Genomic DNA, 56,880 nt, shown 5'->3' with positions numbered 1-56,880 from the left:
CTCCGAACATGCTTTCTTTCCTCCCTTTGAGAGCATTCAGTAATGACTATTGCACAAACCCGGTCAGGCGCGGGATCGTCATGCAGAGGGCCGGGAAATAAGTGATCAGGAAGATCACCACTACTTCGACGGCCAGGAATGGCAGGATGGCTTTCGAGATGGCTTCCACCTTCTCTCCCGACACGGCCGAGGCCACGAACAGCACCAACCCCATGGGCGGCGTCGCCAGCCCCACCGTCAGGTTCACCGACATGATGATGGCGAAATGGACCGGGTGGACGCCGAGATCGACGAAGATGGGCCCGAGGATCGGACCAAGAATGATGATGGCGGGGCCGGCATCGAGGAACATCCCGACGATGAAGAGCAGGATGTTGATCAGGAACAGCAGGATCAGCGGGTTCTCGGACAGCCCCAGGATAAAGACGGCCATGTGCTCGGGCGCGTGGCTGAGCGACACGACCGTCTTGAACGAAACGGCGGCGCCAACCAGCAGAAGCACGGTTGCGGCCGAGAGCGCGGCCTTGGTGATGATCGCGGGCAAATCGCCGAGCTTCATCGAGTGCAGCACGAAAAAGGCGATGATCAGCGCATAGGCCACAGCAATGGCCGAGGCTTCGGTTGGGGTGAAAACGCCGATCAGGATACCGCCGAGAATGATGATCGGCGTTTGCAGCGGCGCCACGGCCTTCTTGCAGATGATGCGGAAATCGCTCGACGTGGTACGGCGCATCCGCATCAGGAAGAGATGCGCAATCGGCAGGAAGACGATGAAGATCAGCCAGCCATTGATCGAAACCGTGGTGCCCGTCAGGGCCTCCAGCACCGAGGCGACAAGGTTGAAACCCACCATCAGGATGCCGGCGAAATTCAACCGCAGCAGGACGAAGGAAACCTTGTCCTCCAGCGGCGAGATCTCTTGCCCGGCGGTGACGATGCGCTCGGCCTTGGGCAGGTCGTATTTGTCGGCCATCAGCCGGACCACGAGCATCAGTCCCACGCCAACCATGATACCCGGCACGATCCCGGCCAGGAACAGCGCCGCAACGCTCTCGCCCATGACATAGGCATAGATGATCATGATGCCCGAGGGCGGGATGATCGGCCCGATGACCGAGGAGGCGGCGGTGACGGCAGCGGCGAAGGTCCGGGTGTAGCCGTTCTTTTCCATTGCCGGGATGAGTGTCGATCCGAGCGCGGAGGTGTCCGCCACCGCCGAACCTGAGAGGCCGGCGAACAGGATGGACGACAGGATGTTCACATGCGCCAGCCCGCCGCGCAGGTGCCCCATCAGCGCCTGTGAGAACTCGACCAGGCGGGTCGTGATCCCGCCCTTGTTCATCAACTCGCCCGCGAGCACGAAAAAGGGCAGGGCCATCAGCGGGAAGCTGTCCATCCCATTGTAAAGATTGCGATAGAGCAGCGCGAGGTCACGCTCCTGACCGTTCAGCCACAGAAGCGCGCCGGGCGAGACCAGCAACGCAAAGAAGACCGGCATGCCGATGAGCAGGAAGATCAGGAAAAGCGGGAGGAACAGGGCAAGCATCAATCGGCACTCTGCAGCATGTCGGGGGCGTCGTTGGAGGGCAGATCCGCATCCGCGTCACCCAGCAGGATCAGGTTGCGCAGGATCAACTCCACATTGACCGCGATCAGCAGGACCATGCAGATGAAGAGCGACATGTACATGAAGCGCAGCTTGACCTTTATCGTCTCCATCCCGAACCATTCGAGCGGGATGCGCAGGCTGGAGGAGTTGAATTTTCCACCGAAGCCGAACGTGTGCTCGTATCCATGCTGGACGCCGATGACGAGCACGCAGAGCGACAGCACAAGGATGACGAGCGACAGCAGCAAGCCGGGGACGCGGGGGAGCGCCTGCGGCAGCATGTCGATGGCAACGAAACCGCCCCAGCGATAGGCCGAGGGTGCCATGAGCCCGGTCATCCAGAGCATCAGGAAGCGCGCGGCCTCGTCGGGCCAGTTGAGAGCGCTGTTGAGAACATAGCGAAAGAACACCTGCAGCAGGATGACAAACACCATCATGGCCAGGGCAACCCAGCCAATGCTGCGCCCAACACGCAAAAGCTTAGTATTGAGCCAACAAACCGGACGCAGCAGTGCTAGCACCAGTTATCTCCTCCCTAGAAATCCGAAACGGGTGCGCGATTCGATGCGCGCGTTTTATGTTTCGAATTTATCGAATGCTGTTCCAAACGAATGTACCTGTCAACCGTCGAAATGGTCGGCAAGGTCTTTGTGGCACAGCCGGGCTCACTCCGCGAGGACTAGTCCGACCCCCAAGCTGCGACAAAGGTTACGTAATTCCGCCGGGCAGGCCTTGTCCGTCACCAAAGTGCGCATCTGTTGCAGGTTCCCGATGCAGACCGGCGCCATGCGTTCGAATTTCGACGAGTCCGCCGTCAGGATGACATTGCGCGAACAGCCGAGGATCGCGCGGGCGACCGCGGCCTCGCGCAGGTCGTAATCGAGCAGGGCGCCGTCCGACGCGATGGCGGCACAGCCGACGATGGCGAGGTCCGCCCGGAACTGCCGGATGAACTCCACCGCGCTCTCGCCCAGGATCGCGCCGTCCGAGCCGCGGACGACGCCGCCGGGAACCATCACTTCCACACCGGGGAAATGCCTTGTTTCATTGGCGACAAGCACAGAATCCGCGACGATCTTGAGCCCCGAATGCTGGCCGAGACAGCGTGCGACCTCCGCCGTGGTGGTGCCGGTATTGATGATGATCGCGGTATTGTTCGGAACGAGCTTCGCGGCGGCGCGCGCGATCCGCTCCTTCTGATCGCGCGCAATCTGCTGGCGCACCTCGTAGCCGGTATACTCGCTCCCCGCGAGCAGCGCGGCACCGCCGTGAAAGCGCATCACCCGACCTTCCTCCGCGAGGATGTTGAGATCCTTGCGAATGGTCTGTGGCGTGGTCTCGAAGAAGGCCGCGAGGTCCTCGACCATGGCGCGTCCGTTCTGGTGCAGATGCCGCAGGATCGCCTGCTGCCGCGCCTTGGTGTTTCGTCCGGTTTTCATTTCGTACAATTATCCCGGTCAGTTCTTTCGAATGAAACATCAAACGAAAGCTTTTGGGAAGAGGGAAATCGCGCCTCGTTGAGCCGGAAACGCGGCCGGACGGGCAGATTGGACCGGTCGAAACGTCACAAAAGGGCGGTCGAAACGACCGAAAATCGGACCGAAACGACTGATTTGGGGGCCGTTTCGGTCAATCGGAGAGGGGGAATGGGGGCGATAACCCGGTTTTGACCGGAATTTCGGTCGTTTTGGCTGTGGTTTCGGTCGTTTGAGTGTACGGAGAGTGGCCTGGGGCATCCGGCCATGTCGGGCTGGTCGCCCGATCAAACATGAGCTGCCCTATGGCCAAAGTAGATTGAGGATAAACATCGCCGCAACGATGGCGAAGAACAACGGCCAGCTCCAACGCGGACCGCCGTCCCTGTGAGGGGTGTAAAGACCAGCTTTCTGCATGCCGATGATCACGGCAAAGATCAGAACGCCCGATACCAATGCGTGTGCCAAGTCGAATGTCATTGTGTGTCCTCAAAGTTAAGGGCGACGGCGTCGCCTGACAGCAAGATGGCGGCAAACGAACCCCAGGATCGTCAGATTGACGAGTGGAGCCAGCGCCGCTGCAAAAGGCAAAACCGATTCAGGCAGCCCTTCCAACCAAAGGGACCACGGCAATCCGAGCGGCATCAGGAAGACACCCGCCAGCGGATCGCGCTCCTGACCGAAGAGCCCGAAAGTTCCGATCAGGAGCAAGGCAAGCGCGACAAGGTATAGGGCCGCGAAGGCACGTGTTACCCACTTACACATCACGCGCCCGCATTATTGTACGTGCAGCATGTCGCGGCGGGACTGTTGCCGGCCGCCGGCAGTGCGGGCAGCCTTTCTGCGCACCAAGGGCGTTAGTTGCATGCAGGGTAGTTGGCACGGTCGGCCTCGGTGACGTCAACCGGGCATTCAGTTGCGCGATTTGCTTCCGAAATATCTGCTTCTGTTGTGTAGGCTTCCTCCTGGACACATCCAGCCAAGGTGATCGTCGCAAGCGCGAGGGCAATATAGGTTTTCATACGTTTTCCTTTCCTAATTCGTTCGACGCCGAAAGCAGGAAAGCTTTCACGTCGTTCCCGGCCATCAAATTATTCTATCCCGAAGATCACGTTGTAGGACTGGGCGCCGTTCGCCGTGTTGTAGACCTCCACCACATGGTCGCCCGACTGCCAGAGTTGCCCTCGGTACTCCTGCGATGCACTCATCTCGTCCAGCAAGACCGAACCATCCGGGTTGTAGATTACGTAGGTCATGCCGGGTCCGTTGGCAGCGACGCGCACGTACAGGAACTGGCCGTCATTCGCTCCCAGAATGTAGCGGCGGCTTTCTTGCGGAAGCAGCGAGCCCGTCAGTTCCGCGCCCGAGGTTCCAGCCATAAAGGCTACGCGCTCGGTCCCCGACCCGGAGGAGCCCGAAGCGCCGGCCATGGCCCCGTTGCCATCGTCAGCGGCTTCGGCAACGGAGAGATCGGCAACAACGCCATCGTTCGAAACAAGGCATCGCCAGACCGTGTTGCCGCTGTCGCGGAACATCACGAGAGAGTTGGCTTCGGAATACTCGGAGGAGAGCACCGTTCCGCTCTGACCGTCAGGCCCCCCAACGGTCCGGATTTGGTCGATGCAGCCATCGATAGCGTCCTGTCCGACATTCGCCATTGCCGGTGTAACCAGCAACTGGATGAGGCCTGAGGTCAGTGCCGCTGCAACCAGTTTTCTCTTCATGAGCCTATACCTTCGTTGATTTATCGGATCAGACAACCAGATACGGCAGCGTTTGTGAAGTTTTTGGTTGATTGATGGCCCGGGCATTTCGCTTCCAGTTCTGCAAGGGGGCTCTCGTGCCAGTGCCGGTTCGTACCGGCCCGGCCAGGCGCTGGCGCGGCTGGCGTTGTGCGGGGGCGGGGAGCGCAAGTTTGCGGAAAGGAAAAGGGCCCGCCGATGGCGAGCCCTTCCGGTTTGTTCAGAGCATTGCAGGCTTACTGCGGGATCTCGCCGGTGATGCCTTCGACGTAGAAGTTCATGCCGGCCAGCGTGCCGTCATCGGCCACTTCGCCTTCGGCCAACCACGCCGAGCCGTCCTGCTTGTTGAGCGGGCCGGTGAAGGGGTGGTATTCGCCCGCACCAATCGCTTCGACCATGGCCAGGGCTTCTTCCTTCACGTCTGCCGGCACGGCGTCGGTGATCTCGCCGATCTTGACCATGCCGGTGGAGATGCCGTCCCAGGTGTCGACCGACTCCCACGTGCCGTCCATGACCTTGCCTACCTGCTGGATGTAGTAGGGGGCCCAGTTGTCGATGATCGAGGAGACGCGCGGCATCGGCGCATACTCGGCCATGTCGGAGGCCTGACCGAAGGTGATCACGTTGCCGGCTTCCTGTGCGGCGGCTTGCGGCGCGGTGGAGTCGGTGTGCTGGAGCACGACGTCCGCGCCCTGTTCGATCAGCGCCTTGGCGGCGTCGGCTTCCTTGGCCGGGTCGAACCAGGTGTAGACCCAGATGACGGAGAATTCGACGTCGGGGTTGACCTTCTTGGCGTGGATATAGGCGGAGTTGATGCCGCGGATAACCTCGGGGATCGGGAAGGAGCCGATATAGCCGACCTTGTTGGTCTTGGTCATCTTGCCGGCGATGTGGCCCTGCACGGCGCGGCCTTCGTAGAAGCGGGCCGAGTAGGTGGAGACGTTGTCGGAGCGCTTGTAGCCGGTGGCGTGCTCGAATTTCACATCCGGGAACTTGGCGGCGACGTTGATGGTCGGGTCCATGTAGCCGAAGGAGGTGGTGAAGATGATGTCGGCGCCGCCGAGGGCCATCTGGGTCATGGCGCGTTCGGCGTCGGCCCCTTCGGGGACGGATTCCTGGTAGACGGTTTCGACCTTGTCGCCGAAATGCTCTTCGACGGCGAGGCGGGCCTCGTTGTGCTCGTAGCTCCAGCCGCCGTCACCGATCGGTCCGACATAGATGAAGCCGGCCTTGGTCTTGTCTTGGGCGAGGGCCGCACCGGCGAGGCCGAGCGCGAGCGCGGTGCCGGCGAGCAGGGTAGTGAGTTTCATGTGGTTCTCCCGTGTTGGTATTGGGCAGCGGCCTCTAGGACGAGGCGTGGAAGGAACGACCGAGTTCGGCGGGCGCATTGAGCGCCGCGCGACCGCGGCCGGAGGACATGATCACGAGCACGAGGATCGTGATCAGGTATGGCAGCATGGAGAGGTATTCGACCGGGACCTTGAGGCCGGCGGCTTGCAGGTTGAGTTGCAGCACGGTCAGGCCACCGAAGAGATAGGCGCCGATCAGCACCCGCCAGGGTTTCCAGGAGGCGAAGACGACGAGGGCAAGGGCGATCCAGCCGGCGCCGGCGGTCATGCCTTCGGTCCATTGCGGGACGCGCACGAGGCTCAGGTAGGCGCCGCCGAGCCCGGCGCAGGCCCCGCCGAAGGCGATGGCCATCAGGCGGATGCGGACGACCTTGTAGCCGAGCGCGTGGGCGGCATCGTGGTTCTCGCCCACCGCGCGCAGGATCAGGCCGGCGCGGGTGAATTTCAGCACCGCCCAGACACCGGCGATGATCGCGATGGAGATGTAGACCATGAGGTCGTGGCGGAAGAGGATCGGGCCGATCACCGGGATGTCCGAGAGCAGGGGGACGTGCAGCCGGGCGACCTCCACCCCCTTGATGCCGATATAGCCCTGTCCGAGCAGGGCCGAGAGGCCGAGGCCGAACAGCGTGAGCGCGAGGCCGGTCGCAACCTGGTTCGACAGCAGGTATTGCGTGAGCAGGCCGAACAGCATGGAGATCGCCGCGCCCGCAATGGCGGCGGCGATGAAGCCGAGCGCGGCCGATTGGGTTTCGATCGAGATGGCGAAGCCGCAGATGGCGCCGGTGATCATCATCCCCTCGACGCCGAGATTGAGCACGCCCGCGCGTTCCACGACCAACTCACCGATGGCGGCGAGCAGGATCGGGGTGGAGGCGACCATCAGCGAGGCCAGCAGCAGGATCCAGTTGATAGCGTCGAGGTTCATGGGCGGCCTCCAATCGCGGCGGTGGAAATTGCGCAACGGGAGCCGTGCCAGCGCCGGGCCGTGGGATGGCGCTCCGACATTTCTGTGGGGCTGTTTGTCGTGACGATCCGAAAGTCCTTCGAGAGATGCGCTGGCTTCACCATAGCGCCAGCCCGCCGGGACGGGCCGGCGCTGGCACGGCGGCTTCGCCTTGATTCCGTGCCCAGGGGGGGCGTCAGATTGAACCGGATCATGCCACGCCCTCCCGCACCAGACGGATGCGGTAGTTCGACAGGACGTCCACGCCGAGAAGGAAGAAAAGCAGCATCCCCTGGAAGGCCTGAATGGCGGCGGCCGGGATCTGGAGCGTGGCCTGCGCGGCCTCGCCACCGATATAGGTCAATGCCATGAGCAAGCCAGCCAGGAGGATGCCTATCGGGTGCAGCCGGCCGAGGAAGGCGACGATGATCGCCGTGAAGCCGTAGCCCGAATTGAAGCTGATCGCGATCTGACCGGCTGGGCCGGTCACTTCGAACATGCCGGCAAGCCCCGCGAGCGCGCCGGAGAGCCCCATGCAGAACACCACCAGCGCGGTCGGGTTCACGCCGCCGAAGCGCGCGGCTTTCGGCGATTGCCCGGCGAGCTGGATATGGAAGCCCATCAGGTGCCGCGAGAGCAGGATATAGGCGAAGATCACCGCGATCAGCGCGGCGACGACGCCCATATGGATGCCGGTGCCGGCCCAGATCTCGGGGTTCGAGGCGGCTTCGTATTGCTGGAGGTTGCGCGAGCCGGGAAAGCCCGTCGCGTCCGGGTTGCGCAGCGCGCCAAGTGCCATCGCGGCCAGGAACTGTTCGGCGACATAGACCAGGAGCAGGGAAACGAGGATTTCGTTGGTGTTGAACTTCACCTTCAGGAGCGCCGGGATCATCGCCCAGAGCAGCCCGCCGATGGCGCCCGCGATCACCATCAGCGGGAAGATGTACCAATGCTCGGCCGGGTAGAAGGCCAGCCCCACCGCCGCGCCGAAAATGGCACCCACGATGTATTGGCCCTCGGCGCCGATATTCCAGATCCCGGCCTTGAAGCCCATGGCCAGACCCACCGCGATGAGGATCAGCGGCCCGGCCTTCACCAGCAACTGGCCGCGATAATAGAAGGCGAATTCGCCCAGGATCGGATCGTAGAAGATCGTCTTGATCGCGAGGAACGGGTTCTTGCCCAGGGCCGCGAACATCAAGCCGCCGGCCAGCATCGTCAGGGCCACGGCCAGCAAGGGTGTCGCATAGGTCCAGGCCCGCGACGGCGTGGGGCGTTTCTCCAGCCGGATCACGGGTGGCCCTCCTCGTAGGTTTCGATGATGTGATGGGCCTCGTCCGTGTTGGCGACGTCCATGTCATGCGCGCCGCCCAGCATCAGGCCGATCTGCTCCATGCTCAGCCCGCGCGCGGCCTTGGGCGCCGAAAGGTGGCCGGCATTCAGCGCGGCGAAACGGTCGGACACTTCCATCAGCTCGTCGAGATCCTGACTGATGACGACGACGGCAGCCCCGGCGCTGGCCAGATCCAGCAGCGCCTGCCGGATGGCGGCGGCGGCAGAGGCATCGACGCCCCATGTCGGCTGGTTGACGATCAGAAGGTCCGGGCGCTGGAGCATCTCGCGGCCGATGACGAATTTCTGCAGGTTGCCGCCCGACAGCGCGCGGGCGGCGACATGCGGGCCCGGCGTGCGGACGTCGAAGGCGGCGATGATCTCCTCGGCAAAGCTCCTTGCCGCGCCCCAACGCAGGAAACCGCCGCCCTGGGTCAGCTTTTTCCGCTGCCAGCCCGACAGGATGGCGTTCTCGACAAGGCTCATGTCGGGGGCGGCGGCATGGCCCAGCCGTTCCTCGGGCGCGGACAGCATGCCAAGGCGCCGCCGCGCATTCGGCGGCAGGTGCCCGACAGGCTTGCCCCGGAAGCGAACGGTTTCAGGCGATCCGATCGTCTCGCCAGACAGGGCGCTCAGAAGCTCGTCCTGCCCGTTGCCGGCCACGCCGCCGATGCCCAGAACCTCGCCCGCGCGCACTTCGAAGCCGATATTCTGCAGTTTGGTGCCGAAAGTATCGACATGCTCGCTGGTCAGGCCGGCCACCGCGAGCACGACCTTGCCGGTCTCGCCGGGCGCGCGGTCTGGCACCTGAAGCGCCTCGCCCACCATCAGTTCGGCCAATTCGGCGGCCGAATTCTCTCGCGGGTCGCAGCTCGCCACCACCTTGCCCCGCCGCAGGATCGTCGCCCCGTCGCAGAGCGCGCGGATCTCCTCCAGCTTGTGCGAGATATAGAGGATCGAGGTGCCCTCGGCCTTCAGCGTGTTCAGCGTGGCAAAGAGGATTTCCACCTCCTGCGGGGTGAGCACCGAGGTCGGCTCGTCCATGATCAGCAGTTTTGGGTCCTGCAGCAGGCAGCGGACGATCTCCACCCGCTGCCGTTCGCCTGCGGACAGTTCGCCCACAAGGCGGCGCGGGTCCAGCGGCAGGCCATAGGCGTGGCTGACCTCGCGGATCTCGCGGCTGAGCTGGCCGAGCGGCGGTGGGTTTTCCATGCCGAGGCCGACATTCTCGGCCACGGTGAGCGCTTCGAAGAGCGAGAAATGCTGGAACACCATCGCCACGCCGGCCGCACGCGCCGAGCGTGGTTCCGGTGGGGCAAAGGGCTTGCCAAAGAGCTCCATCTTGCCGGAATCGGGCTTCACCAGCCCGTAGATCATCTTGACCAGCGTCGATTTCCCGGCGCCGTTTTCGCCAAGAAGGGCGTGGATTTCGCCGGGGGCGATGGAAAAGGAGACATCGTCATTGGCGACGACCCCGGGATAGGCCTTGGTGAGCCCCTGAACGGAGAGAAGATCGGTCACGCGGGACGGTCCATGGCAGCTTCGGGACTCGCAATTGTGGCCCTAAGTAACAAGGCTGTGACGCCGACCGCAATGGCTTGTGGTGCCTTGCCAAGGCTTGGGTCGCCTATTGGGCAGGCAATGCGTAAAATTGAGGCATCCGAATGGCCAAGCTTGCGTAACCTGTCGCGAAAGCGCGCCCATTTTGTCGCCGAGCCGATCAGGCCGGCGCTGGAAAAACCGCGTTCCAGCAGGGCGTGGCACAATTCCAGGTCGAGCGCGTGGGAATAGGTGAGCACGAGGTGATGCGCATCGGCGGGCGCATGGGCCACGACACGTTGCGGCTCGGCGGCAATGAGGCGGCTGACGTTTTGCGCGATCCGTTCTGGGAAACGCGCGGCGTCGGTATCGACCCATGTCACCGCCCATTCCGGCATTGGCGCCATCATGTCGACGATTGCGCGCCCGACATGGCCCGCACCATAGATCCAGAGCGCGTAGGAAGCACGTTGCACGGGTTCGATCAGCCAGTTGCCGAGAAGGGTGGTTTTCGGCGCGCTCGAGCCGTTTCGGATCTGCCCGAGCAGCCTTTCGACCGCGAGGGGAAGGGCGTCTGGCGGGCCTTGGATCGGGCGCACAAGACAGCCCGCTTTCTCGGCGTCCGCGAGCCGGGGGAGGCTCTTGGCGTCAAAGACCTCGGTCGCCAAGGTCACCGCCCCGCCGCAGCATTGCCCAAGCGCGGGGCCAAGCGGCACCCGCCGCAGGGTGGCTTTGCCGGAACGCAGGGACTCTCGCGCGGCAAGGGTCGCCTCCAGCTCCAGCTGGCCGCCGCCAATCGTGCCGCTCTGGCCGTCCTGCCAGACCAGCATGGAGGCACCGGCCTCGCGGGGGGCGGAGCCGGCGATTGCCGCCACGACGACACGCGCCACGGCCCCATGCCGCTTGATCGCGTCGGCGACGGTGTGAAGCGCGAAGCTCATTGGCGCGCCTTCGCGATTGCTTTCAATATCCGCTCCGGTGTCGCCGGGGCGTCGAGCGACGGATAGCCCGGCCCGCAGGCGGCAACTGCATCGCTCAGGGCAAGGAAGGCCGAGATGCCGAGCATGAAGGGCGGCTCGCCCACCGCCTTGGAGCGATAGATCGTCTTGGCCGGGTTCGGCGCCTCCCAGAGTTCGGTGTTGAAGATCTCCGGTCGGTCCGAACAGGCCGGGATCTTGTAGGTGGAAGGCGCATGCGTCGTCAGCCGCCCCTTCGCATCCCAGACCAGCTCTTCCGTGGTCAGCCAGCCCGCGCCCTGCACGTAACCGCCCTCGATCTGGCCGATATCGATGGCCGGGTTCAGCGACGCCCCGGCATCATGCAGGATATCCGTGCGCAGGATGCGGTTCTCGCCGGTCAGCGTGTCGAGGACGACCTCGGTCACCGCTGCACCGTAAGCGAAATAGAAAAACGGTCGGCCACGCCCCGCGATCCTGTCCCAGGAGATGTCGGGCGTGCGATAGAACCCCGTCGCGCTCAGGCTGACCCGCGCCTGGTAGGCTGCCTGCGCCGCTTGCGCGAAAGACAGCGCCTCGCCGCCCACATGGACCATGCCATCGGCAAAGCGCACATCGGAGGGCGCGGCCTGGTAACGTTCGGCAATAACCGCGGCGATCCGCTCCCGGATCTCGTCGCAGGCCAGCTTCACCGCCATCCCGTTCAGATCCGTCCCGGAAGACGCCGCCGTGGCCGAGGTGTTGGGCACCTTGCCGGTATCGGTGGCGGTGATCCGGACATGCTCCATGCCGACGCCGAAAGCCTGCGCGGCCACCTGCGCCACCTTCTGGAACAGGCCCTGTCCCATCTCCGTGCCGCCATGGTTGAGCTGGATCGAGCCGTCGGAATAGACATGGACCAGCGCGCCCGCCTGGTTGAGATGCGTCAGCGTGAAGGAGATGCCGAACTTGACCGGCGTGAGCGCGATGCCCTTCTTCAGGATCGGATTGGTTGCGTTCCATTCGGCGACCGCCGCCTTGCGAGTCGCGTATTCCGAGCCTTCGGCCAACCGTTCGGTAATTGTACCGAGGCAAAAATCCTCCACCTCCATGTGATATGGGGTGCGCGATCTCCCAATCATCTGTTCTGAAATATCCTCGGGGGGGCTCGGGGGGGCAGACGGCCCCCCCGCCTCGCCAAGGGGCGCCTCCGCGTAGTAATTCAACTGCCGCACCTGCAACGGGTCGTGGCCCAGTTCATGGGCGATGTGATCGAGAACCCGCTCGATGCCCAGCATCCCCTGCGGGCCGCCAAAGCCGCGGAAGGCGGTGGCAGATTGCGTGTTGGTGCGCAGCCGGTGCGAGGTGATGCGCACATTTGGCAGGAAATAGGCGTTGTCGGCATGCAGCATCGCCCGGTCCGCGACCGGCAGCGACAAGTCCTGGGCCCAGCCGCAGCGGCAATACTGCGCGAAGGTGATGCCGAGGATCTTTCCCTCGTCGCTCACGCCGACCCGGTAATCGATGCGGAAGTCGTGCCGCTTGCCGGTGATGACCATGTCGTCATCGCGGTCATAGCGCATCTTGCAGGGGCGGCCCGTCAGGCGCGCGGCGACGGCGCAGGCGCAGGCCAGCGCGTTGCCCTGGCTCTCCTTGCCGCCGAAACCGCCGCCCATGCGCCGGACTTCAACGCGCACCGCGTGCATCGGGGCGTCCAGCGCCTCGGCAACCTTGTGCTGGATTTCGGTTGGATGCTGGGAGGAGCAATGCACGACCACGTCGCCATTTTCCTGCGGCAGCACCAGCGCGGCCTGGCTTTCGAGATAGAAATGCTCCTGCCCGCCCATCTCGATCGAGCCGTCGATCTGCCGGGGCGCCGTGGCAATCGCGTCCTCCGGATCGCCGCTCTCGTAGACGCGCGGACTGTCCTCGAAACGCCAATTGGCGGCCAGCGCGTCCTCGATGGTGAAGATCGGCTTGCGTTCCTCGTAGCGGATCACTCCCAGCCGCGCGGCCTTGCGCGCCTGAAGGTGGCTCTCGGCGAGAACGAGGAAGATCGGCTGTCCGAGATAAAAGACCTCGCCGGAGGAGAGCATCTCCTCGACGAAACCGGGGGCGGGGGAGACGTCGTTATGGCCGGGCAGATCGGCGGCGGTCAGCACGGCGACAACGCCCGGCGCGGCGCGCACCGCGTCGAGATCCATTTCGGTGATGGTGCCAGCGGCGATTTCCGACAGCCCGAAGGCGGCCTGCAGGCAATCGGCCGGCACGGGGATGTCATCCACGTAGCGGGCGGCTCCCGTCACATGCAGGCGGGCGGCGTCGTGCGGCAGGGGGCGGGAGACGCTCATGGGCGGACCTCCAGCACGTTCGTTGCCTGCCCTTGGGTTTCGGCAAGGCAGCGGCGGAGCATGTTGGCGGCGGTCTCCAGTCGGTAGTCTGCCGAGGCGCGCATGTCGCTGATGGGGGCGTAATCATGCGTGAAGGCATGGGCGGCGCGGTCGACCGTTTGCGGGGTCCATTCCTGCCCGAGAAGGGCCGCCTCGACATGGCGCGCGCGTTTGGGCGTGGCGGCCATGCCGCCGAAGGCGATCCGGGCGTTGCGGACGCGCCCGGCTTCGAGGGTGATATTGAAACAGCCGCAGAGGGCGGAAATATCCTGGTCGAAGCGTTTGGAGAGCTTGTAGCAGTGCAGATTGTCCGGCTGGCGGGGAATGCTGACCGCTTCGACGAATTCGCCCGGCGCGCGGTCCTGCTTGCCATAGGCGATGAAGAAGTCCTCCAGCGGGATCGTCCGGCGGCTATCGCCGTGGCGCAGATGTACTGTCGCGCCGAGCGCGATCAGGGCGGGGGGGCTGTCGCCGATGGGCGAGCCGTTGGCGATATTGCCGCCGATGGTGGCCGCGGCGCGCACCTGCGCGGAGGCGAAGCGGCGGAGCAGTTCGGCGAAGCTCGGGTGATGGCGCGCCATGAGGGGGCGCAGGTCCGACATCGTGACCATGGCGCCGATGCGGATTTCCGTGTCGGTCTCCGTGATCTGCGCCAGATCGGTGCAACCTGTAAGAAAGGCCATCTCGGGAAGCTCCCGCAGGCCCTTTGTCACCCAGAGGCCGACATCGGTCGCCCCGGCGATGAGGGTCGCATCGGGATGGGCCGCGTACCAGGTGGCGAGCGCGTCGGAGGAGGTGGGCAGGACCACCTCCGCCTCCGCGCCCGCGTCGGGGCTGTGCCCCTCCGGGCGCGGGACGGGGCCCTCCCGCAGCCAGTCGGGGACGGGGGCGCTGGCCGCGCTCTCGGCGGCTTTCACGATGGGGGCATAGCCGGTGCAGCGGCAGAGATTGCCGGCAAGCCGGTCGTTGAAATCGGTCTGTCCGTTCAGGTGGGCGGTGGCCATGGACATGGCGAAACCGGGCGTGCAGAAGCCGCATTGGCTGCCGTGGCTGTCGATCAGCGCCTGTTGCACCGGGTGGAGCGCGCCATCCGGCCCGGCCAGCCCTTCGACCGTGCGCACCGATTTGCCCTCAAGCTGCGGCAGGAAGAGGATGCAGGCGTTAAGCGCCTGCGCGCGGCCTTCGGCATCGCTCACCATGACGGTGCAGGCGCCGCAATCGCCTTCGTTGCAGCCCTCCTTGGTGCCGGTCAGCCCGCGCTCCTCGCGCAGCCAGTCCAGAAGGCTCCGCGTCGGCGCAGCCTGCACGGTCTCGGTCTTTCCGTTGAGACGAAAAGTGATCTTCATACGGGTCGCCCGCCGCGGTACCTGAATTGCTTTCCCGGCGCGCCTTCGATGCGGCGTAGAAGGTGCGCGGCCCTGTTGCTCGGACCAGCAAAGACAAATCGGTTTGGCAATGCAAGGAGATGCCGCTGCAAATTGCCCAGAAGAATTGCAGCTGCCTGATATTTGGGCACGGTCCTGCCGGGCGCGACAGGGCTGCTAATGAAGGAACAGGTCCAGCAGGCGGTAGGTTCCGATGCTGAGCGTGAGCAGGCCCACGGCGATGGTCAGCGCCCTGCGCGGTGCGCGGGCGGCGAGCCAGCCACCGAAAACGGCGGCCGGGATGCCGCCGGCCAACAGTCCGGCGGTGGGAATGAGCAGCCCGCGGCCGGGCTGGGGGGCCCAGCTGCCGGCGAAATAGGTGAGCGCGAGGGTCACGAAAACCGCGATGGAGACGCAGAGCTCGGCCGCGGCACCGCTGCCGATGGCGCGGTTCGGCGGGTGGCCCGCGCCCGTGAGCGCCGGGGTGACGATGGGCCCCCAACTGCCACCGATTCCCTCGACAAGCCCGCCTGCCGCACCGATCAGCGAGGCGTTGCCGCTCCTGACCGGGCGCGGGGGGCGGTTGCGCAGCCCGCGCAGGATCACGGTCACTCCGATCAGCAGGAGGTAGCCGGAGATCAGCACCGTCAGCAGGTTGCCCTTCAGGTGGCTGAGCGTGAGGGCGCCGGCCAGCCCACCCAGAACGCCGCCAATCGCCAGTGGGCGCAGCAGCGCGGTGTCGATATTGCCGAAACGCCAATGCGAGAGCGCGGCGATTGTTCCGGTCGGGATCTTGGCAGCGTTCACCGTTGCCGAGACGAGCGGCGGGGCGACGCCGCTTCCGAACAGGATCGAGGCGCTGATGATCCCGAAGCCCATGCCGAGCGCGCCGTCGGCGAGCTGCGCGACGAATCCCACCAAGGCGAAAAAGACGAAATCACCCACCAGGACGGCTCCCTGAAGCGAAGACGAAAGACGCGTCAATGTCACCGAAGGCGGGCGATTCGCAATGGATATCTTCGGGGCGAATTCAGCTCTTTTCTTCCCGCCGCGCCCTCGCGTAGGGTCCGTTCATGAGCAGCGCCCCCCGATTCATTCACCTCCGCCTTCACACCGAATACTCGCTCCTTGAAGGGGCCATCCGGACCAAGAAACTGCCCGGGCTGTGCCGTGAAATGGGCATGCCGGCGGTCGCGGTGACGGATACCAACAACATGTTCGCGGCGCTGGAATTCTCCGTCACGGCGAGCAAGGCCGGGATCCAGCCGATCATGGGCTGCCAGGTGGACCTGGAATACGAGCCGGTCCTGCCGGGGCAGAAGCCGGTGCCGCCTGCGCCCGTTGTCCTGCTGGCGCAGGACGAGGCGGGATACGGCAACCTGATGAAGCTCAATTCCTGCCTGTATCTGCGCGGCGACCACCAGTTGCCGCATGTGACGGCCGAGGAGTTGGCCCAGCACTCGGAGGGCGTGATCTGCCTGACGGGCGGGCCGGACGGCGCGCTGGGCCGGATGGTGCGCGCGGGGCAGGAGCCCAAGGCGCGGGAGTTCCTGGACAAGCTCAGGGCGGCTTTCCCGGACCGGCTCTACGTGGAGTTGCAGCGGCATCCGGGCGAGGACGGGCTGCCGGAGGCCGAGGTGCTGACCGAACGGTTCTTCGTCGAGAACGCCTACGAGTTGGAGCTGCCGCTGGTGGCGACCAATGACGTCTATTTCCCGAAATCCAGGTTCTACGAGGCGCATGACGCGCTGATCTGTATCGCCGAGGGCGCCTATGTCGACCAGCAGGAGGCACGGCGGCGCCTGACGCCGCAGCATTACCTGAAGACACCCGAGGAGATGGCGGCCCTGTTTGCCGATCTGCCGGAGGCGATCGAGAACACGGTCGAGATCGCGCGGCGCTGCCACGTCGTTTCGGAGTTGCGAGATCCGATCCTGCCGACTTTTGCTGCGGACGAGGTGGAGGAGTTGCGCCGGCAGGCCCATGAGGGGCTGGAGAATCGGCTGGCGGTCATTCCCCACGCCGCGAGCGTCGAAAAGTATAACGAGCGGCTGGAATTCGAGCTGGGGATCATCGAGTCGATGGGCTTCCCCGGCTATTTCCTGATCGTGTCCGACTTCATCAAATGGGCCAAGGAGCACGATATTCCGGTCGGGCCGGGGCGGGGCTCGGGCGCGGGCTCGCTGGTGGCCTATGCGCTGACCATCACCAACCTGGACCCGCTGCGCTATTCGCTGCTGTTCGAGCGCTTCCTGAACCCCGAACGGGTGTCGATGCCGGACTTCGATATCGACTTCTGCATGGATCGCCGCGAGGAGGTGATTCACTACGTTCAAGACAAGTATGGCCATGACAAGGTGGGCCAGATCATCACCTTTGGTGCGCTGCTGTCGAAGGCGGCGGTGCGCGATATTGGCCGCGTGTTGCAGATGCCGTTCGGGCAGGTGGACCGGCTCAGCAAGATGATCCCGGTGGAAGGGGTGAAGCCCGTTTCCATCGAGAAGGCGCTGGCGACCGAGGAACGGTTGCGCGAGGAGGCGAGGAATGACGAGCAGGTCGAGCGGCTGATGACCTATGGCCAGCAGGTCGAGGGGCTGCTGCGGAACGCTTCCACCCACGCCGCTGGCGTCGTGATCGGGGACAGGCCGCTCGACGAGTTGGTGCCGCTCTACCAGGATCCGCGCTCGGACATGCCGGCCACCCAGTTCAACATGAAGTGGGTGGAGCAGGCCGGGCTGGTGAAGTTCGACTTTCTGGGCCTGAAAACGCTGACCGTGATCCAGAACGCGCTGGACCTGTTGAAGCTGCGCGGGGTCGAGGTGGATATCGACCACATCCCGCTGGATGACGAGAAGACCTACGAGCTTTACGCCGCCGCCAAGACCGTCGCCGTGTTCCAGGTGGAAAGCTCGGGCATGATGGACGCGCTGCGGCGCATGAAACCCACCTGTATCGAGGATATCGTGGCCCTCGTGGCGCTCTACCGGCCCGGGCCGATGGAGAATATCCCGACCTATTGCGAGGTCAAGAACGGGGTGAAGGAGCGCGAGTCCGTACACCCGCTGATCGACCATATCCTGGAGGAGACGCAGGGCATCATCGTCTACCAGGAGCAGGTGATGCAGATCGCCCAGGTGATGGCGGGCTACTCGCTTGGCGGTGCGGACCTGCTGCGCCGCGCGATGGGCAAGAAGATCAAGGAGGCGATGGACGCCGAGCGGCCGAAATTCGAGAAGGGCGCGGGCGAGAACGGGGTGGACAAGAAGAAGGCCAGCGAGGTGTTCGACCTGCTGGAGAAATTCGCCAATTACGGCTTCAACAAGTCCCACGCCGCGGCTTACGCCGTGGTGAGCTACCAGACGGCCTATCTCAAGGCGAATTACCCGGTCGAGTTCATGGCCGGCATCATGAACTGCGATATCCACCTGACGGACAAGCTCTCGGTCTATGCCGAGGAGGTGCGGCGGGGCTTGGATATCGAAATCGTGGCCCCTTGCATCAACCGCTCGATCGAGACCTTCTCGGTGGAGGATGGCAAGCTGATCTATGCCCTCGCGGCGCTGAAGAATGTCGGCCACGAGGCGATGACGCTGATCGTGAAGGGCCGCGCGGATGGCCCCTTCGTGACTCTCTTTGATTTCGCCCGACGGGTGGACCTGAAACATGTCGGCAAGCGGCCGCTGGAGATGCTGGCGCGTGCCGGCGCGTTCGACGTGCTGGACCGGAACCGGCATCGCGTGCTGAGATCGCTCGACGCACTGGTGGCCTATTCGGCGGCGATCCACGAGCAGCGCAATTCCGACCAGGTCTCGCTGTTCGGCGAAGCGGGGGAGGATCTGCCGGAACCGCGCCTCGGCGATGACGATGACTGGCTGCCCGGCGAGCGTCTGCGCGAGGAGCACGCCGCGATCGGCTTCTACCTCTCCGGCCACCCGCTGGACGACTATATGAGCATGCTCAAGCGGCGCGGCGTCAAGACGGTCTCGGAGGTGTCCGAGATGGTCAAGCACGGGGCGGCGGTGGTGAAAATGGCAGGCTCGATTGCCGGCAAGCAGGAGCGGAAATCGGCCCGCGGCAACCGGTTCGCCTTTGTTCAGGCCTCGGACCCGACGGGGCTCTACGAGATGACCGTGTTTTCAGACACGCTGGAAAAGGCGCGGGACTTCCTGGAGCCGGGGCAGAATGTCGTGGTCACGGTCGAGGCGACGATGGAGAGTGAACAGCTCAAGCTGCTTTGCAAGGGCGCACGCCCGGTTGACGCGGAGAGCGCCGGCGGCGGAGCCGGTGGGGGCGGGTTCCGGCTCTTCGTGAATGACGGGCGCGCGGTTCCGACGCTGCATTCCATCCTTGCGCGCACGCGCGAGGCCGGGCCTGTGCGGGCCAGGGGCGCGATCCGGGTGACGCTGATCGATCCGGGACTGCCCGGAGAGGTGGACATGGAGCTGGGCACGGATCTGCCGGTCAGCCCGCAGGTGCGCGGTGCGATGAAATCTGTTGCCGGTGTCATCGATATCGAGGATCTGGACGCGCGCTGAGATCCATGCCCTTGGCTTTGCCGCGATGGCGGAACGGGGGGGCTTTGCCCCCGCGCTCTGGCGAGCGCTCCCCCCAGGATATTTGGGAACAGATGATGAGTTGGGCGGTCATCCAACTCATAATTCCGGAAACACCTCCACCGGAGGCACGATCCTGCGGATCTCCACGAGGATTGTCGCTTCTATAGCACCTTTGTCAGGTCGGCGATCAGGTCCTCGGCATCTTCCAGTCCGACCGACAGCCGGAAAATCCCGTCGCCGGCGAATGCGCGGTAGCTTTCCAGATTGGGCCCGTTGAGGCGGAAGGACGTTTCCATCAGGCCTTCGGTCTCCATCCAGAAGATCAGGCTGCGGTGATGGCCGAGCGAGACCGCGTAATGGATAATCTCCAGCCGGTCGATCATCTGCTGCGCCAGTTCCTGCCCGTGTGCGGCGCTGCCTACCTGGAAAGAGATCATGCCGGAGGTATTGGACATCTGCCGCGCGGCCAGGTCTGCCTGTGGGTGCGAGGCGAGGCCGGGGTGAAATACGCGCGTGACGCTGTCGCGGGTTTCGAGCCAGTTGGCGATTTCCAGCGCACCTGCTTCATGCGCGCGCATGCGCAGCGGCAGGGTGGCCGCGCCGCGCGCGATGAGCCAGGCGTTGAAGGGTGAGAGGATGCCGCCGTGGTGGATTCCCGCTTCCAGCCGCAGCCGTGCGATCAACTCGGCGGAACCGGCCACGATGCCGCCCACCGCATCGCCATGGCCGCCGATATACTTGGTGACCGAGTGCATCACGAGGTCCACGCCGAGGGCCGCGTTGTCCTGCCCCAGCGGCGAGGCGAAGGTCGCGTCGCAGGAGAGCAGCGCGCCGGCATCATGGGCCAGCCTGGAGACCGCGGCCAGGTCGGTGAGCCGCATGATCGGGTTCACGGGGGTCTCGCAATGCACGAGTTTCGTGGTGTCGCGGATCGCGGCGGCCACGGCCTCCAGGTCCGACATGTCGACAAGGCTCACTTCGATCCCGAGCCGGGGGAGCGTGTCGCGCGCCAGTTCGGCCACGCCGGCATAGGAGACGTCAGAGACGACGACATGATCACCCGCCGACAGGAAGGTGAGGAAGATCGCCGAGGCCGCGGCCATGCCGGAGGCGGTGGCAAGGCAGGCTTCCGTGCCTTCCATCGCGGCCATTTTCCTTTCGAACATGTCCACGGTCGGGTTGCCCCAGCGGGTGTAGAGATAACCGCTCTCCTCGCCGATATCATGCGCCGAGAAGCCGGCGACCTGATCGGTGACATAGGTCGATGTCATGTGCAGCGGCGGGGCAGAGGCGCCGGTCGTCGGGTCGGGGGCTTCGCCGCCGTGGATGGCTGTTGTCATCGGGCCGCGCGTGTTCTGAAGCTTGGTCATGGGGAGCCTTTGGGAGCGTTGGAGCGGTCGATTTCGGGCGGAGAGCGTCCAGCGACCACGGAGGGTTGCATGCAGAAACTGAAGCGCGGCGAAGTCAAGGGTCGGCACCCGGTCGGGTTTCGGCAGGATCATGCCGGCTTTCCGTACGGGTAACTCCGGTGCTTGCGCGAAAGATTCGGGCAGGGTATTCAAACCCTGTTTTTCCACCAGGGGTTTTCCATCATGCCGATTTCGCACGTTCTCGCGCGGGGTCTCGTTGTGCTCACTCTTGTCTTCGCTCTCCCGGCAAGCCTGTCGGCCGAGGGCAAGAAAGGCATTGGTGGCCTGTTTCGTGCTTCGAGCAAGACGCCGACAGGGATCGCCGAACAGAGCGAGGAGTCCGGCCCGGTCGCAAAAGCCTGCGGGTTGCGCGGCAAGGCGCTGGGCAAGGTGGTCGAGAAAGGGCCCGGCGGCTGGAAGCTGCACGACACCGCTCCCGGCAGCACCGCTGTGCGGGATTTCCATGTGACCGGCTTCTCCGATGGCTGTGCCCGAAAAGTGAGCGGCGCCGTGGCGATGTTCGGCTCTGTCGAGCTGTATGAACTCGTCCATTACGGCCCCGTCGGGATGAAGCCAAAGGGATCGGAGACCGACAAGGCCTATGCCGCGATGCGGGCGCGGGCCTGCGGGTCGGCCAAGAAGGCGTGCAAGCCGGGTGCGCTGCGCAAGCTCACAAAGCAGGCTGTTTTCGTCGATGTCTATGCATCGGTCAGCAGTCCGCGCCGGACGCAACTCCTGATGAGCCGTGGCAAGCTGGCGGCGCTGTCGGAGAAATAGACGCCTACAGGCGCGGGGCGAGATCCTGCGGTGATAGCTGGTAGGCCTTGCCGAAACCGCCATTGAGGAAGGCCCGCTCCACCTCCAGCATGGCGAAACAAAAATCCCCGAAATCGACGTAGAGCTTCGCCTTGGGGTGGCTTGCCAGCCAGCTCGCGCGCAGGATCCCGTGTTCGGGCGACTGCCGCTCCACGAAACGCGCCCGGCATTGCAACGTGAGCCGGGGATGGGTCAGCGGATCCCCTTTGTCCGCCGGCTCGCCGACCATCACAGAACAGGCGGGATTGGCCCTGAGCGCGCCGGTATGCTGCGACAGGGAGGAGACGAGCGTGAGCGGTGTGCCGTTGGGGGCTTGCCCGATGGCGATGCGCGAGACAAATGGCGTGCCGCTGTCAGGTTCCAGAACGCCAAGCGCGGCAAAGCGGGCCTGCGCCAGCAATTCCTGCGCCAACGCTCTGGCTGCGTCATCCGTCGGGCGGATCGGGTCGGTTTTCTTTGCGGACATCGTCTCTTGCGTCAGTTTCCTTCCCGTCGCAGGGTAGCGTTCGGAGGGGCGTGCGCAAGGGATCCATGACAATCGCAAACGACTATTCCACCCGTATCCCGGCCTTGTCTGTCCGGTTGGGACGGACGTGCGCCTTTACGGCCGTCTGGCTGACATGAATCAAGGAACAGGGCCGGATTGAGGTCTACCCTGACGCCATCTAAGGAGATATCGCATCATGTATGACAACATCCTCGTCCCCGTTTCCTTCGAGGCGGATCGCAATGCCCGCGAGGCGATGGATATCGCCCAGGCCATTCGCGCCGAGGGCGGAAAGATAACGCTGCTGCATGTGATGGAACACCTGCCGCAATATGCGACCGAATACCTGCCGCCCGACCATCTGGAAAAGGCCCGCGCCGATATCACCGGCGGGCTGTCGGCTTTGTCGGAGAATGTCGAAAATGCCGAGGTTGTCGTGGTCGAAGGCCATTCCGCCCGCACGATTCTCGACTATGCCGACGAAACAAAGATCGACTGCATCGTGATTGCGTCGCACCGGCCCGGCATGCAGGACTATTTCCTGGGATCGACCGCGGCTCGCGTGGTTCGCCACGCCAAATGCGCGGTGCATGTCGTCCGCTGATCTGGCGAAAATCCTCAGAACCCGGCCCGCCTTTATCCAATTGGCGGGCCTTTTTGTCCGTGGCCGTCGGCGCGGTTCTGGAAGATCTGTTCCGTGGGGTCCCGGCGGCAGAATTTCCCACCCTCCGGCGCGCTTTCACATGCTAGGCTTGCCGAAAGAAGGGGAGGGCGCCATGCCGACAATTTCCACAGACAACGATGTTCAGACCGTCATCACAACGTTCGAGATGACGCCGGGCACCTGCCAGGACCTGATGGACGAACTGGTGGATGCATACGAGAACTTCATTTCCAAGCAGCCCGGTTTCGTGGGCGCGGGCTTGCATGTGAACGACGCGCAGACGCGGATCGCCAATTACTCGCAATGGGCGCGGCGGGAGGATTTCCTTGCCATGTTGCGCAGCGACGAAATGCGCGCCCGGAACAGGCGGATCAACGAATTGTGCCGGAGCTTCGAACCGGTCATGTATGACGTCGCATCCAGTTTCCATTGAGGACGTCTTGACCAACACGCTCGTGGTTTCGGTTCATCCCGAGCCGGACTCTTTCACCGCCACCTGGGCGCGGGCCTCCGCCGAGGCGGCTGCCCGTTCGGGCGACGTTGCCACTTCCGATCTCTACGCGATGGGGTTCGATCCGGCCGAGCGGGCGGAACTCTATCGCCACGAGGGGCGGTTCGACCCTTTGCGGGTGCAGGAGGAGGCCGCAGCGGCCGGCTCGCTTCCGCCGGACCTTGCGGCGGAGGTGGCCAAGGTTCGCGCCGCCGACCTGCTGATCCTGCATTTCCCGATCTGGTGGTTCGGGCCGCCCGCGATGATGAAAGGGTGGTTCGACCGGGCGTTGGTGCACGGGGTGCTGCACACTGTCGATCAGCGTTTCGAGGATGGCCCCTGCGCGGGTAAGCGCGCGCTGATATGCGTGTCCACCGGTTGCCGGGCGGCCGAATGCGGGCCGGATGGGCGGGAGGGTGACTTGCGCTTGCAGCTTTGGCCGCTGGCCCATGCGCTGCGCTATTGCGGTTTCACGGTCTACGAGCCGGTCTGCGTGCATGAGGTCCACGGGTATCACGAGGCCCCGACACGCGAGGCCTTCGCGGCGCGGCTTGCGTCCGTGCTGAAGGAACAGGCCGCCGTGATAGAGGGGCTGGCCAGCCGACCGGTCTGGGCCTCCAACCCGTCTTCGGATTTCGACAGCCTGGGTCGGCTTCTGCCCGGCGCGCCGGTCCTGTCGCCCTTTATCCGGCACGCGTGATATTTTTCGAAAGTGACCTGAATCAAGGCGGTTAATTTGTTTTCGCCGGATACTTGGCGCGTGTACGGGAGGGAACAATGTACCACAAGATCCTCGTGCCGGTGTCCTTCGACGATGACGCAAAGATCAGCGCTGCGCTCGATGTCGCGCGTACCCTGGCGGCGCCCGAAGCGGCGATCACCTTACTCCATGTCATGGAACATATTCCGGCATATGCCATGCATTACATGCCGCTCGACCTGTCCGAAGCTACGCGCGAAGGGCTGATGAGCGAGCTTGCCCGGCTGGCGGCCCAGGTGCCCAACGGGCATGGTGCGCTGGTCGAAGGCCATGCGGGCCGGACGATCCTCGACTATGCCGAGGAGCACGGCAATGATTGCATAATCATTGCCAGCCACCGGCCAGCCATGGCGGACTACCTGCTTGGCAGCACAGCGGCGCAGGTCGTGCGTCATGCCGTCTGCGCGGTGATGGTCGTACGCTGACGCGTCAGGGCGCGGATGGCGCCCGGAGCAGATACCACAGATAGGCAATTGCTTCGCGGAGCATGGTTCTCAGCTTGCGCGCGGTGAGGGGGGCCGGCGGCACCGGCGGTGCGTCGATGCAGGTCAGGCCCAATCGCCTTGCAATGAGGCGCGCCCGCGGGAGGTGGTATCCGTCGGTGACGACGCAGACCTGCTGCGTGCCGATCTCCTGCACGATCGGTCGGGCGTTGGCGATGTTTTCGAGCGTGCGCGTCGAGTGCGGCTCCTCGCGGATGGCGGATTCCGGGATCCCGGCCTGCCGGCAGATGCTGGCGATGACCGACGCTTCGCTGGGCGGGTTCTTCCCGATGCCGCCACAGCCGACGATATGCGTGACATGGCCGTCCTGGTAGAGGCGTGCGGCGTGCAGCGCCCGGCGGCGCAATGTGGGGGATGGCTGACCGTCCGCCCAGACGGCGGCGCCCAGCACGAGCGCGGCGACCGGCAGGGTGTCTGGCATGGCGGGCGGAATCGCGGCACGCTCATTCGTGGTCGGACTGGCTGCGGGGGGCAGTTCGAGATGCGGATCGGCCATGGGTCGAGTTATAGACAAACCCTGCGGGGGGGCAAAAGCTCTCCGCGCAGGGACGTCGTTCTTTTCCGTCAGAATTCGAGCCACGCGCCGACTTTTATGCCCTGCGCGTCGTCATTGCGCACGCCCACGGTCACGGCGGATTCCAGGCTGATGCGCTGGTTGATCTTCATCACGTAGGTTGGAACCGCGCGGGTATAGATGTCGAAATCGTCCATGGCGCCCGATTGCATCTGAAGGAAAATCAGCGAGCGGTCGTTCGGCTTGATGCCGAGGGTCGAGTCGACTTTCCAATAGATGGACTCCGTCTTTTCGAGCGTCGCCACTTTCGCATCCACCTCGGCCCAACCGTCAAACCAGCGCGTCTCGAAGCCGCGCCCCCAAGCAAGGCCGAGTCGCAACTGGGTCTCGTTGATCTGCCGCCAGTCCCTGTAGCTGCCGAACCCGATCTCGATGCCGTAGCTGTTGCGCCAGTTGGGGCGGGAGTAATTCTTGCGCAGGAAGAAGATGGTGCTCTGGGTTTCCTGTTTCGGCCGGCTGTTGCGGTCGAGGCCGAAGGTCAGCGTCTCGGAGAGGCCAAGTTCGACATAGAGACCGATTTCTTCCGCAAGCTCGGGCGGTTCGACGCCGGGAATGCTGTAGGCAAGGCCCGTCGCGTAGGCTTGCATGTCACCGAAGGTCGAATAGGAGACGGAGGCAAAAACGCGGTCCGTTCCGCGTGGCCACCCGCCACCGGCCTCGCAGGCAAGCGCCGTTGCGAAGAGCATGGCGAGTACGCCGTGAATCAGGAGAGCAGCACGAGTCCACATGGCCTCGACGCTCGTTCATCTCGGTTAAGAAGTGGTTACCCTGTTCCGCTTCAGAGGCCTTCGCGGGCCGCTGGTCTCAGGCCGCTTTTCCCAAGCGCTCCTGCGTTTGGGCAAGGGCGTGCGGGGAAGGTTCGGGTTGCGCTTCCGAGTCCTGCTTTCGCATCTCGTTAAAGATCACGTAGAGCAACAATAGGACAGAGGAGACAACGCCGGTCGAGAAATAGATCGCGATCGTTCTCAGCCAACCGTTCCCGACATAGAGTGACAGGCCCGCGCAGCTCGCTGCGATCAGGGCCGACACAAGAACCAGACCAACCACCATGAACTTCCCCAAGCCCTCGGCGGTTTCTGCCTGAGGTTTTCTTCCCGTGGTCTTTGCCATGGCATCTGCACCCATTCGCACAATCGTGGACATGGATCAGATTTCGCAGGCAAGTCTTGCCAAAGCGTTAATTGCCGAAGGCGTCAGTGGATATTCAGCCGCGACGCCCGCGCCGTGTCACGCCATCGCGCAGCCCGGGGCGTCGAATGGCAGAGCGGAGGGACGCGCCCGACCCTGGGTGGGCGCCTCGGGGCGCTTGTGCTTGGCAGTGTATCCTTGAAGCCCCGGACTCGGGGTGGGCGGTGCAGGACATCGCCAATGCGCCCTCCCTGGGGGAGGGTCGGGCGCGGCCCGGGCTGGACGCCCGGGCCAAGTTCAGGAGGAGAGTCATTTCAAGAATGGAAAGTCACCCCGAGATCACGTCGAATGAAATTCAACCGATAAAGCAGAGTGATCGGTTAGTTTTGGACGCGTACTGTGGTCATACTGGCATCGCGACATACGATCACTAATCGCCTTCGTGGCGAATGCGTGGTCTATTCGATACTGTCCCCCTCGATTAGACACCCAAGAGAACTCGCGCGTCTTCGCGCCATTTGTTTTGCGCCACAAATCGACGAAACCACTATTCGTAAGTTCTTTGAACTGATCCGCGCAGCTAAAAGTGGCACCATCTTCGTCGAGGTAGTGCAATCCGGTGTTGAAATCGCCGATCACGAGATGGTTGTCGCCAAGTCCGTTTTGTGGGGAAAGAAGAAACTCGAACAAGGTTCGTTTGGCATCTTTTTGGGCGAAGTATACGCCAGCAATCGAGACCCCACCTATGATACATCCGACGATGCGGCCGACATCGACATCGGCGGTCTTTAAGTCGAGGGGACTTGGGTCACCCCTGGCAAAGACCGCGACACCGTATTCACGTGTTGTTCGTGTCTTTGAAACGAATCCTTTGAACCCACCTAGTTCGAGCGCTTCTGCTAAGACGCTGCCGGCACGGTTGCGGCAAAATTCAGAACAAACCAAGACGTCGCTTTCGGTTTTTAGAAGCCAATCAGAGAGCGCGCCAATTCTCGGACCTCCGCCTTGCCGAAGGTTGAGAGAAGTGATCTTCATAGTTTCTTACCTCTTCCGCCTCTTCACGCCGCCGCGCTGTCCCGGCCGTCCGGCCGTTGAGCGTCCCTGACCCTTGAGCGCGGCTTCGCTGGCGGCTTCGACAGCGCTCTGGCGCGCCAGCGGGTCGTCGGAGATGGTCAGGTCCACCGCTTCCAGCCGCTTGATCTCGTCGCGCAGGCGGGCGGCTTCTTCGAATTCGAGGTTCTCCGCGGCCTTGCGCATTTCGGTGCGCAGCCCGTCGAGATGCGCCTCCAGGTTGGCGCCGTGCAGCGGCTTGTCGACCTGTGCCGTGACCCGCGCCATGTCCACATCGCCCTGGTAGAGGCCCTGCAGGATGTCCTCGACGTTCTTGTGGATGGTCTCCGGCGTGATCCCGTGTTCCTCGTTATAGGCCATCTGCCTGACGCGGCGGCGCTCGGTTTCCTTCAGCGCGCGTTCCATCGAGCCGGTGATGCGGTCGGCATACATGATCACCCGGCCATCGGCGTTGCGCGCGGCGCGGCCGATGGTCTGGATGAGGGAGGTTTCCGAGCGCAGGAAGCCCTCCTTGTCGGCATCGAGGATCGCCACGAGGCCGCATTCGGGGATGTCGAGCCCCTCGCGGAGCAGGTTGATGCCGACCAGCACGTCGAACGCGCCGAGACGCAGGTCGCGCAGGATCTCGATCCGCTCGATCGTGTCGATGTCGGAATGCATGTAGCGGACCTTGATGCCCTGTTCGTGCAGGTATTCGGTGAGGTCCTCGGCCATGCGTTTCGTCAGCGTGGTGACGAGGGTGCGGAAGCCGCGCGCGGTGACCTTGCGGATCTCGTCGAGGAGGTCGTCCACCTGCATCTCGACGGGGCGGATCTCCACTTCCGGGTCCAGCAGGCCGGTGGGGCGGATGATCTGTTCGGTGAAGACGCCCCCCGTTTGCTCCAGTTCCCAGGCCGCGGGCGTGGCGGAGACGAAGACGGATTGCGGGCGCATCGCGTCCCATTCCTCGAACTTGAGCGGGCGGTTGTCCATGCAGGAGGGCAGGCGGAAGCCGTGCTCGGCCAGCGTGAACTTGCGCCGGTAGTCGCCGCGATACATGCCGCCGATCTGGGGCACGGAGACGTGGCTTTCGTCTGCGAAGACAATCGCGCGATCGGGGATGAACTCGAACAGCGTGGGCGGCGGCTCGCCGGGAGCGCGGCCGGTGAGGTAGCGGGAGTAGTTCTCGATGCCGTTGCAGACGCCGGTGGCTTCCAGCATTTCGAGGTCGAAATTGGTGCGTTGTTCGAGGCGTTGTGCCTCCAGCAGCTTGCCCTCGTCGACCAGCTGGGAGAGGCGCTGCTTCAGCTCCTTCTTGATGCCGTTGATGGCCTGTTTCATCGTCGGCTTGGGCGTGACGTAGTGGGAATTGGCGTAGATGCGGATGCGCTCGAACGTGTCGGTCTTTGCGCCTGTGAGCGGGTCGAATTCCGTCAGCGCTTCCAGTTCCTCGCCGAAGAAGGACAATCGCCAGGCGCGGTCGTCGAGGTGGGCAGGCCAGATCTCCAGCACGTCGCCGCGCACCCGGAAGGAGCCGCGCTGGAAGCCCTGATCGTTGCGGCGGTATTGTTGGGCAATCAGGTCGGCCATCACCTCGCGCTGGTTGTATTCCTTTCCGACATGCAGATCCTGCGTCATCGCCCCGTAGGTTTCGACCGAGCCGATGCCGTAAATGCAGGAGACGGAGGCGACGATGATCACGTCATCGCGTTCCAGAAGCGCCCGGGTCGCGGAGTGGCGCATCCGGTCGATCTGTTCGTTAATCTGCGATTCCTTCTCGATATAGGTGTCCGAGCGGGCGACATAGGCCTCCGGCTGGTAGTAGTCGTAGTAGCTGACGAAATACTCCACCGCGTTGTCGGGAAAGAAGCTCTTGAACTCGCCATAAAGCTGGGCGGCGAGCGTCTTGTTGGGGGCAAGGATGATCGCGGGGCGCTGTGTCTGCTCGATCACCTTGGCCATGGTGAAGGTCTTGCCGGTGCCGGTCGCGCCGAGCAGGACCTGATCGCGCTCTCCCTGCCGGAGGGCTTCCGTTATCTCGACAATGGCCTGGGGCTGGTCCCCGGCCGGCTCGAATGACGCATGCAACTCGAAGTGCTTGCCGCCTTCCAGTTTCTCCCGCGCCCTGACATCGGGCGCAGGGCTGTGAAGGGTCGGTTCGCGCTTGTCGGAATGGGCATAGGGCATGGGCGAGTCGCCTTGGTTGGGGCAATGGTCCGGTTTTGTTCCATTTCAACTGCCCAAGGGCAAAGTGCAAGTAAGCGCCTTGTGAACGGGCGGGCAGGCGCTTGTTCTTGCCCGCTTATTTGTTTCCACGGTGGCGGAAGTGGGGTCCGTGGGGGATCATTGGTTCTCGGATGGGGGTGAATTGGCTGGCGATTCGAGCAAAATGACGCTACGTTAAGTCCACGCAGCAGTACGGTTGCCGGCCGGTTCGCCTCACGACCCACCCCCCATTCCCTCGACACCGGCTGGCAACCACCCTTCTCCCTCCCGAGACAGATTGGCCCCTTGCACAAAGGGGCCAGCTTGGCGATATATTCGCCAGGATCCAAGGAGAGAGTGCCCATGCGCGCGCGTATCTATCAGCCTGCAAAGAATGCCATGCAATCGGGGACCGGAAAGACGAAGGTCTGGATGCTCGAGATGGTACCCGAGGGTGGTCGCGCGATTGATCCGCTGATGGGCTGGCCGAGCAATTCGGACATGGCCGCCCAGATCAAGCTGAAATTCGACAGCCGCGAAGCCGCCGTGGATTATGCGAAAGCCAAGGGGATCGACTATGTTCTGGTCGAGCCCAAGAAGCGCAAGCCGGTCATTCGCAAGAATGGCTATGGCGAGAATTTCGCCACCAACCGCCGCACGGTCTGGACGCACTGATCCACCCTGTTCGGCAGGAATGAAAAGCCGCCCGAGCGAGGCTCCGGGCGGCTTTCATGTTTTCGCGACTATCGCGGGGCTCAGGCTGTCCTGAGTGGCCGTTCGAGGATCTCGCGTGCCTGCTGCCAGGTGGCGACGGGGCGCTCGTATTTCTCGCACAGCTCGACCGCGCGCCTGACCAGCGCGGCGTTGGAGGGCGCAAGCGTGTTGGCGTCCAGCCGGACATTGTCTTCGAGGCCGGTGCGGGTGTGGCCGCCCGCGGCAATGCACCACTCGTTCACGGTGATCTGGTGCCGGCCGATGCCCGCGGCGCACCACTCGGCCTCGGGGGCGAGGCGCTCCATGGTGCGGATGTAGTAGTCGAACACGTCCTTATCCACAGGCATGGCATTCTTCACACCCATGACGAATTGCACGTAGAGCGTGCCGGGAATGCGCCCGTCGCGGTTCATGGCGACGGCCTGATGGATGTGGCTGAGATCGAAGGCCTCGACCTCGGGCTTCACGTCATATTTGCGCATTTCGCTGGCGAGCCAGTCCACCAGATCGGGCGGGTTCTCGTAGACACGTGTCGGGAAATTGTTCGAGCCCACCGACAGCGAGGCCATGTCGGGTGCAAGCGGCAACATGCCGCCGCGCGCGGTGCCGGCGCCGGAGCGGCCGCCGGTGGACAATTGCACGATCATGCCGGGGCAGTGCTTTTCCACGCCTTCTTTCAGGCGGCCGAATTTCTCGGGGTCCGAACTGGGGGAGCCGTCGTCGTTGCGGACGTGGCAATGCGCGATCGCGGCACCCGCTTCAAAGGACTCGTGAACGCTCTCGACCTGTTCGGAGACCGTGATCGGAACGGCGGGATTGTTTTCCTTTGTTGCGACGGATCCGGTGATCGCGACGCAGATGATGCATGGCTTGTCCATGGCCCAGGCCTTTCCAGAAGCTTCGGTCGCTGGTTCATCGCGCCGAATACACACCAAGGCAAGGCCAAAGGCCGAGACGAATTGGCATCAGGCGACAAGGTAATCGTCTGCAACCACACCGGGATCGGAGCCGTAGAGCACGATCGTCGTGTCGCCGCAGGTGATCTCGATATTCCCGTTGTCCTGGTAATCGATGTCGAGTTGTCCGCCGCCGGCGATCCGAATCGTGTCTCCGGCCTCGAAATCATAGACATTGTGGACGCCCTCGGACGTGTCGAAGACGAACGTGTCATTGCCTTCGCCGCCCTGAAGCCAGCCGCCATCGTCGCTGGCAACGAGTGTGTCGTTGCCCGTGCCGCCGACCAGCAGGTCCTGCCCGTCGCCCCCGGCGAGGAAGTCATCCCCGTCATCCCCGAACAGGCAGTCATCGCCGACACCGCCCTCGAGCAGGTCCCGTCCGGAGCCGCCGTGCATCACGTCGTCACCGTCCCGGCCGTAGAGCCAGTCGTCGTCGGCATCGCCCTTGAGCAAATCGTTGCCGGCGCCGCCGTCGAGGATGTCCCTGCCTGCGCCGCCGTCCAGCCTGTCGCTATCGAGACCGCCATAGAGCCGGTCATCGCCATCCTCGCCGAAGAGCTGGTCGTTGCCATCCTCGCCGTAAAGGCGGTCATCCTCGGTGCCACCTGTAAGGGTGTCGCTGTCGGCGCCGCCATAGAGGTAGTCCCTGCCGCTTCCGCCTTCGAGCGTGTCGCCGCCGGCGCGGCCATAGAGCTTGTCGTCGCCGGCATTGCCGATCAGCACATCGGCGCCAACACCGCCGTCGACGAGGTCTCGGCCATCGCCGCCATCCATGATGTCGTCGCCGCCTTCGCCATACATCCAGTCGTCGCCTTCCATGCCGAAGATCTCGTCCTGGCCGTGGCCGCCATACAGCTTGTCGCGCCCGTCGCCGCCATTGAGCAGGTCGTCCTGCCCCTCGCCATTCAGCGTGTCGTCGTCATCGCCGCCTTCCAGCGTGTCATGACCGGTGCCGCCGTATATGCGATCGTTCCCGTTCTCGCCCATGAGCAGGTCATCGCCCGCATAGGCGACGATCCGGTCGTCGCCCTCGCCGCCATAGACCTCGTCATTGCCATTGTCGTTCAGGGCGCAGTCCTCGAACTTGTCGTTGCCATCGCCCATCCAGACCCGGTCCGCACCGCCGCCATCGATGATCTGGTCGTCGCCCCCGTCACCGCCCACGATATCCGCGCCGCTGCCGGAATCGATCCGGTCATTGTCGTCGCCGCCGCCGATCCAGTCGGAACCGGAATCGCCGAAGAGCTTGTCGGCGCCCTTGTCGCCGGAGATCTGGTCGTCGCCGTCGCCGCCCGAGATCGTATCGATCCCGTCGCCGCCGAAAAGCGAGTCATTGGCGCCCGCGCCATAAATGGTGTCGTTGCCGCCGAGCCCGTTCATCGCATCCTCGGTGTCGGAGCCAGACAGCACGTCGCTGCTTTCCGTGCCCAGGAGTTCGTGCAGGAAGGTATCGCCGCGCTCGAACACGATCTGCACGACGCCATAGCCGCCGATGTCGAACAGGGCCGATCCGCCGGTATTGGTATAGCCGGTCTCGATCGAGAGGATCGGTTCGGCATCGGGGTCGTCGAGCGCGCCATCGGTGCCGAGCGTCGTGGTGGTGTAATAGTAGCCATCCAGCCCGAGCGCGGTGAGATCGAGTTCCACCTCGCTGTCGCCGCCGTTGCGCGACGCGATGTAGACGACGGTCTGATCGGCGTCTTCATAGACATAGACATGCCCGTCGCCGTAGTCGTGCCGCGCGATCAGGTCCTTTCCGGCGGTATTTTCGGACAGCATCGCGAAGGCTTCACCGGAAATGGTCAGGGACGTGTCGCCCTCGTTGCCTGTCAGCGTGATGTCGGTCGTCTGCTGGACGGGCCAGGCATAGGCGGCATCCACGCCCCGGGTCACCATCTCGGAGAAGATGTAGAACATGACCGAAGCGCCGCGCATGCCGAGATCGTCGGAATTGTTGCCGGCGACATTCCACTCGGTGACGTAGTAGTCCAGATCGCCGAAGCGCCCGCTCTCGTTCCAGCTATCGAGATAGTCGAAACGATAGGACGTGCCGGCGAGATCCTCGTAGTCGCCTGAAGCGTAGTAATGGGTCACGACGGCGTCGATGGCCGCGGCGGCCTTGTCGGAGATCGCGTCGATCAGGTAATCGTTCTGAACCCAGCCTTTTTCGGTGGAATACTTGCCGTACTGACCGCGCTGAATGGCGATTTCCGGCTCGTCCCAATCGGCCGGAACGCGGCCGTCGGCCTTGAGCTGGTACATCGCGTCCTGCGAGGCCTCGGCGATGACGGACGCCACCTGAGCGTATTCGCCCACATCCATGCCGCCGCCCAGCCAGTATTCGTTTCCGATCTCGAGGGTGACGATCTCGGCCTCGCCATAGACGCCCGACAGCAGGTGGTAGACGAAATTGTAGACATCCTGATAGGCGGTATCGATGGGCACGCGGCTGCCGACATCGCCCTCGGTCAGCAGGCAACCGGTGGGAATGACCATGTCGACGCCAACGCCCATCGCCGCCGCATCGGCAAGAAAATCGGAGAGCGGCTCCAGCTCGCGCCATTCTCCGCGTTCCGGGTCCCAGCCCCAGGTCTTGTTGGGGTCGTTGAGGTCGAAATACCATTCGGTCACGGTTCCGCCGGGATAGCGCAGGTTGCTCAGCCCGAGATCGGTGATCGCCTCGTCATAGGTGCCGTCGTCCATGCGGTCGCGGTCGATCAGGAAATTGCCGCCGAACATGTCGCCCGAGACCGTGCCTAGAGCCGTGTCGGAAGTTTCGAAGGAGATGGTCGTTGTCATGGTCTGCCCCACCGTATTGTCCGCGCCCGGAGGGGCGTCGCACCGGATCAACTCGATGGGTTCAGATGATGATATTTGCCTTTCCCCTGGCTTAATGAAATCGGGCGAAAAAAAGGCATCCCGTTAAGATTTTCCTCAAAGGCGCAGGGTCATCATCGGTGGAAAGGCGCGCCCCGCATCCAATGGGCACGCGGGGGCCAAATTTCCGACCAAGTTGTTTGCGACTTTTCAAGGAACCAGGTTCACCACATGCATGAAGCGCCGTAGATTTCGGTGCGAAAGCCCTTTCAAAACAAGGATCGCCTGATGGCATCGCCCGCCCCTGTCGTCTTTCAGATCGGATTCAACCGATGCGGAACGAAATTCATTTCCGAGCTGTTCCAGGCAAATGGCTACGAGTCCCGCCACTGGGGGCAGGGGGGGCTGGCCGAGGATATTTACTATTCCAAAGCCGTTGGTAAGCGTCCGTTAACGGATTGGCCCCAGGCCCGGCTTTTTTCGGACCTTGAGAGCGTGCACCGCTACGACCGGCCGATGCTGGAAGCCTTCAAGGAATTCCGTTTCCTGGAGGAACAGTTCCCCGAGGCGGTTTTCCTTCTGAACGAGCGCGATCCGGAGGCCTGGGCCGCCAGCCGGGCAAGCCACCATGACGGCCAGTATATCCGCTTCCATGCCCATCATCTGGGCTTGCCGGTCAGCGAGGTGCCGCAGTTCTGGTTGCGGGACTGGGAGCGGCATATCTCGGATGTGCTGACCCATTTCGAAGGCAATGAACGGTTCATTCGCTACAATATAGACAGCGACCAGCCGGGCGACCTGGCCGAGCGGCTGTTGCCGTGGTTCGAGCTGCGCAAGGTTCCGGGCGGGCCGGGGCGCAAGATCCGGGAGAAGCGCAAGCGGCAACTCGTGGCGCTGCGCGGTGGGATGGAGGTTGCCGGGCCGAAACGGGTCGCGGCGCCGATCGACCGCCTTTTCGTGGAATCGGTAGCGCGCCATTGCGCGGCGCTGGACCCCGCCCCCGATGCCCTGCTCGACGCAAACCGCCATTCTGCCGTGCATGCCGTCTGGGACGGGCGGGCGCAGGTGCTCGACCGACAGGGCGAACCGCTGCCGCTCATTCGGGAGCTCGGTTGGGAGGCGGACCGCTTCCTCGCGCGTCCGCGCATCCCCAAGCTCGACCGGGTGCAGGGGGTTCTGAACGAGGTCCTGTCGCTGCACCGGCCACGGGCGATGGAGATCGACATGCAGGATGGGCGCAACCTTGGCGCGGACGGCATGCGCGCGCCTGACAACAGGATCGTCACCTATAACCGGCGGCCCGGGGCGGCCAATCTCGTGCTTTGGCCCTTGCCGGGCTATCACACCATCGGCGAGCGCCATTTCGCGCAAGCCGAGACGCCTGATCCGATTCCGTTCGAGGAGAAGAAGGACGCGCTGGTCTGGCGCGGCAACCTGGCCGGGCGCGCGCTGGCCGACCGCTTCCCCGATCAGAAGATCCGCCGCCCGTCGCACCAGATCCTGCAGGACCTGATGAAGGCGGAGCGTGGCAGCGAGGCGGAGACGCTGCTGGAAGCGGAGCTGATGCAACTCACGCGATATGAATTCGTCAGCCGCTATTTCGGCCATCCGGATTTCGATATCGGTTTCACCCTGCCGGACCAGTTCAGGAAGCTGCGGGAAGATTCCCTGCTGTCGCTCTACTGTACCGAGCGCGTGCCGCTCCCCTGGGTCTATGGCTACCGCTACATCGCCAGCCTGTCGGGGCACGATACCGGCTCGAATTTCTTCACCGCGGCCAATTCCAACTCCGTGGTCCTGAAGGAGGAGGATGGCTGGGAGCTGTTCTATACCGGCGCCTTCCGCCCCTGGCAGCATTACATTCCGCTGGAGCCCGGCGCGGGCGATATCGAGGAGAAACTCGCCTGGGCGCGGGAGAACCCTGCCCGATGCGCCGAGATGGTCGCGGCCAGCCAGGCAATGTGTACCCGGTTCGCCTGTCCGAAATACCGACGCGAGTTCCTCAACCTGATCCTTGATACCTTCTAGGGAAAGCGGCCTTCCGGGTCACGGAAGCGGCGTAACGCCGATGATCGCCTCATGCGAAAAAAGAAGGGCAAGATAGGCCAGGGCACCCCAGAGCAGGCGCTTCACGCCGCCGGGGGTGATGCGCAGCGCATGGCGCGTGGTGGCGAACCGTTGCCATTCGACCGGACCAAGCTGGCGTTGCATCCGCCGGTCGATGATCCGCATGCCGAGAACCGAGAACCCGGCGAAGAGCGCGAAGAGCAGGACCGGCGCCAATTCGCCGTTCGGCGGGATATGTCCCAGCGACCAGACCAGCAGAGCCACCAGCAAGGGGTGGCGGAACCAGCCGACAATGCCGGGGGCCTGCGGGTCAAACCGGGCGTTCTGCGCGCCGCCGAAGGAGAGCGGGTTCGGGCGCGCGATAGCCAGCGCGGCGATGGCACAGGCCAGTGCCATGCCGACCAGGGGAACATATGTCTGCCAGGGGAGCCGGTCCCAGAGCAGGACGCTGGGCGCGCGCCCCGTCGCGCCGATCAGCCAGCCGAGCGCGCCGAGCGACAGGGCGGAATAGGCGAGGGTGAAGCCGCGCGCGCCGATCCGGGCCACGATTGCGGCCTTTACCGGCGGGCGGACCGGGATGGAGTGGGAGAGCAGGAAGAACAACAGGGCGCAAAGGAACTCTCCCCAACCGGCCAGATCTATCATGCGCGCCTCCTGTTTGCCGGCAGCCCTAATCGAGGGAGACGGTTCGGGCAAGTCGCGCCGCGCGTTGGCGGGCCGGGCCTTGGTCGCGCCCGGAGGAACGTGCATAAGCGAGGGAACGTGGATGAGCGGGAGATCCGGGATGAAGCTCGGCTGTTTCAAGAGCTATGACGTGCGCGGGCGCGTCGGCGAAGACCTCGACGAGAATATCTGCCGCCAGATCGGCCGGGCCTTTGCCCGGGTGATGGAGCCGGGAACGGTGGTGCTGGGCCGGGACATTCGCGCCAGTTCGCAGAGTTTCCAGGCGGCCCTTGCGGAAGGTTTGCTGGAGAGCGGTGTCGACGTGATCGATATCGGGCTCTGCGGCACCGAGGAGGTCTATTTCGCGACCGATCATTTCGACGCGGGGGGCGGGCTGATGGTGACGGCCTCGCATAACCCGATCGACTACAACGGCATCAAACTGGTGGAGGCCGGCGCCCGCCCGATCCCGCCCGATGGCGGTTTCCGCGAGATGCACGACCTCGTCGCCGCCGGGATCGATGCACCGTTTGGTCCGCGTGGACGTTTGCGGCAGGAAGATCCCCGGCCGGCCTATGTCGAGAAGGTTCTGTCCTTCGTCGATCCGACCGCGCTTTCGGGCTGCAAGGTGCTGGTGAATGCCGGTAATGGCTGTGCAGGGCCGTGCTTCGATGCCATTGCCACGGCGCTGGAGGCGCGCGGGACGGAGATCGTTTTCGAGCGGCTGCATCATATGCCCGACGGGAGCTTTCCGAACGGTATCCCGAACCCGCTCCTGCCGGAAAACCGCCCCGTGACCGCCGAGGCCGTGCGCGCCGCGGGAGCGGATTTCGGCGTCGCCTGGGATGGCGATTTCGACCGCTGTTTCCTGTTCGACGAAACCGGCGCCTTCATTGATGGCGAGTACCTGGTCGGGCTGCTGGCGCGGGCCTTCCTGGAGAAGGTGCCGGGCGCGAAGATCGTGCATGACCCGCGCGTGATGTGGAACACGCAGGAAATCGTGGCGCAGAACGGCGGCGAGGCGGTCGTGTCGCTGACCGGCCATGTGCATGTGAAGGCGACGATGCGCAAGATGGATGCGGTCTATGGCGGCGAGATGTCGGCGCATCATTATTTTCGCGACTTCATGTATTGCGACAGCGGCATGATTCCATGGCTGCTCATCGCCGAGCATGTCTGCCGGACGGGCCAGCCGCTCTCGGCGCTGATTGGCGATATGCGCGCGCGCTATCCCTCCTCGGGCGAGATCAACTTCCGCGTCACCGATGCCGGCGCGGCGATGGAGGCCATCGAGGCCGCGCTGACGGGCGAGGGCTGCGAGATCGACCGGATGGACGGGTTGGGGCTCAGCTTTGCCGACTGGCGGCTCAGCCTGAGGCGCTCCTCGACCGAACCGGTGCTGCGCCTGAACGTGGAGGCGCGTGGCGACAGGGCGCTGCTGGAGCGCAAGACGGCCGAGGTGATCGATATGATCCGGGCGTTTGAAGCCTGACCCCGTGCCGACGCGTCTGGACGGAAAACAACGGAGACTTGCATGTTTGAACGGCTGAAGGAGCGGCTGGAGGGGGCCGTTTCGGAGGGGGGCTTTCTCGGTGGCGGGATCTGCCTGATCGATCGGGATGGCCGCGAGCAGGCGCATGTCACGGGCAGGATTCACCCGGATCGGCCGGCGACGGGCAGCAATGCCCTTGCCGATCCGGGGATGCGGCTGCGCATGGCCTCGATCTCCAAGGCGGCGACGGCGCGGGTTGCCTGTGCGCTGGCCGTTTGCGGGAAACTGGATCTCGACGCGGAGGTGGCGGGGCTGTTGGAGGGCGATCCGGGCACGCTTTCGGGGGTCACGGTGCGGATGTTGCTCAACCACACCTCCGGGCTGACCGATGCGGCGGGGTATATTTTCGAGCGCCCGCTAAGCCCGATGGGGTTTGTTGCGGCCAATGCCGGCGCGGTGGAGTCCGAAAACGCGCCGGGGAGCTGGTTCCGGTATTGCAACCTCAACTACGTGCTGTTGGGGGCCGTGCTGGAAGCGGTCACGGGGCGCCGTTTCGACACCCTTGCGCGGGAGTTCGTGTTGGCGCCGGCGGGGATTGGGGGCGGCTTCAACTGGGCCGGTGTGCCGGCTGCGGAACGGGCGCGGCGCGTGCCGCTCTATCAACGGCGCCGGGCCGGGTTCGAGCCGCAAACCGAGCCGGAGGCGGCGGATTGGAGCGCCGATATCGTCTGGGGAGACGGGCGCGGTTTCCGTTTTGCCGATTACGAGTTGCAGCGCGACACGCTGCTGTTTTCGCCCCATGCGGGGCTGCGCATGAGCGTCATCGAAGCGGCGCGGCTGGCGCGGCTTCTGGGCGATGACAGTCCGGCCGGCGCCCTGCAACGCGCGACAAGCTGGAAGTTCACGCCCGATGCGCCCAACGGCAATGATTGCGATGGCCATTTCGGCGCGTTCGGCCTCGGGCTGACGATTTATCGCAGCGAGAAGCGCATTCCGGGGTCGCTGATCGGCCATGCGGGGCATGCGCTCGGTTTCACCGGCGGGGTCTGGTTCAACGAGGATACCGGGGTTTCCGCGGGGCTCTTCCTGACTGGGTCAGCCGACCTGACCGATGGGCTCGAGGACGAGGTCTTCTACGGGCCCGAAGAGTTGTCGTTGCTGCAGATTCTTTGAGTTTTCCGTCAACCGGATTGACCGATTCGGGCATTATAACGCAATCACGGGACTGGTGTTTGAAGCGCTTTGATGCCGCATGCGCGAAGCCCTTGAATTCGCTTGGCAGCGCTCTGTGTTCCGCTACGTCACCCTTGTGCCCCGCGTCGAGCAGAAAATATTGGCGCCAGTCGGTCCGCGCGTTCATAGTGCCTGCAGGCACGTCTGGAGGCGAAAGCCCGGACCCATCTTGCCATCAACAGGGAGACAATAATGAACCTCAAGGCAATGCTCACGCTCACAGCAGCGACGGCCGTATTCGCGACCGCTTCGTTGGCCGAGGGCACGCATCCGGTGACCGGAGAGAAGCTCTCCGACAACCAGACCTTCACCTATCGTCTGCTTGACCAGTTCCCGACGCTGGACCCGCAGCTGAACGAGGAAACCGCCGGCTCCCACGTGATCCGAGACCTCTTCGAAGGGCTGATGATCCAGGACGCCGATGGCAACCTGATCCCCGGCATGGCCGAGAGCTACGAGGCTTCCAACGGCAACAAGACCTACACCTTCCACCTGCGTGACGCGAAATGGTCCAATGGCGACCCGGTCACCGCGCAGGACTTCGTCTACGCCTGGCAGCGCGCCGCCGATCCGGCGACCGCCTCGCCCTATGCCTGGTATGTCGAGCTGACCTCGATGGTGAACGCCAAGGAGATCGTCGCCGGCGAGAAGGACCCCTCCGAGCTTGGCGTCAAGGCGATCGACGACAAGACGCTGGAAGTGCAGCTCACGCAGCCGCTGCCCTATTTCCCGGCCATGACCACCTATGCCACGCTCTCGCCGGTCCATCAGGCCACGGTCGAGAAATTCGGCGCCAAGTGGACCGACCCGGAGAACATGGTCAATAACGGCGCCTACAACCTGACCGCGATGGTGCTGAACGAGTACCACACGCGCGAAAAGAACCCGATGTACTGGAATGCCGACAGCGTCATCATCGAGAAGACGACCGGCCTCATCATCAACTCCGAGACGCAGGCGCTGACTCGTTACAAGGCGGGCGAGTTCGATCATCTCGAGCCGCTGCCCGCAGGCCAGTTCCCGGCGCTGCAGGAAGAGCTGCCGGACGAGGCGCATTCCGTGCCGCGGCTCTGCTCCTACTACTACGCCTTCAACCTGCGCCCCGATGCGAAGCCCGAAATCCAGGATCCGCGCGTGCGTCGTGCGCTCACGCTGGCGATCGACCGCGACGTGATCGTGAACCAGGTGCTGAAGGGTGGCCAGTGGCCGGCCTACAACTTCAGCCACGTCAAGACCGCCGGTTTCGAGATGCCGGAGATCGACTTTGCCAACATGACCCAGGCCGAGCGTGATGCTGAGGCCAAGCGGCTGATGGAAGAGTCCGGTGTGAAGGATCTCGATATCAAGTTGATCTACAACACTTCCGAGAGCCACAAGCAGATCGCCACGATCGTCAGCCAGATGTGGAAGCAGAAGCTCGGTGTCTCGACCACGCTCGAGAACATGGAGTGGAAGACCTATCTGGATGTCCGCCGTGACGGACATTTCGACCTTGCCCGTTCTGCGTGGTGCGCGGACTACAACGAGGCCTCGACCTTCCTGGACCTGCTCACCACAACGCACGGCTCCAACGACGGCAAGTTCTCGAACGCCGAATACGACTCGTTGATGCTGGCATCGAAGACCTCGGACAACCCGAACGAGATGTACACGAAAGCCGAGCAGATCATTTCGGACGAGTCCGCGATCGCGCCGATCTACCACTACGCCAACACCTTCCTGCTCAGCGCGGACATCAAGGGTTGGCCCTATAACAACGCTGAAAACAACTGGTACTCGAAAGACTTCTACCGCGTTGCCGAATAAGCGTAACTGGAACGGGCGCGCAGGGGTTTTCCCTTGCGCGCCCACCCCTTAACAGGCTCCCCCATGCTCAGTTTCATCATTCGCAGGTTGGCCGTCGCCATCCCGACGCTGCTCATCCTCGTCGTCTTCTCCTATGTGATCATGTACGCCGCGCCCGGCGGCCCGTTCGACATGGAACGCGCCCTGCCGCAGGAGGTCATGGACAACCTCAACGCGAAATACGGGTTGGACAAACCGCTCGTCGTGCAGATGTTCAACTATGTCTACAACGTGGTCGTCCATTTCGATTTCGGACCGTCCTACATGTACAAGAACCAGACGGTGAACGACATCATCGCGCAGGGCTTCCCGGTGACGCTGACCTATGGGTTCTGGTCCTTCGTCGTCGCCGTGGTCGTGGGCATGAGCCTGGGTGTCATGGCCGCGATCTATCACAATTCCTGGCTCGACTACCTCGCCGTGGGCATCTCCATCGGTGCGCAGGTGCTGCCGAACTTCGTCATGGCGCCGATCCTGGTGCTGGTTTTCACCCTCTGGCTCGGCTGGCTGCCGGGTGGCGGCTGGCAGGGAGGGCAATGGCAATACGTCATCATGCCGGTGATCGCGCTCTCGACTTCCTTCATGGCCTCGATCGCGCGGCTCACCCGCTCCTCGATGCTCGAAGTGCTGAACGCCAACTACATCCGCACCGCGCGCGCCAAGGGGCTGCCGATGCGCCGGGTGATCTTCCGCCACGCGCTCAAGCCCGCGCTGCTGCCGGTCGTGTCCTACCTGGGCCCGGCCTTTGTGGCGATGATTACCGGCTCGGTCGTGGTGGACATGTATTTCTCCACTGGCGGCATCGGCGTCTTCTTCGTCAACTCGGCGCTCAACCGGGATTACTCGGTGATCATGGGGATCACCATCCTGACCGGCGCGCTGACGATCCTTTTCAACCTCGTGGTCGATATCCTCTACGCCTGGATCGACCCGAAGATCCGCTATTGAGGCCGCACACATGATCCTCAACCGCGCAAAAGCCAAGGAGCTGGAAACAGCCCAGATCGGTGCCGAGATCGAAGGCCGCTCACTCTGGGCCGATGCCCGCATCCGCTTCTTCCGCAACAAGGCCGCCGTGGGTGGCCTGATCATCCTGATCCTGGTCGGGCTCTTTGCCGCCTTCGGGCAGCACATGACGCCCTGGTCCAACGAGGAAGTCGACTGGGCGGTGCTCGGACAGGTCGACACCATGGGCCGGCCGAGCTTCGAGTCGAAGCACTATTTCGGCACGGACGATCTTGGCCGGGACCTCTTTGCCCGCACCGTGCAGGGCACGCAAATCTCGCTCATGGTCGGCCTGATCGGTGCGCTGATCGCCGTGGTCGTGGGCACCGTCTATGGCGCCACCGCCGGTTACCATGGCGGGCGGATCGACAACGTGATGATGCGGATCGTCGACGTGATGCTGTCGATCCCCTACATGTTCGTTCTGATCCTGCTGCTGGTGATCTTCGGCCGCTCGGTCCTGATGCTGTTTGTCGGGATTGGTCTGATCTCCTGGCTCGACATGGCGCGGATTGCGCGCGGCCAGACACTCAGCATCAAGAACAAGGAATTCGTCGAGGCCGCCCACGCGATCGGCGTGCGCCCCTCAACGATCATCCGCCGGCATATCGTGCCCAACCTGCTCGGCGTCGTCATCGTCTATGCCACGCTGCTGGTGCCGACCATGATCATCTTCGAGAGCTTCATCTCCTTCCTCGGTCTCGGTGTGCAGGAGCCCGCCACCTCCTGGGGGGCGCTGATCTCCGAAGGTGCCAAGCAGATGCAATATGGCACGCTCTGGATGCTGCTCTACCCGCTCTTCTTCTTTGTCATCACGCTTTTCGCTTTCTTTTTCGTTGGCGACGGGCTGCGCGATGCGCTCGACCCGAAGGACCGCTGATCCATGGCGTTGCTTGAAATCAAGGACCTCACGGTCAAGTTCGAAACCAATGACGGCATCGTTTCGGCCGTCAACGGTGTCTCCTTCAACGTGCGCGAGGGCGATACGCTCGCCATCGTCGGCGAGTCCGGCTCCGGCAAATCGCAGACCGCCTTTGCCGCCATCGGCCTGCTGGCGCGCAACGGTCACGCCACGGGCTCGGTGAAATGGGACGGGCAGGAGATCCTGAACCTGCCCGAGGCCAAGCTGAACCGTATCCGGGCCGACGAGATCGCGATGATCTTTCAGGACCCGATGACCTCGCTCAATCCGTTCCTGAAGGTCTCCGACCAGATGGAAGAGGTGCTGACGCTCCACCGCGGCATGTCCCGCAAGCAAGCGCGGGCCGAATGCGTGCGCATGCTCGACGCCGTGCGCATTCCCGATGCCGCGGCGCGGATCACCATGTATCCGCACGAGTTCTCCGGCGGCATGCGGCAGCGTATCATGATCGCCATGTCGCTACTGTGTCGCCCACGCCTGCTGATCGCCGACGAACCGACCACCGCGCTCGACGTGACCGTGCAGGCGCAGATCATGGACCTGCTGCGCGACATCCAGGCCGAGTTCAACACCGCGATGATCCTGATCACCCATGATCTCGGCATTGTTGCGGGCTCCTGCGAGCGCACGATGGTCATGTATGGCGGCCGGATCATGGAGCGGGGCACGACGGCGGAGATCTTCGCCAACCCGACCCATCCCTACACGCTCGGCCTGCTCGACGCCGTGCCGCGACTGGACCGCAAGGAAGACACGCTGCCCACCATCCCCGGCGAGCCGCCAGACATGCTCAGGGGGTTCAGGGGGTGTCCGTTCGAACCGCGCTGCCCGAAAGCCATCGAGCGCTGCAAGGCGGAAGCCCCGGCGCTGGAGCGTGTCTCCGAGACCCGTGTGCGCGCCTGTCACCGCAGCCCGGAGGAGGTCGCATGAGCACGCCGCTTCTCAAGGTCGAAGACCTTCGCGTCACCTTCAACATTCGTCCGCGCGGGGCCTGGCCCTGGACGCCTTCCATTCCATTGCACGCCGTTGGCGGTGTGTCCTTCGAGCTGGAAAAGGGGGAGACCCTTGGCATCGTGGGCGAATCCGGGTCCGGCAAGTCCACCGTGGCGCGCGCCATCATCAATACCGTGCCGGCCGCCGGCGGGCGGGTGCTGTGGAAGGGCGATGATCTGCTGCAGATGGACCCGCACAAGCGCCGCCAGCACCGGCAGGCCGCGCAGATGGTCTTTCAGGACCCGCTGGCCGCGCTCAACCCGCGCATGAAGGTTGGCGAGATCATCGCGGAGCCGCTCATTACCCACGCCCCCGGCACCTCCAAGGCGGATGTGAAGCGTCGGGTCGGCGAGTTGATGGAACGGGTGGGGCTGTTGCCGAACCAGATCAACCGCTACCCGCACGAATTCTCGGGCGGGCAGTGCCAGCGCATCGGCATTGCGCGTGCGCTGATCCTGAACCCGGAGCTGGTGATCTGCGACGAGCCGGTTTCGGCCTTGGACGTGTCGGTACAGGCGCAGGTGATCAACCTGTTGAGCGAGCTTCAGCGCGATCTCGGTCTGTCGCTGATCTTCATTGCGCATGATCTGTCGGTGGTGAAACACATCTCGGACCGGATCCTGGTGATGTATCTGGGCCGGGTCATGGAAACCGCTGATGCCGATACGCTGATCGAGCGGCCCGTGCATCCCTATACGCGGTCGCTGGTACAGGCGGTGCCGATCCCGGACCCGGTCGTGGAACTGGCCCGCGAACATCCTGTTCTGGAGGGCGATCTGCCCTCGCCACTCAACCCGCCCTCGGGCTGTGTTTTCCGCACGCGCTGTCCCCTGGCGCAGCCGTCCTGCGCCAGCGAGCGTCCTGCGCCACAGCAGATCGCACCCGGGCACGTCTCCTACTGCCCGATCACGGCCGGCGAGCGGGAAGTGGCACGCGCGTGAAGCGCCTTCAGATGTGACGTCCCAACCCCCGTCCATGGAGCCTTCCCTGGAACTTTCCCGGGGCGGCTTTCATGAAGCCCTTGTCCTGTTGGTGTCAGGCCGATGGGCTGGCATTCGGGCAGGGTTGGCTCAGTATTGCTGAATCGACTGGATGTAGAATACCAACTCGAGGATGCGGGCCCTGACGGCTTGCTCACTCCCGTACGGCCCGTATTTTTCACCGACATCCTTCACGTAGCGGTCTCCCCAGACCGGCATTTCCCAAGCCTCCGAATCGCGGATCTCTGCCGACCCGACGATAGTGCCGGCTTCGCGGACGCCATGCGCACCGACGATCGACCGTCCATCGATGATCTGGAAAACGTCCAGCAGCGGGAAGATACCGTCATTTTCGGCGGCGATCTTTGTCAGGTCGCTGGGTTCGACCGTGAGGTACTCTGCCATCGGCCCGTTGCCGGTCCCGCCGACCCCATGGCAGGCGAGGCAGGAATTCATGTATTCGTCAGAGCCGATCAACTCTTCTTCCGCGGCAGCCGGTGTCGGAACAAGGCAGAACGTGGCTGCTGCTGCGATGCCAAAGAGCAACGCAATGCCGCCTTTCGTGGTTTTAGTGAATTGATCCAAACGCATGACAAGCCCTCCTCTCGCTGCGGTTGAGGCCGGCTTCATCCTTTCGCGGCTGTCGGGCCGCTATTGTCGCCGGCACGGAAGCACTGATCCTCGCGGCGCCGCAATTCCACTCTCTGCCTGGAATGGTGCCCGCAGGGTATCACGCATTCCCTTGGGGCACCTTGAGGCAGGTCAACGCTTTGGGCGCACGGGGCCGGACATTTACGGCCATTCGGCACTCGAGCCGCCATTGCACAGGCGAAAACGAATGCTAGGGTGCGTTTCGAAAACGAGACCAGGAAACGCCGTGCCCTCGACGCAAGACATACAGGCTGATTTGGAAGAGCTGATCGCATGCCCGGCCTGCGATGCGCTCTATCGTGCCGCAGAACCGGAGAACGGTGAGCGGGCGGTCTGTCCGCGCTGTCACACGGTGCTGATCGCGCCGGTCGATGGCGCCGTAATTCGGGTCGTGGCCTTCGCTCTGGCCATTCTGGTCCTGCTGGTATCAGCCATGTTCATGCCGTTTCTCAGCATCGAGGCTGGGGGGCTATCCCATTCCACCTCCATCGCCGATGCGGCATTGTCCTTCTCGGAGTATCAAATGCTGGGCCTGTCGATCGGGGTGGTCGCGCTGATCATCTTTGTTCCGATCGCGCGGGCGATCCTCGTGATCTTCGCGCTTTTCCCGCTTATGCTGGACAAGAAGCCATGGCGCGGTGCGCGCACTGCTTTCCGTCTGTCCGAAGAACTGCGGCCCTGGTCGATGGCGGAGATCTTCGTTCTGGGGGTAGGGGTTGCTCTGGTCAAGGTCGCCGCCATGGCGCATGTCGAGCTTGGCATGGCCTTCTGGCTTTTCGTGGCGCTAGTGCTGGTGACGGTTTTCCAGGATGGTTTCCTGTGCCGCTGGTCGATCTGGTCGGCGCTGGAACGGGGAGACCGGCAGAATGGATGAGCATCCCGCGATCGCGGGACATGTCGTGACCGCAAAGGAAGCGGGGCTTGTCTCCTGCACGCATTGCGCCCGTGTCTGGCCAATCGGGACAACCACCTGTGTCCGCTGCGGCGCCCGGCTTGTCTCGCGCGATGTGAAATCCATGTCGCGGGTCTGGGCGTGGTGGGTCGTGGGGCTGCTGTGCTACATTCCGGCGAATGTCTTTCCGATGTTGGAGACGACTTTCCTGGCCCGGACATCGGGCGACACGATTGTCGGCGGGGCCATCGTGCTGATGATGCATGGAGCGATCCCGGTCGGGCTGGTGATCCTGCTCGCATCGGTCGTCATTCCGATTGCGAAGTTCCTCGCCGTGGCTTACCTGGCGCTGTCGGTGCAATACCGCCTGCCGTCCGATCAGCTGCGCCGCATGAAACTCTATGAGCTTGTCGAATTCATCGGCCGCTGGTCGATGATCGACGTATTCGTCGTCGCCGTCCTCACGGCGCTTGTCCAACTCTCGGTGGTGGTGTCGATCCAGCCCGGGTCCGCCGCCGTGGCCTTTGCGCTCGCGGTCGTTTTTACAATGCTCGCGGCACGATCATTTGACAGCCGCATGATCTGGGACAGCCTCGACCCCCCCGCCGAGGCCGAACCGGATGACAGCCGCAAGGATTTCCTGACGTGACAGACCAGATACCCCAGACTCCCGTTCAACCTGCCAGGCGCAGTCTGATGCAGCGTGTTTCCATCGTCTGGATCGTTCCCCTTGTCGCGTTGGCCATCGCGGTGGGCATGGCCTGGCAGACCTACCAGGACCGTGGCTCCGTCATCGAGATCCGCTTTGAGCAAGCCTCCGGGATCACCCCCGAGCAGACCCAACTGCGCTATCGGGAGGTTTCGGTCGGCGTTGTCGAGGACCTGGATTTCTCGGATGACCTGTCCCATGTCATCGCCCATGTCCGACTGGACAAGGATGTGGAACCCTTCGTCGATTCCGAGTCGGTGTTCTGGGTGGTTCAGCCGGAGGTTTCGGCGCGCGGCGTCACGGGGTTGCAGACGGTTCTCAGCGGCGTCTATATCGAAGGAAGCTGGGACGCGGTTCCCGGCGGTTTGCACACGCAATTCGAGGGCCTTCAAGAACGTCCCGTGGCCCGTCCGGATCAGGAAGGCACGCGGATCATGCTGTCCTCCGGATCCGGCAAGGGCTTGTCGGAAGGGGCGCCCATCCTGTTCAAGGGGCTGGAAGTGGGCCGTGTCGGCCGTCCCGTCCTGTCTGCCGACGGGATCACCATCAATGCGGAGGCCTTTATCAATGCGCCGCATGACCAGCTTCTGACCTCGCAATCACGGTTCTGGGATGCCTCGGGCGTGTCCTTCAATATCGGGACAGGGGGCGCTTCGGTGGATATCGAGAGCCTTGCCTCCCTGATCTCCGGCGGTGTCAGCTTCGAGACGGTGGTTTCAGGGGGCAACCCCGTTCGCGACGGGGAGGTCTTTGCCGTCTTTCCAAATGTGGACGACGCGCGCCAGAGCCTCTTTGACGGCCGCAAGGCAAATGGCGGCACGATGGAACTGGCGATGGTGTTCGAGGAGAACGTTACCGGTCTGAACGTCGGGGCGCCGGTCATGTTGAGAGGACTGCAAATCGGCGAGGTCGTCGGCATTTCCGGTCGGGTTGACCCGGAACAGTTCGGCGACGATCTGGTGCGGCTTGTCGTGGTGCTCCAGATCGAGATGCGCAAGATCGACGCCGCGCCTGACACGGACAATCCCGAAGACGAGAGAGAGGCCATTCTCGACATGTTCGAGCAGGCGGTCTCAGAGGGTTGGCGCGCCCGGCTGGCGCGTTCCGGCCTGCTCACGGCTGCGCTTCGGATCGAGATGGTTCAGATCCCCGAGGTGGGGCCGGCGGAGTTCCAGCGGGACGGCGATCCCTACCCGATCTTCCCATCGGTCACGGCCGAGGTCGAAGGCGTGGATGTCGCCGCCGAGGGGCTGTTGAAGCGGGTCAGCGACCTGCCGATCGAGGATCTGTTGAATTCTGCCAAGGTCTTCCTCGACAATGCCGCGGCGCTGGTGGCGAGCGAGGATATCCAGAGCATCCCGGCAGATGTCCGCGGAACGGTGGAGAGTATCCAGGGCGCGGTCGAGGATGTGCGCGAGGTGATCGGTACGGCCGATCTGCCGGCGCTGTCCGGCAAGGTCTCGGGCATTGCGGACGAGTTTTCTCAACTGCTTGAACATGTCGCCGATCAGGAAGCCGTCGCGAAGCTTGTCGAGGCGATCGAAGCGGCCAGCGAAGCCGCGGTGGAGATCAGCACGGCGGCATCGGGCGTTCCCGAACTGGTCGATCAGATCGAGGAGGTTGCCGAAAAAGTCGCTTCGGTCGATCTGCAGGGCTTGATGGATCAGGTCGGTGGGTTGGCGACGAACGCGTCCGATTTCCTTTCCTCCGAGGCCACGAAATCGCTGCCGGAGGTGCTCACGAAATCGCTTGCAAGCGTGGAGGGGGCAGTCGCGGAAGCCACGACCTTGCTTTCGGGCATGAATTCCTCGGGTGCGGTCGACAGCCTGACCTCAGCGCTGGCAAAGGTCGACACGGCGGCGGGCGATATCGGCGATGCGGTCGAAGGTTTGCCGGCATTGATCGACGAGGCGCGCCAGGTGACCGAAAAGGCCGCCGCGCTGGACTTCGAGACGCTGGTTTCAGAGATCACCGGGCTGGTGGAGAGCGCCGAGGCGATGATCGGCACGCAAGCGGCGCGTGAGTTGCCCCAAAGCCTGAAAATGGCGTTGGACCAGGTTGGGCAGGCTCTGGCCGAACTGCGCGATGGTGGCACCGTGGCAGCGGTAAATGCGGCGCTGGCCTCGGCCGAGCGCGCGGCGACTTCTGTCGCGGATGCGTCGTCCGAATTGCCGGCATTGGTGCAGCGGACGGAGGCTGTCCTGCGGGAGGCCGAACTGGCGCTGGCTGGTCTGGCCGATACCGGTGCGCTCAACCGCGAGGCGCGTGCCACCCTGCGCGAAGTGAGTCGGGCTGCCGACTCCGTGCGCTCGCTCGCCCGGACGCTGGAGCGCAAGCCCAACGCCTTGCTGACAGGCAAATAGGGTGTCCATGCCAATGTGGGGCGGATCCCGAGAGCACCGTCTGCGGCAGGCAAGCCGCGTGGCGCAACGAAATTACGCGGCCAACGTGGAGTTGCTTGCTCCCCGGTGGGTGGCTTGTATGCTCCGCGGGCAAAAGAGCGAATGATCGGACAGGCAATGCGTCTTCAAATTCTTCTCGTTGCGCTGCTGGCGCTTGTTACGGCTTGCGGGCAAGGACCCGTCCGCTATGCGGCCGCGCCGGTTCCCTCCGGGGGACGCATTTCGATTGGCGTTTCGCAGCTTGAAGTGCGGGAAGTCTCGCTGCCCGCTTATGCGCGTAGCGAGGAGATCTGGCGCGAGAGTGAAGGGGGCGCCTTGACCAGCGACTCCTCGGTGCTCTGGGCGGATGATCCGGCACGTGGCATCACGATGGAGCTGAGCCAGCATCTTTCCACCATGACGGGAGCACGTGTGGCCGCCGAGCCCTGGCCGTTCGAGGAATTGCCGCAGGCGCGCCTTTTCGTTCGGGTGCAGCAGATGGTTGCCGGTGCCGATGGCCAGTTCCGCATGTCAGGCCAGTATTTCGTCGCAGCGCTGAGCGCAGGGCGGGACCGTTCGGGCGATTTCGCGGTCAGCGCGCCTTTCGTGCTGGACGGCGGCGCTCCGGCGATTGCAGCTGCGCGGGCAACCGCCGTGCGCGACCTTGCTCGCCTGATCGCCGATCGCGGTTTCTGACCCCGGCGCCGGAATCGGAACAAAGGCCGCAGCGATGCAGCGCCTGCGGACACGTTTTGTTAACCTCTTAGCGTTTCATTTACCTTGCTGCCGAGCATAATGCGGTCGACGGGCGTCCGCACTCGGCATGGGGTGCGATGGCCGTCAATGCCAACTATCTGGGACAGGATTACCGGACGCGACAAGCGACAGGGGACGGTGGCAACTCCGTCCGTTCGCAGGCCGACATACAAGGTGACTGCACGCCGGGCGTACGGGGGAGGATTTTCGGAGGCCAGCCTGCGCGGGCTGGACGATCTCGATGCGCGCCTTCCACCACCGGGCGTCGAGACCCGCCCCGCCAGTGAGCCGGGTTTTCGCAGGACGGAACGCCTGAACGCCGATGTCACGGCGGGCGGGGGGCTCGTCAAGGGCGATGACGGTCAGGTGCGGCCCCATTACTGGGGGCATCGAGAGCGTCTGCGGCAACGTTTCCTGTCGGGCGGTCACGCGGCGATGCCGGAATACGAGCTTCTGGAGCTGTTGCTGTTCAACGCGATCCCTCGGATCGACGTGAAGCCGCTCGCCAAGCGCCTGCTTGCCGCTTTCGGGGATCTCAACGGCGTCATCGCTGCTCCGGAAGCGCGTCTGATGGAGGTCGAGGGAGCGACGCCCAAAGTCTTCTACCAGCTTCGCCTCGCCGAGGCCTTTGCGCATCGAATGGCGCGGGCAAAGGTCATGCAGCGCCCCGTGCTGTCGTCGTGGGATGCGCTGATGGAGTATTGCAAGACGGTGATGGCGCATCGCGATACCGAGCAGTTCCGCGTCCTTTTCCTTGATCGCAAGAACAACCTGGTTGCCGACGAAGCGCAGGCAGAAGGGACGGTGGACCATGTGCCGGTTTACCCGCGCGAGATCGTCAAGCGCGCGCTGGAGTTGAATGCCTCGGCGCTGATCCTTGTGCATAACCATCCGTCGGGCGATCCGTCCCCGTCCAACGAGGACGTGGTGATGACCGACAGGATCTCCGAGGCCTGCCAGGCCGTCGGGATCACGATTCACGACCATGTCGTGATCGGCAAGGAAGAGGATGCTTCTTTCCGTCAACTGGGGTTCCTGGAGTAGGAACGCTGTACCGAGATTGAGGCCGATCTTGGGGGGGCACCCCCAAAACCCCGAGGATATTTTGTGTCAGAAGAAGGCCGGTGTGGATCTCATTGTCATCTTCTGACCCGGAAGATCCCGAGTAAGATCCCGGGGGGAACGCTTCAAGGCGCGAGGGGCAGAGCCCCCTGATGCCAAGGGTCGGCAACGCTGTCGAAAGAGACCAGTTGACCCCTTTGCCGGGATCGCCGATGGTTAAAGGCGACGCTCTGGCTTGGGAAGGAATTCCTAAAAGCCTTGACAAGGCGTGAATAGAGCCCTTGACGCTCTGCGGCTTTCCCATTAGTTGACAACGTCTCATTCGAGAATCGCCGTCGTGTCCCTTGCTTTCAAAGCTTTGGTCGATCGGCGGCAAGCCGGCCCGGTGGCGTGACGCTGTCGGGCCTCTGTTGTGAAAAAAGGTTCTGGTGCTACGGAACCGCAACCATGAAGGAAGATTCCTCTTGGCACGAATTGCTGGGGTCAACATCCCGACCGCCAAGCGCGTCCCGATCGCGCTCACTTATATCACCGGTATCGGCAACACGTCCGCCGAAGCCATCTGCGAAGCTGTCGGCATTGACCTGACCCGCCGCGTCAACGAGTTGTCGGACGCCGAAGTTCTCGCCATTCGCGAGCATATCGACGCCAACTTCACCGTCGAAGGTGACCTGCGCCGCGAGACGCAGATGAACATCAAGCGCCTGATGGACCTTGGTTGCTACCGCGGTCTGCGTCACCGCCGGAACCTTCCGGTTCGCGGTCAGCGTACCCACACCAACGCCCGTACCCGCAAGGGCCCGGCGAAGCCGATCGCCGGCAAGAAGAAATAAGGGGAGGCTGACAGCATGGCTCGTGATCGTCGCGCAACCAAGCGCAAGGTTTCCAAGAACATCGCCTCCGGCGTTGCTCACGTGAATTCCTCGTTCAATAACACCAAGATCCTGATCTCCGACGTGCAGGGCAACGCCATTTCGTGGTCGTCCGCCGGTACGATGGGCTTCAAGGGTTCCCGGAAATCGACCCCCTATGCCGCTCAGATGGCCGCCGAAGATGCCGGCCGCAAGGCGCAGGAACACGGCGTGAAAACGCTGGAAGTCGAAGTTCAGGGCCCTGGATCGGGCCGTGAGAGCGCCCTGCGCGCCCTCGCTGCGGTCGGGTTCAACATCACGTCCATCCGCGACGTGACCCCGATCGCGCATAACGGCTGCCGTCCGCCGAAGCGCCGTCGCGTCTGACGCACAGGACAAGATATTTCGGGCCGCGCCAGAATGGGCGCGGTCCGTTCCGGCATTTTGAACCTCGGGCGTTTGCCTGCTCGGACATGGCAGGCGAACAGGTATGGAGGCGACATACATGATCCACAAGAACTGGCAGGAACTGATCAAGCCGACGCAGCTTGACGTGAAGCCGGGCGCGGACGCGTCCCGCAAGGCAACGCTGGTGGCTGAGCCGCTCGAGCGTGGCTTTGGCCTGACTCTGGGCAATGCCCTGCGCCGGGTGCTGCTTTCCTCTCTGCAAGGTGCCGCCATTACCTCGGTTCAGATCGACAATGTGCTGCATGAGTTTTCTTCCGTTGCCGGTGTCCGCGAGGACGTGACCGACATCGTGCTGAACCTCAAGGGCGTTGCGCTGGCCATGGAAGTGGACGGGCCGAAGCGCCTGTCGATTGCCGCCAAGGGGCCGGGCGTCGTCACCGCCGCCGATATCTCCGAGACCGCAGGCATTGAGGTGCTCAACAAGGAGCACATCATCTGCCACCTCGACGAAGGCGCGGATGTCTACATGGAACTGACGGTCAACACCGGCAAGGGCTATGTCGCGGCCGACAAGAACCGTCCCGAGGATGCGCCGATCGGCCTGATCCCGATCGATGCGATCTATTCGCCGGTCAAGAAGGTCTCCTATGACGTGCAGCCGACCCGTGAGGGCCAGGTGCTCGACTATGACAAGCTGACGCTCAAGATCGAAACCGATGGTTCCGTGACGCCGGATGATGCCGTGGCCTTTGCCGCCCGCATCCTGCAGGACCAGCTGTCGATCTTCGTCAACTTCGAGGAGCCGGAAGCTGCCGGTCGCCAGGAAGAGGACGATGGCCTCGAGTTCAACCCGCTTCTGCTGAAGAAAGTGGACGAGCTGGAACTGTCGGTCCGTTCGGCGAACTGCCTGAAGAACGACAACATCGTCTACATTGGCGACCTGATCCAGAAGACCGAAGCCGAGATGCTCCGCACCCCGAACTTCGGTCGCAAGTCGCTCAATGAGATCAAGGAAGTGCTCTCGGGCATGGGCCTGCATCTCGGCATGGATGTCGAGGAGTGGCCGCCGGAGAACATCGAGGATCTGGCCAAGAAATTCGAAGATCAGTTCTGATCTCGAACCGGTCGCGCCCTCGGGCGCGACCAACCAAATGGGCGTTCCGCCCCAAGGAGAGCCGGAGACACGCATCTCCGGCCAGACAAAGCAAAACCGCCCGTAGAGGGCAACTAGGAGAAACAAAATGCGTCACGCCCGCGGATACCGCCGCCTGAATCGCACCCACGAGCACCGCAAGGCGCTCTTTTCAAATCTGGCCGGCTCGCTGATCGAGCACGAGCAGATCAAGACGACCCTGCCCAAGGCCAAGGAACTCAAGCCGATCATCGAAAAGCTGATCACGCTGGGCAAGCGTGGCGACCTGCACGCCCGTCGTCAGGCTGCGTCCAAGCTCAAGCAGGACAAATATGTCGCCAAACTGTTCGACGTGCTTGGCCCCCGCTATGCTGAGCGCAATGGCGGCTGCGTCCGCGTGCTGAAAGCCGGCTTCCGGTACGGCGACATGGCGCCGATGGCGATCATCGAACTGGTCGACCGCGATGTCGACGCCAAGGGTGCCGGAGACCGCGCCCGCGAAGAGGCGCTCGAAGCGTAAGCGTCCCAAGTCGCGATGTTTGAAAGGCCCCCAATGCGGGGCCTTTTTGCATTTTGGAGCAAGTGGGCACTCCGCGCGCAATTGTGTTCATTCCGCGCTAATTTGATATTGACCATTCCCGTGCAGGTTGCGCACAACTCGCATCATGGAAGAACGCGCGAATATCGAACGCGAACTGCGGTTATTGGGCGAATTGGCGCCTGCCGGGTATTTCGTTGCCCTGCATATCCGTTTTGCCGCGCCGCTCATGACGTTCCACACCTATGACAAAGCCTGGGTAGACCGCTATACGGCCCAGGCTTATGCAATGCGCGATCCAATGACGGCCTGGGGGTTTTCTACCGAAGGGGCGGCTCGCTGGAGCGAAATCGAAGTTCCGGACACTTTTGGCATTATGCGCGAAGCGGCCCAATACGGGTTGAAATTCGGCGTTCAGCTTGCCTATGGGCCGATTTCGTCGCGGTCCATCGCCGGTCTGGCACGCGGTGATCGGGAGTTCACCGATGCAGAGCGCGATCGCGCGGCCCGGATCTTCGCCCGCATGCATGATATGACGGACCCACCAGAGAACCTGACCCGGGCCCAGGTGGAGGCTTTACGCCTCGTCGCGGACGGGGACCGGCATGCCGCCGCCGCCGCCAAGCTCGGCATCTCCGAAAGCGCGCTCAAGGCGCGTCTGACGTCGGCGCGTCAACGGCTGATGGCGCGCACGACGGCGGAAGCGATCCAGCGGGCGAAGGATGCACGCCTGCTCTAGGGTGTGACGCGCGCAATTGCCCGCGCCGCTTTAACCGCCATTTCTCTGCAATTGCTGCCACTCGTCACCCGGTAAGGGAATAGCGACGACCGAGCGCCATGCCCTCTAATCGGCTTTCCGTTTCGCGCGCAGGTGGACGAAGAAATCCAGGCGTTTCTTCAATTCCCGTTCAAAGCCTCGTTCGACGGGCAGGTAATAGATCCCGCGTTTCATGCCGTCCGGGAAATAGTTCTGCCCCGAGAAGCCGTCCTCGGCGTCGTGATCATAGAGATAACCGTCACCGTAGCCCTGTTCCTTCATCAGGTTGGTCGGTGCGTTGAGGATATGTTTGGGCGGCGGCTCCGAACCGGTGCGGGCGGCGGCGGCCATGGCGGTCTTGTAAGCGGCGTAGCCGGCATTGGATTTGGGCGCGAGCGCGAGGTAGACCACCGCCTGGGCCAGGGCCAACTCGCCTTCCGGGCTGCCGATGCGCTCATAGGTTTGCCAGGCCTGCAGGCAGATCCCCTGCGCCTGTGGGTCGGCCAGTCCGATATCCTCCACCGCCATGCGCGTGATGCGCCGCGCAAGGTAGCGCGGGTCTTCGCCGCCCTTGAGCATCCGCGCCAGCCAGTAGAGGGCGGCATCCGGGTCCGAACCGCGTACGGATTTGTGCAGCGCCGAGATCAGGTTGTAATGCGCATCGCCCGACTTGTCGTACTGTGCGGCACGCCGGGTCAACCGCGCGGTGAGCTGGTCTGTGTCCAGAGGCGTCTGGGCCGGCCACGCGGCGACCTGTTCCACGAGGTTCAGCAGGGCACGGCCATCGCCATCGGCCATCGTCACCAGCGCTTCGCGGGCGGGTGCGGTCAAGGGCAGCTTCCGCTCCAGTTCGGCTTCCGCGCGGGTGAGCATGGCCACAAGCGCCTCCTCGTCGAGGCGATTGAGCACCAGCACCTGACTCCGGCTCAGAAGCGCGGCGTTCAGCTCGAAGGAGGGGTTCTCGGTCGTCGCGCCGACGAGGACGATGGTTCCGTCCTCCATGTGCGGCAGGAAGCCGTCCTGTTGCGCCTTGTTGAACCGGTGGATCTCGTCGACGAACAGCAGCGTGCCCTTGCCGGACTGGCGCCGCATCCGGGCGGCTTCGAACACCTTTCGAAGCTCGGGCACACCAGTGAAAATCGCGCTGATCTGAATGAAATGCAGGTCGGTTTCATCGGCTAGCAGGCGGGCAATCGTCGTCTTGCCGACCCCCGGCGGGCCCCAGAGGACGAGCGAGGACAGGCTGCCGGCGGAGAGCATGGTTCCCAGCGGGCCGTCCGGGCCGAGCAGGTGGTCCTGTCCGATCACTTCGGACAAAGCGGCCGGCCGCAGACGATCCGCCAAGGGGCGCGGTGTCCCCTTTGAGCCGGTATTTGAATCGGGGGTATCGAACAGGTCAGCCATCGGGATCAAGGTAGACCCTGTGAGAGGCATTGGAAATCGGCTGGCTGTGCAAGAAAGCCGAATCCCACGCCATCATTGTCGCATCCAGTCCAGAAAAAGATGAGTCTTGCATGGGTCAATTATGGTCTTTGGATTGGGTGCGGTGATTTGACGGCGTCACATCCCGTCTGGGAGGAAATGTAACGTATAATTTTCAATATATTGGGTGGGGGCGGAGCGCGTCCTGCGTGCTCCTGGTTCATTTGTGAATGGGTTCGTATGAATGTGCCTTTTCTATTCACAGGAATTGTGCAGAAATCGCAGACGGGAACCGCCGCCTTCATCGTAAA

Annotated in this window: 53 protein-coding genes (1 of these 53 only partly in view); 25 read left to right on the top strand and 28 right to left on the bottom strand. The window is 63.6% G+C overall.

Features of this window, described 5'->3' with window-relative positions:
* From AX756_RS11060 to AX756_RS10995, 16 genes are all read right to left on the bottom strand, one after another.
* Positions 1–10: the start of a TRAP transporter substrate-binding protein gene (locus tag AX756_RS11060; protein WP_068311090.1), read on the bottom strand. 1,049 nt of this gene lie to the left of the window's left edge; only the first 10 of its 1,059 coding nucleotides appear in the window; it begins with the start codon at positions 8–10; its stop codon lies off the left edge, out of view.
* A 36-nt stretch (positions 11–46) separates the two neighbouring features.
* Entirely contained in the window at positions 47–1,546 is a 1,500-nt protein-coding gene (locus AX756_RS11055) for a TRAP transporter large permease (RefSeq protein ID WP_068311089.1), read from the bottom strand.
* The gene (locus AX756_RS11050; RefSeq protein ID WP_068311087.1) at positions 1,546–2,130 is read right to left on the bottom strand and encodes a TRAP transporter small permease; all 585 of its coding nucleotides are present in this window, start codon (positions 2,128–2,130) and stop codon (positions 1,546–1,548) included. The genes AX756_RS11055 and AX756_RS11050 overlap by 1 nt, the downstream gene beginning before the upstream one ends.
* 144 nt (positions 2,131–2,274) lie before the next feature.
* Positions 2,275–3,048: a DeoR/GlpR family DNA-binding transcription regulator gene (locus AX756_RS11045; protein ID WP_068311085.1), complete on the bottom strand. Its 774-nt coding sequence runs from the start codon at positions 3,046–3,048 to the stop codon at positions 2,275–2,277.
* Between the two features lie 339 nt (positions 3,049–3,387).
* Positions 3,388–3,564: a hypothetical protein gene (locus AX756_RS25620; RefSeq protein ID WP_156461460.1), complete on the bottom strand. Its 177-nt coding sequence runs from the start codon at positions 3,562–3,564 to the stop codon at positions 3,388–3,390.
* A 15-nt stretch (positions 3,565–3,579) separates the two neighbouring features.
* A complete protein-coding gene (locus AX756_RS26930; protein WP_082739048.1) occupies positions 3,580–3,849 on the bottom strand; it encodes an SCO4225 family membrane protein in 270 nt (89 codons plus the stop codon).
* A 92-nt stretch (positions 3,850–3,941) separates the two neighbouring features.
* Positions 3,942–4,106 carry a hypothetical protein gene (locus tag AX756_RS25615; protein WP_156461459.1) on the bottom strand — a complete coding sequence of 55 codons (165 nt, stop codon included), beginning with the start codon at positions 4,104–4,106 and terminating at the stop codon, positions 3,942–3,944.
* 69 nt (positions 4,107–4,175) lie between these two features.
* Positions 4,176–4,808, bottom strand: coding sequence for a hypothetical protein (locus AX756_RS11035; protein WP_068311081.1), 633 nt, complete (start codon positions 4,806–4,808; stop codon positions 4,176–4,178).
* Positions 4,809–5,062: 254 nt separating this feature from the next.
* Positions 5,063–6,136: a BMP family ABC transporter substrate-binding protein gene (locus AX756_RS11030; RefSeq protein ID WP_068311080.1), complete on the bottom strand. Its 1,074-nt coding sequence runs from the start codon at positions 6,134–6,136 to the stop codon at positions 5,063–5,065.
* A 34-nt stretch (positions 6,137–6,170) separates the two neighbouring features.
* Positions 6,171–7,103, bottom strand: coding sequence for an ABC transporter permease (locus AX756_RS11025; protein ID WP_068311079.1), 933 nt, complete (start codon positions 7,101–7,103; stop codon positions 6,171–6,173).
* 229 nt (positions 7,104–7,332) lie between these two features.
* Positions 7,333–8,415: an ABC transporter permease gene (locus AX756_RS11020; protein WP_068311078.1), complete on the bottom strand. Its 1,083-nt coding sequence runs from the start codon at positions 8,413–8,415 to the stop codon at positions 7,333–7,335.
* A complete protein-coding gene (locus tag AX756_RS11015; protein WP_068311077.1) occupies positions 8,412–9,974 on the bottom strand; it encodes an ABC transporter ATP-binding protein in 1,563 nt (520 codons plus the stop codon). Before AX756_RS11015 ends, AX756_RS11020 begins: the two co-directional genes overlap by 4 nt.
* Entirely contained in the window at positions 9,971–10,933 is a 963-nt protein-coding gene (gene xdhC, locus AX756_RS11010; RefSeq protein WP_068311076.1) for a xanthine dehydrogenase accessory protein XdhC, read from the bottom strand. The genes AX756_RS11015 and xdhC overlap by 4 nt, the downstream gene beginning before the upstream one ends.
* Positions 10,930–13,278, bottom strand: a complete 2,349-nt coding sequence (xdhB, locus tag AX756_RS11005; RefSeq protein WP_068311074.1) for a xanthine dehydrogenase molybdopterin binding subunit — start codon at positions 13,276–13,278, stop codon at positions 10,930–10,932. Before xdhB ends, xdhC begins: the two co-directional genes overlap by 4 nt.
* Positions 13,275–14,663 carry a xanthine dehydrogenase small subunit gene (gene xdhA, locus AX756_RS11000; RefSeq protein ID WP_068311072.1) on the bottom strand — a complete coding sequence of 463 codons (1,389 nt, stop codon included), beginning with the start codon at positions 14,661–14,663 and terminating at the stop codon, positions 13,275–13,277. Before xdhA ends, xdhB begins: the two co-directional genes overlap by 4 nt.
* A gap of 195 nt (positions 14,664–14,858) precedes the next feature.
* Positions 14,859–15,626, bottom strand: a complete 768-nt coding sequence (locus AX756_RS10995) for a sulfite exporter TauE/SafE family protein (RefSeq protein WP_068311070.1) — start codon at positions 15,624–15,626, stop codon at positions 14,859–14,861.
* Positions 15,627–15,754: 128 nt separating this feature from the next.
* Here AX756_RS10995 and dnaE point away from each other — a divergent pair, with 128 nt between their 5' ends.
* Complete coding sequence (gene dnaE / locus AX756_RS10990; RefSeq protein WP_068311068.1) at positions 15,755–19,216, top strand: DNA polymerase III subunit alpha; 3,462 nt, start codon at positions 15,755–15,757, stop codon at positions 19,214–19,216.
* Positions 19,217–19,398: 182 nt separating this feature from the next.
* On the opposite strand, the gene AX756_RS10985 is transcribed toward dnaE, so the two are convergent.
* Positions 19,399–20,739, bottom strand: coding sequence for a trans-sulfuration enzyme family protein (locus AX756_RS10985; protein ID WP_231701034.1), 1,341 nt, complete (start codon positions 20,737–20,739; stop codon positions 19,399–19,401).
* A 90-nt stretch (positions 20,740–20,829) separates the two neighbouring features.
* On the opposite strand from AX756_RS10985, the gene AX756_RS10980 reads away from it, so the two are divergent.
* Positions 20,830–21,423: a hypothetical protein gene (locus AX756_RS10980; protein ID WP_156461458.1), complete on the top strand. Its 594-nt coding sequence runs from the start codon at positions 20,830–20,832 to the stop codon at positions 21,421–21,423.
* Positions 21,424–21,427: 4 nt separating this feature from the next.
* Here AX756_RS10980 and AX756_RS10975 read toward each other — a convergent pair whose 3' ends face one another.
* Entirely contained in the window at positions 21,428–21,928 is a 501-nt protein-coding gene (locus AX756_RS10975) for a HugZ family pyridoxamine 5'-phosphate oxidase (RefSeq protein ID WP_068311064.1), read from the bottom strand.
* 217 nt (positions 21,929–22,145) lie between these two features.
* Between AX756_RS10975 and AX756_RS10970 the strand changes: the two genes are divergently transcribed.
* From AX756_RS10970 to AX756_RS10955, 4 genes are all read left to right on the top strand, one after another.
* Entirely contained in the window at positions 22,146–22,553 is a 408-nt protein-coding gene (locus AX756_RS10970; protein WP_068311062.1) for a universal stress protein, read from the top strand.
* 172 nt (positions 22,554–22,725) lie between these two features.
* On the top strand, positions 22,726–23,046 hold the full coding sequence (locus tag AX756_RS10965) for an antibiotic biosynthesis monooxygenase family protein (protein ID WP_068311060.1): 321 nt from the start codon (positions 22,726–22,728) through the stop codon (positions 23,044–23,046).
* A 7-nt stretch (positions 23,047–23,053) separates the two neighbouring features.
* Entirely contained in the window at positions 23,054–23,803 is a 750-nt protein-coding gene (locus AX756_RS10960; protein ID WP_156461457.1) for an NAD(P)H-dependent oxidoreductase, read from the top strand.
* A 77-nt stretch (positions 23,804–23,880) separates the two neighbouring features.
* Positions 23,881–24,288, top strand: coding sequence for a universal stress protein (locus AX756_RS10955; protein ID WP_068311055.1), 408 nt, complete (start codon positions 23,881–23,883; stop codon positions 24,286–24,288).
* 4 nt (positions 24,289–24,292) lie between these two features.
* On the opposite strand, the gene AX756_RS10950 is transcribed toward AX756_RS10955, so the two are convergent.
* The 5 genes from AX756_RS10950 to uvrB form a co-directional block, all read right to left on the bottom strand.
* Complete coding sequence (locus AX756_RS10950) at positions 24,293–24,862, bottom strand: YdcF family protein (protein ID WP_231701033.1); 570 nt, start codon at positions 24,860–24,862, stop codon at positions 24,293–24,295.
* A gap of 68 nt (positions 24,863–24,930) precedes the next feature.
* A complete protein-coding gene (locus AX756_RS10945) occupies positions 24,931–25,668 on the bottom strand; it encodes a hypothetical protein (protein ID WP_068311053.1) in 738 nt (245 codons plus the stop codon).
* Between the two features lie 76 nt (positions 25,669–25,744).
* Positions 25,745–26,050 carry a hypothetical protein gene (locus tag AX756_RS10940; protein ID WP_156461456.1) on the bottom strand — a complete coding sequence of 102 codons (306 nt, stop codon included), beginning with the start codon at positions 26,048–26,050 and terminating at the stop codon, positions 25,745–25,747.
* A 357-nt stretch (positions 26,051–26,407) separates the two neighbouring features.
* The gene (locus AX756_RS25090) at positions 26,408–27,103 is read right to left on the bottom strand and encodes an endonuclease/exonuclease/phosphatase family protein (protein ID WP_082739047.1); all 696 of its coding nucleotides are present in this window, start codon (positions 27,101–27,103) and stop codon (positions 26,408–26,410) included.
* Positions 27,104–27,109: 6 nt separating this feature from the next.
* Positions 27,110–29,305 (bottom strand): excinuclease ABC subunit UvrB, encoded by a 2,196-nt coding sequence (gene uvrB, locus AX756_RS10925; RefSeq protein WP_068311044.1) that lies wholly within the window; start codon positions 29,303–29,305, stop codon positions 27,110–27,112.
* Positions 29,306–29,686: 381 nt separating this feature from the next.
* Here uvrB and AX756_RS10920 point away from each other — a divergent pair, with 381 nt between their 5' ends.
* Entirely contained in the window at positions 29,687–29,998 is a 312-nt protein-coding gene (locus AX756_RS10920; RefSeq protein WP_068311042.1) for an ETC complex I subunit, read from the top strand.
* Positions 29,999–30,078: 80 nt separating this feature from the next.
* On the opposite strand, the gene AX756_RS10915 is transcribed toward AX756_RS10920, so the two are convergent.
* Together AX756_RS10915 and AX756_RS10910 are read right to left on the bottom strand one after the other, a co-directional pair.
* Positions 30,079–30,915 (bottom strand): 3-oxoadipate:acetyl-CoA acetyltransferase, encoded by an 837-nt coding sequence (locus AX756_RS10915; RefSeq protein WP_068311040.1) that lies wholly within the window; start codon positions 30,913–30,915, stop codon positions 30,079–30,081.
* A gap of 87 nt (positions 30,916–31,002) precedes the next feature.
* Positions 31,003–33,792 (bottom strand): calcium-binding protein, encoded by a 2,790-nt coding sequence (locus AX756_RS10910; protein WP_156461455.1) that lies wholly within the window; start codon positions 33,790–33,792, stop codon positions 31,003–31,005.
* Between the two features lie 306 nt (positions 33,793–34,098).
* Here AX756_RS10910 and AX756_RS10905 point away from each other — a divergent pair, with 306 nt between their 5' ends.
* Complete coding sequence (locus AX756_RS10905) at positions 34,099–35,838, top strand: glycosyl transferase family 90 (RefSeq protein ID WP_068311036.1); 1,740 nt, start codon at positions 34,099–34,101, stop codon at positions 35,836–35,838.
* Between the two features lie 18 nt (positions 35,839–35,856).
* On the opposite strand, the gene AX756_RS10900 is transcribed toward AX756_RS10905, so the two are convergent.
* On the bottom strand, positions 35,857–36,522 hold the full coding sequence (locus tag AX756_RS10900; RefSeq protein WP_068311034.1) for an NnrU family protein: 666 nt from the start codon (positions 36,520–36,522) through the stop codon (positions 35,857–35,859).
* Positions 36,523–36,643: 121 nt separating this feature from the next.
* Here AX756_RS10900 and AX756_RS10895 point away from each other — a divergent pair, with 121 nt between their 5' ends.
* The 7 genes from AX756_RS10895 (at position 36,644) to AX756_RS10865 (ending at position 44,971) form a co-directional block, all read left to right on the top strand.
* Complete coding sequence (locus tag AX756_RS10895) at positions 36,644–38,032, top strand: phosphohexomutase domain-containing protein (protein WP_269432949.1); 1,389 nt, start codon at positions 36,644–36,646, stop codon at positions 38,030–38,032.
* 42 nt (positions 38,033–38,074) lie between these two features.
* Positions 38,075–39,205 (top strand): serine hydrolase domain-containing protein, encoded by a 1,131-nt coding sequence (locus tag AX756_RS10890; RefSeq protein WP_068311029.1) that lies wholly within the window; start codon positions 38,075–38,077, stop codon positions 39,203–39,205.
* Positions 39,206–39,457: 252 nt separating this feature from the next.
* Positions 39,458–41,071 carry a peptide ABC transporter substrate-binding protein gene (locus AX756_RS10885; RefSeq protein WP_068311017.1) on the top strand — a complete coding sequence of 538 codons (1,614 nt, stop codon included), beginning with the start codon at positions 39,458–39,460 and terminating at the stop codon, positions 41,069–41,071.
* Positions 41,072–41,134: 63 nt separating this feature from the next.
* Positions 41,135–42,058, top strand: coding sequence for an oligopeptide ABC transporter permease OppB (oppB, locus tag AX756_RS10880; protein ID WP_068311014.1), 924 nt, complete (start codon positions 41,135–41,137; stop codon positions 42,056–42,058).
* Between the two features lie 10 nt (positions 42,059–42,068).
* Positions 42,069–42,995 carry an ABC transporter permease subunit gene (locus tag AX756_RS10875; RefSeq protein WP_068311012.1) on the top strand — a complete coding sequence of 309 codons (927 nt, stop codon included), beginning with the start codon at positions 42,069–42,071 and terminating at the stop codon, positions 42,993–42,995.
* Positions 42,996–42,998: 3 nt separating this feature from the next.
* Positions 42,999–43,967, top strand: a complete 969-nt coding sequence (locus AX756_RS10870; RefSeq protein WP_068311009.1) for an oligopeptide/dipeptide ABC transporter ATP-binding protein — start codon at positions 42,999–43,001, stop codon at positions 43,965–43,967.
* Complete coding sequence (locus AX756_RS10865) at positions 43,964–44,971, top strand: oligopeptide/dipeptide ABC transporter ATP-binding protein (protein WP_068311006.1); 1,008 nt, start codon at positions 43,964–43,966, stop codon at positions 44,969–44,971. The genes AX756_RS10870 and AX756_RS10865 overlap by 4 nt, the downstream gene beginning before the upstream one ends.
* A gap of 129 nt (positions 44,972–45,100) precedes the next feature.
* On the opposite strand, the gene AX756_RS10860 is transcribed toward AX756_RS10865, so the two are convergent.
* Positions 45,101–45,601: a c-type cytochrome gene (locus AX756_RS10860; protein WP_068311003.1), complete on the bottom strand. Its 501-nt coding sequence runs from the start codon at positions 45,599–45,601 to the stop codon at positions 45,101–45,103.
* A gap of 286 nt (positions 45,602–45,887) precedes the next feature.
* Between AX756_RS10860 and AX756_RS10855 the strand changes: the two genes are divergently transcribed.
* From AX756_RS10855 to AX756_RS10810, 10 genes are all read left to right on the top strand, one after another.
* The gene (locus AX756_RS10855; RefSeq protein ID WP_068311000.1) at positions 45,888–46,535 is read left to right on the top strand and encodes a paraquat-inducible protein A; all 648 of its coding nucleotides are present in this window, start codon (positions 45,888–45,890) and stop codon (positions 46,533–46,535) included.
* Positions 46,528–47,202, top strand: coding sequence for a paraquat-inducible protein A (locus AX756_RS10850; protein ID WP_068310997.1), 675 nt, complete (start codon positions 46,528–46,530; stop codon positions 47,200–47,202). Before AX756_RS10855 ends, AX756_RS10850 begins: the two co-directional genes overlap by 8 nt.
* A 47-nt stretch (positions 47,203–47,249) precedes the next feature.
* Positions 47,250–49,625 (top strand): PqiB family protein, encoded by a 2,376-nt coding sequence (locus tag AX756_RS10845; RefSeq protein WP_068310994.1) that lies wholly within the window; start codon positions 47,250–47,252, stop codon positions 49,623–49,625.
* A gap of 156 nt (positions 49,626–49,781) precedes the next feature.
* A complete protein-coding gene (locus AX756_RS10840; protein ID WP_068311183.1) occupies positions 49,782–50,339 on the top strand; it encodes a PqiC family protein in 558 nt (185 codons plus the stop codon).
* A 147-nt stretch (positions 50,340–50,486) separates the two neighbouring features.
* Positions 50,487–51,443 (top strand): RadC family protein, encoded by a 957-nt coding sequence (gene radC / locus AX756_RS10835; RefSeq protein ID WP_082739045.1) that lies wholly within the window; start codon positions 50,487–50,489, stop codon positions 51,441–51,443.
* A 482-nt stretch (positions 51,444–51,925) separates the two neighbouring features.
* Positions 51,926–52,294 (top strand): 30S ribosomal protein S13, encoded by a 369-nt coding sequence (gene rpsM, locus AX756_RS10830; protein ID WP_068310991.1) that lies wholly within the window; start codon positions 51,926–51,928, stop codon positions 52,292–52,294.
* A 15-nt stretch (positions 52,295–52,309) separates the two neighbouring features.
* On the top strand, positions 52,310–52,699 hold the full coding sequence (gene rpsK / locus AX756_RS10825; protein ID WP_068310988.1) for a 30S ribosomal protein S11: 390 nt from the start codon (positions 52,310–52,312) through the stop codon (positions 52,697–52,699).
* A gap of 118 nt (positions 52,700–52,817) precedes the next feature.
* Positions 52,818–53,834: a DNA-directed RNA polymerase subunit alpha gene (locus AX756_RS10820; RefSeq protein ID WP_068311169.1), complete on the top strand. Its 1,017-nt coding sequence runs from the start codon at positions 52,818–52,820 to the stop codon at positions 53,832–53,834.
* A gap of 127 nt (positions 53,835–53,961) precedes the next feature.
* Positions 53,962–54,372: a 50S ribosomal protein L17 gene (rplQ, locus tag AX756_RS10815; protein WP_068310985.1), complete on the top strand. Its 411-nt coding sequence runs from the start codon at positions 53,962–53,964 to the stop codon at positions 54,370–54,372.
* Between the two features lie 145 nt (positions 54,373–54,517).
* Positions 54,518–55,129 carry an autoinducer binding domain-containing protein gene (locus AX756_RS10810; protein ID WP_068310983.1) on the top strand — a complete coding sequence of 204 codons (612 nt, stop codon included), beginning with the start codon at positions 54,518–54,520 and terminating at the stop codon, positions 55,127–55,129.
* Positions 55,130–55,234: 105 nt separating this feature from the next.
* On the opposite strand, the gene AX756_RS10805 is transcribed toward AX756_RS10810, so the two are convergent.
* Positions 55,235–56,551, bottom strand: coding sequence for a replication-associated recombination protein A (locus tag AX756_RS10805; RefSeq protein WP_068310981.1), 1,317 nt, complete (start codon positions 56,549–56,551; stop codon positions 55,235–55,237).
* Positions 56,552–56,880: the final 329 nt, after the last annotated feature.

Origin of the sequence: Aliiruegeria sabulilitoris, assembly GCF_001558155.1 — a bacterium.
Lineage (GTDB): Bacteria > Pseudomonadota > Alphaproteobacteria > Rhodobacterales > Rhodobacteraceae > Tropicimonas > Tropicimonas sabulilitoris.
The sequence above is the reverse complement of the archived record's forward strand: the minus strand, read 5'-3'. Positions and strand labels throughout refer to the sequence as shown.

What these genes read in the sequence shown, in the direction of transcription:
- AX756_RS11055 (WP_068311089.1), bottom strand. Translation starts at nt 1,546, where the DNA reads ATGCTTGCCCTGTTCCTCCCGCTTTTCCTGATCTTCCTGCTCATCGGC.
- AX756_RS11045 (WP_068311085.1), bottom strand. Translation starts at nt 3,048, where the DNA reads ATGAAAACCGGACGAAACACCAAGGCGCGGCAGCAGGCGATCCTGCGG.
- AX756_RS25620 (WP_156461460.1), bottom strand. Translation starts at nt 3,564, where the DNA reads ATGACATTCGACTTGGCACACGCATTGGTATCGGGCGTTCTGATCTTT.
- AX756_RS26930 (WP_082739048.1), bottom strand. Translation starts at nt 3,849, where the DNA reads ATGTGTAAGTGGGTAACACGTGCCTTCGCGGCCCTATACCTTGTCGCG.
- AX756_RS25615 (WP_156461459.1), bottom strand. Translation starts at nt 4,106, where the DNA reads ATGAAAACCTATATTGCCCTCGCGCTTGCGACGATCACCTTGGCTGGA.
- AX756_RS11035 (WP_068311081.1), bottom strand. Translation starts at nt 4,808, where the DNA reads ATGAAGAGAAAACTGGTTGCAGCGGCACTGACCTCAGGCCTCATCCAG.
- AX756_RS11030 (WP_068311080.1), bottom strand. Translation starts at nt 6,136, where the DNA reads ATGAAACTCACTACCCTGCTCGCCGGCACCGCGCTCGCGCTCGGCCTC.
- AX756_RS11025 (WP_068311079.1), bottom strand. Translation starts at nt 7,103, where the DNA reads ATGAACCTCGACGCTATCAACTGGATCCTGCTGCTGGCCTCGCTGATG.
- xdhC (WP_068311076.1), bottom strand. Translation starts at nt 10,933, where the DNA reads ATGAGCTTCGCGCTTCACACCGTCGCCGACGCGATCAAGCGGCATGGG.
- xdhB (WP_068311074.1), bottom strand. Translation starts at nt 13,278, where the DNA reads ATGAGCGTCTCCCGCCCCCTGCCGCACGACGCCGCCCGCCTGCATGTG.
- xdhA (WP_068311072.1), bottom strand. Translation starts at nt 14,663, where the DNA reads ATGAAGATCACTTTTCGTCTCAACGGAAAGACCGAGACCGTGCAGGCT.
- dnaE (WP_068311068.1), top strand. Translation starts at nt 15,755, where the DNA reads ATGAGCAGCGCCCCCCGATTCATTCACCTCCGCCTTCACACCGAATAC.
- AX756_RS10985 (WP_231701034.1), bottom strand. Translation starts at nt 20,739, where the DNA reads ATGATCCTGCCGAAACCCGACCGGGTGCCGACCCTTGACTTCGCCGCG.
- AX756_RS10980 (WP_156461458.1), top strand. Translation starts at nt 20,830, where the DNA reads ATGCCGATTTCGCACGTTCTCGCGCGGGGTCTCGTTGTGCTCACTCTT.
- AX756_RS10975 (WP_068311064.1), bottom strand. Translation starts at nt 21,928, where the DNA reads ATGTCCGCAAAGAAAACCGACCCGATCCGCCCGACGGATGACGCAGCC.
- AX756_RS10970 (WP_068311062.1), top strand. Translation starts at nt 22,146, where the DNA reads ATGTATGACAACATCCTCGTCCCCGTTTCCTTCGAGGCGGATCGCAAT.
- AX756_RS10965 (WP_068311060.1), top strand. Translation starts at nt 22,726, where the DNA reads ATGCCGACAATTTCCACAGACAACGATGTTCAGACCGTCATCACAACG.
- AX756_RS10955 (WP_068311055.1), top strand. Translation starts at nt 23,881, where the DNA reads ATGTACCACAAGATCCTCGTGCCGGTGTCCTTCGACGATGACGCAAAG.
- AX756_RS10950 (WP_231701033.1), bottom strand. Translation starts at nt 24,862, where the DNA reads ATGGCCGATCCGCATCTCGAACTGCCCCCCGCAGCCAGTCCGACCACG.
- AX756_RS10945 (WP_068311053.1), bottom strand. Translation starts at nt 25,668, where the DNA reads ATGTGGACTCGTGCTGCTCTCCTGATTCACGGCGTACTCGCCATGCTC.
- AX756_RS10940 (WP_156461456.1), bottom strand. Translation starts at nt 26,050, where the DNA reads ATGGCAAAGACCACGGGAAGAAAACCTCAGGCAGAAACCGCCGAGGGC.
- AX756_RS25090 (WP_082739047.1), bottom strand. Translation starts at nt 27,103, where the DNA reads ATGAAGATCACTTCTCTCAACCTTCGGCAAGGCGGAGGTCCGAGAATT.
- uvrB (WP_068311044.1), bottom strand. Translation starts at nt 29,305, where the DNA reads ATGCCCTATGCCCATTCCGACAAGCGCGAACCGACCCTTCACAGCCCT.
- AX756_RS10920 (WP_068311042.1), top strand. Translation starts at nt 29,687, where the DNA reads ATGCGCGCGCGTATCTATCAGCCTGCAAAGAATGCCATGCAATCGGGG.
- AX756_RS10915 (WP_068311040.1), bottom strand. Translation starts at nt 30,915, where the DNA reads ATGGACAAGCCATGCATCATCTGCGTCGCGATCACCGGATCCGTCGCA.
- AX756_RS10910 (WP_156461455.1), bottom strand. Translation starts at nt 33,792, where the DNA reads ATGACAACGACCATCTCCTTCGAAACTTCCGACACGGCTCTAGGCACG.
- AX756_RS10905 (WP_068311036.1), top strand. Translation starts at nt 34,099, where the DNA reads ATGGCATCGCCCGCCCCTGTCGTCTTTCAGATCGGATTCAACCGATGC.
- AX756_RS10900 (WP_068311034.1), bottom strand. Translation starts at nt 36,522, where the DNA reads ATGATAGATCTGGCCGGTTGGGGAGAGTTCCTTTGCGCCCTGTTGTTC.
- AX756_RS10895 (WP_269432949.1), top strand. Translation starts at nt 36,644, where the DNA reads ATGAGCGGGAGATCCGGGATGAAGCTCGGCTGTTTCAAGAGCTATGAC.
- AX756_RS10890 (WP_068311029.1), top strand. Translation starts at nt 38,075, where the DNA reads ATGTTTGAACGGCTGAAGGAGCGGCTGGAGGGGGCCGTTTCGGAGGGG.
- AX756_RS10885 (WP_068311017.1), top strand. Translation starts at nt 39,458, where the DNA reads ATGAACCTCAAGGCAATGCTCACGCTCACAGCAGCGACGGCCGTATTC.
- oppB (WP_068311014.1), top strand. Translation starts at nt 41,135, where the DNA reads ATGCTCAGTTTCATCATTCGCAGGTTGGCCGTCGCCATCCCGACGCTG.
- AX756_RS10875 (WP_068311012.1), top strand. Translation starts at nt 42,069, where the DNA reads ATGATCCTCAACCGCGCAAAAGCCAAGGAGCTGGAAACAGCCCAGATC.
- AX756_RS10870 (WP_068311009.1), top strand. Translation starts at nt 42,999, where the DNA reads ATGGCGTTGCTTGAAATCAAGGACCTCACGGTCAAGTTCGAAACCAAT.
- AX756_RS10865 (WP_068311006.1), top strand. Translation starts at nt 43,964, where the DNA reads ATGAGCACGCCGCTTCTCAAGGTCGAAGACCTTCGCGTCACCTTCAAC.
- AX756_RS10860 (WP_068311003.1), bottom strand. Translation starts at nt 45,601, where the DNA reads ATGCGTTTGGATCAATTCACTAAAACCACGAAAGGCGGCATTGCGTTG.
- AX756_RS10850 (WP_068310997.1), top strand. Translation starts at nt 46,528, where the DNA reads ATGGATGAGCATCCCGCGATCGCGGGACATGTCGTGACCGCAAAGGAA.
- AX756_RS10845 (WP_068310994.1), top strand. Translation starts at nt 47,250, where the DNA reads ATGCAGCGTGTTTCCATCGTCTGGATCGTTCCCCTTGTCGCGTTGGCC.
- AX756_RS10840 (WP_068311183.1), top strand. Translation starts at nt 49,782, where the DNA reads ATGCGTCTTCAAATTCTTCTCGTTGCGCTGCTGGCGCTTGTTACGGCT.
- radC (WP_082739045.1), top strand. Translation starts at nt 50,487, where the DNA reads ATGCCAACTATCTGGGACAGGATTACCGGACGCGACAAGCGACAGGGG.
- rpsK (WP_068310988.1), top strand. Translation starts at nt 52,310, where the DNA reads ATGGCTCGTGATCGTCGCGCAACCAAGCGCAAGGTTTCCAAGAACATC.
- AX756_RS10820 (WP_068311169.1), top strand. Translation starts at nt 52,818, where the DNA reads ATGATCCACAAGAACTGGCAGGAACTGATCAAGCCGACGCAGCTTGAC.
- rplQ (WP_068310985.1), top strand. Translation starts at nt 53,962, where the DNA reads ATGCGTCACGCCCGCGGATACCGCCGCCTGAATCGCACCCACGAGCAC.
- AX756_RS10810 (WP_068310983.1), top strand. Translation starts at nt 54,518, where the DNA reads ATGGAAGAACGCGCGAATATCGAACGCGAACTGCGGTTATTGGGCGAA.
- AX756_RS10805 (WP_068310981.1), bottom strand. Translation starts at nt 56,551, where the DNA reads ATGGCTGACCTGTTCGATACCCCCGATTCAAATACCGGCTCAAAGGGG.